Source organism: Pseudomonas sp. NFACC24-1 (genome assembly GCF_900115235.1).
Taxonomy (GTDB): Bacteria; Pseudomonadota; Gammaproteobacteria; order Pseudomonadales; family Pseudomonadaceae; genus Aquipseudomonas; species Aquipseudomonas fluorescens_AA.
This window is the reverse complement of sequence record NZ_FOVS01000008.1, coordinates 57,672-114,904: the sequence shown is the minus strand read 5'-3', so window position 1 is coordinate 114,904 and position 57,233 is coordinate 57,672. Positions and strand designations below refer to the sequence as shown.

Below are 57,233 nucleotides of genomic sequence, written 5' to 3'. Positions count from 1 at the left end.
CGTCGACGCCGGCGGTGGCGACGAAGGCCGATCCGATTGGCCGAAACGGGTCTCCAGCCAGCGCTGGAAAAAGCCCCACAACGTGGTCAGCAACAGGAAATAGATCGCCACCACCAGGTACAGCTCGAACACCCGGAACGTCGCCGACGTGACCATCTGGGTACTGAGCAACAGTTCCTGGACGCCGATCACGCTGACCAGCGTGGTGTTCTTGAGCATCACGTTGAACTCGTTGCCCAGCGGCGGAACGATGACCCGGAACGCCTGGGGCAGGACAATGCGGCGCATCAATTTGGCGAAGGTCATGCCCAGGGAGCGCCCGGCCTCGTATTGGCCCTTGTCCACCGCGCCGATGCCGGCGCGGATGATCTCGGCCATGTAGGCCCCCTCGTTGAGGCCCAGGGCAATGATCGCCGCCTGGATATTGCCGGGGATCACCAGGCCGAACAGGTCGATGTCTTCGAAGCGGAAAATCCCGCCGGCGGCCAGCGCGGTGTAGAGAAAGACGATCTGCACCAGCAACGGCGTGCCGCGCATCAGCCACACGTAAAAGCGCACCGGCAAATGCAGCAAGGGGTTGCTCGACAACCGCAGCAGCGCGGCGGCCAGCCCCAGGGCACAGCCCAGCAGCATCGCCAGCACACTGATCAGGCAGGTCAGCCAGAGCCCGGTGAGGTACACCCCACTGGGCTGCAGCAGGTACTGCCAGAACACATCCCAATTGAAATTCATCGATGGTTCACCTCAATCAAGTGTGTCACTGGCGACATGCCATTTGCCAAGCAGTTGGCTGTAGCTGCCGTCGCTGCGCATATCGCCGATCACCTGCTGCACGGCGGCGGTCAGTTGCGGATCGTCCTTGCGAATGCCCAGGCCGGTGAGAATCCGGCTGAAGGCCGGCACCCCTTCCTCGAACAGGTCGGGCGCCATGGCCGCGTAGTAACCGGCGGTTTCCACGGTGGTGCCGTAGGCGTCGACCTGGCTGATGCGCAGGGCCTGGAAGGCATCGGTATCGGTGTTGTAGACCACCAGCTTCATCGCCGGCTTGCCGGCCTTGGCCAGGGTTTCGTTCTCGGCGTCGAGCAGGGTCTTGATGGTGGAACCGTTGAGCACCGCGACCTTGTGCCCGGAGAGATCCGGCAGTGTCTTGAGGCCCTTCGGATTGCCCTTGGGCACCACCACCGCCTGGCTGGAATACATGTAGTTGACGATGTCGATCACCTCGCGGCGCTCGGGCTTGTCGAACAACTGATCGACGATCATGTCGCACTGGCGGGCCAGCAACGCGGGAAGCAATCCGGAAAAGGGAATGACCCGCCACTCCACCTTCTTGTCACCCAGGCGCTTGGCGATTTCCAGCCCCAGGTCCACGGTCAATCCCTTGGGTTTCTGCGCCTCATCAAAAGACACCAGCGGCGGCGAATCCATGCCTGAGCAGTAGACGAGTTTGTCGACCTTGAGCAAACGCTCCGGGACAACAGGCGCGGCAACCGCCCACTGCGCACAGAAACCCAAGGATAAAGCGGCAACCAACAGGCGAGGCTTATGCATGACCAGACACTCCAGTTCAGTAGGTAACGGGCAGTACTCAAAGTCAGAACACGGGCAGGCTCGGGGCCTGCTCTCGTTATTTTTTCGATTGCAGGAACTCGATCAATTCAGGAACGGTGCCTTCGATGTGCCCACGCACCACCGCCTCGGCCTTATCGGCATCACCCGCACGCAGGGCATCGAGGATCAACATGTGCTCCTGACGCGCACTCAGGGGCTTTTCCACATGCTGCAGCCATAGGCGCATGGGCGCTTCGATCAGGGAATAAAGCGCGCTGATCTGCTTGAGCAATCGCGGGCGACCGCTGAGGCTGCACAGGTATTCATGGAAGGCGCGATGGCGGCTGACCCACTCGGCGCTTTCCTCGCGGTAGTCGTCCATCTCGTCCAGCAAGCGCTCCAAGGCGGCCAACTGGCGCTCGCCAATGCGTGCTGTCGCGACACGGACCGCCAGGCCTTCCAGGGCGCTGCGCATTTCGAAGACTTCGTGCAGCTCATCAATGTCCAAGCCGCTGACAACCGCCCCGCGATTGGGCCGCAGTGTCACCAGGCCCTGGGCATCCAGACGGCGGAAGGCCTCGCGCACCGGCATCCGGCTCATGCCGATCTCGTTGGCAATGTCCTCGGCAATCAACCGGTCACCCTTGCGTAACCGACCGCCACAAATGGCATCGAGCAGGAAGTTGTAGGCCTCCTCCTCGGCGGTCATGGGCAGGCGTTCAGCGTACGTCGGAGCAAATTGCATGGCAGCACCTTCTGCATTTTTGTATCCAATTATCCATGGATTCAAAAAAGCAGAATACGTGCCAACTTCTCACGCAATCGTGCAAGCATTTGATTTGAAGGAATTTACCGAGGAAAAGTGACTGGCTGCCGCGAGCCCTGCCACAGGCGAGGCTGCAGCCGCGTGCTACCAAACAGCTCAGTGGCTGCCCTTTACGGGTGCGCGATGGTGCTTCGGTAACACCGCAAACGGCGTCTCATCACGCCGGCGCCCTGGGCGTATCCGAAGGTGACTCGCCAAACAGCGCCCGATAATGGAACGCAAAATGGCTCAGGTGGAAAAACCCCATCTCCACGGCGATCTCACTGACGTTCTGCTCCGCCGCACGGGTCGCGATCAAACGGCGGCGCACCGCATTGAGCCGCAGGTTGCGCAGGTACTCCACCGGACGCATCCCGGTCACCGCCTGGAAACTGTTCTGCAGGGTCCTGCGGCTGACTCGCAATTGCTCGCACAAGTCGAGAATGCTCAAGGGCACATCGGCACTGGCGACGACCAGCTCCTGGCAACGCTTGACCAGATAGGCACTGACGGCAAAGTTGCCGCGTCGGCCACGCACCTCGTCCGAGGCGTGGCTGAACAGGTCGAGAAAGGCATTGAGCAGAACGTCTTCGAGGATTTTTTCCGAAGCGGGATTGACGGCGTCCGCCTGTTCCAAAAGGCGACGAAACAGTGGGTGGATGCGTTGTTGCACGCGGCGCAGTACCACTTCATCCACGCTGACCTGGGACACGCTTTTCAAACGCTTGAGCTGTTCGCTCGACAGTTCGTAGGCCGCCAGCTTGGCGAACCGCACCGTGTCGACATTGGCCGCGAAGAAATGCATGCCCTCCGGGGCGTGCAAGACGAAGTCTTCGCCATCGCGCAACAACACGACGCTGTGGGCGCCCACCTGGTGCCCCTGGACCACCGGCGCACCGCCCAGCGACATGGCGATGCACAAGCGCCCTTTTGGCGCGCAACCGTGCTGCACCACGCGTTTATCCAGCACCTCCTGGAAGATCTGGAAACGTTCAGCGCATACCTGGCGCAGCTCGCTGGACAAGCATCCACGCCCGAGCTGGTCATAGACTTGTTGCCAGCCCAGGATCGAACCGGCGTGTTGCTGAGGATCATTGAAGGTACGGACTTCGGCGAACATGATCATTGGTCCTCGGTGGCGCTGCACTTAACCCTGATGCTACGTAACGCTGCGTAGAAACTGTGTAGGAGCTGTGTAGGAGCTGTGTAGGAGCTGTCGAGTGCAACGAGGCTGCGATCTTCCCCCAGACACTTGAATCCCAAGCGAAAGAAAAAAAGATCAAAAGATCGCAGCCTTCGGCAGCTCCTACCGGAAAACCAAAGCCAGTTCCATGCCAAGCATGTACAACCGATACTCGGCGGCCTTGATCTCCAAAGGTGCCAACAAAGCGCCGGAAAGCACCACCTGCCCCGCTTCAACGCACTGCCCGTCGGCCAGCAAGCGCCGGACCAACCAGCACAGGTTGGCCACCGGCGTGTCCTCGCGCGCCAGGACATTCCCTTCGCCGCACGCCCCCCCGTCGCACTCCAGCCGATAGCTCACTTGAGGCAACTGATCGGCCTGAAAACGTACCCGCGCCCCCAGGCAATACAGCCCCGCGGCGGCATTGTCGGCAAGAAACGCGCCGACGCCGAAACGCCAGCCCTGCCAGCGACAATCGGCAATTTCGAATGCCGGCGCGATCTCGGACACGGCGGCGAGGATGTCCTCGTCGCTGTAGAAACCGGGCACCAGCGTACGCCCCAGGACAAACGCCAGCTCGATTTCCAACTTCGGCTGGATCAGCCGCGCAAGCGACACCCCGCGGCCGGGCTCCACCACCATGGCATCGGTCAGTGCGCCCAATACCGGCTCATCAATACCGAAACGGTCCTGGGCGGCGCGGCCGGCGAAGGCCACTTTCCATCCGGTCAACCGCTCACCCCCGGCCTGGCGCCGGCGCAGTGCCTCGCGCTGCAAGGTGTAGCCCATCGGCAGGTCGACGACCTGTGGCTCCAACGAAGGCAAGGCGTGCACGGCCTGCGCGGCATCGTGAAGCCGGACCAACAGATGATCTTCGCGGCTCATGAGAGTTGCTCCGCCAGTTTGCGCAACACGCCCTCGAGCCGCTCGGGCGTGGTGATCGCGGCAACGAACCGATCCGGCCGCACCACCACGACACAATCACGCACCTTGGCAAACCATTCGCCGAGGCGGTTATCGACATCCTCGACGCAAATGGCCCCGCTGGCAGACAAGGGTTGGTTGCGCCCCACGCCGCTGCGCGACCGATTGATCTGGATGAAGCGCGTCTCCCAGCGCGCCCACCAGGCGGCGGTTTCTTCGCTGAGCTGTTCGCTCGGGTTGACCCGATACCCCAGCACCGCATAGGAATGCCCCAGCACCTCGTCCAGGCGTCGGCGCTGGCCCTGGGCATCTTCGATGGACGGTTGGATGAACAACTGCCCGACCAGATCATCCTCATGCAGCTCGGCGCGCTCGTGATACACCAGGCCTTTGGTGATGGTCGCCTTGGGCTTGAACTTGAATTCCAGCAAGTGCGAACGCAGGTTGTCGACGCTGTTGACGGCCTGGAACAACCAGTCACGTACACCCGCCATCAACGGGTTGGTCAGCCCCAGGATGGCGCCCATGTTGTCGGCCAACGCAATGAGATCGGTCGCATGCCCACGGCGCTCCTGGTCGTAACTGGCCAGGATCGCCGGCGACGCCCGCCCTTGGAGAATCGCGGCGAGCTTCCAACTGACGTTGACGACATCACGCAAGCCCGAATTGAGCCCCTGCCCGGCCCAGGGCGGGGAAATATGCGCAGCATCCCCCACCAATGCCACACGGCCCTGGACAAAGCGCGCCGCGACCCGGGAGTTATGGGTGTAGGCGCGGATCCGGATGATTTCCAGTTGGTCGACCGCATCGCCGATATGCCCACGGATCAAGTCCCGGATCGTCGCCTCTTCGCACATCCGGGTTTCGTCTTCGCCCTCCAGGAGCATGAACTCCCAGCGCCGTTGCTGATACGGCAGGTAGATGCAGACGAAAGGTCTCTGAGGGTCGGCATGCAAGGCGGTATACGGTGCGTCGAGGGTGTCGTTGGCCGTATCGATCACCACCCATTTGCGCGGATGGGTCAGCCCCAGCAGTTCAATGCCGAGTTTCTTGCGCACGCTGGAGCGTCCGCCATCGGCACCGATCACGTACTGCGCCTGCAACTGATAGAGCTCGCCCCGGGCATCGCGCACCTGCAAGGTCACACCCTCGGCATCCTGCTCCAGGTCGAGCATTTCATGGCCCTGGCGCAACTCGACACTGGCGTGCTTGCCCAACTGCTCGCGCAATGTCGTTTCAAGCAACTGTTGCATGAAGATGTTGCGCATCGGCCAGCCATAGTTCGCCGTGCTCGGCTTGACCTCGGCAAAACAGACGCCTCGCGCATTGTAGTAACGCAGGGGCACGTTGCAGATCATGTCGCGCGCGGCCAGTTCGGCGATGCCGATGCCCTGCAACACCCGCAGCGCCTCGTCATCCATGCCCACCGCGCGGGGATACGGCAGGACGCCGTCAGCCAATTCAAGGACGATGCAGTCGATACCGTACAGCCCCATGTAATGAGCGGCCGTGATCCCGTTCGGGCCGCCGCCCACGATGACAACCTGGGTTTTCTCCTGCTTCATCGTTATTCACCGCTTTGTTGTTGTGGTTGTAGGCATTGGTCGTGCAAGTAATCCATGACGACACGGTTGAACGTATCCTCCTGGTCGTCATGGACATAATGGCTGGCGTCGGCGATTTGCGCTGTATGCACGCGCGGATTGGCCTCCTTCATCGCCTCCAGGGTCGCCTCGGGCAGAAAATCGGAGCGCGCGCCCCGGATGAACAGCGTCGGGCAATCCAGCGCCCGGACCGCCGGCCACAGATCGGTCGGGGTGATGCTCAGGCGCGCCTGGGCAATGCCGGCCTGATCATGGCGCCAGCCGATGCCTGCCGGGGTTTCCTTCATCGAATGGGTCAACCTGGACGCCAGCCCCTGGGCGGACAGGCCGGGACGTGAGCGGCGCCAGAACTGCGAGGCACTTTCCCAGTCGGGAAACGACAGGGGCGTCTGGCTCATTTCGCGACGGATGCGCTCGGCACCGTCGCCGCTGATCGACGAGCCGGGGCCAATGTCTTCGATCACCAGGGCTTGCAGGCGTCCAGGATTGAGCCGGGCATACTCCAGCGCATTGGTGCCGCCGAGGGAATGCCCCACCAGGATGAAACGCTCCAGTCCCAGGTGCGTGACCCAATCTTCCAGATCGCTGACATAGGCTTCGGTCCGGTAGCTGGAAGCCTCTGCCCAGTCGCTGTCGCCACGGCCGCGCTGGTCCAGGGCGTGGCAACAGAATTGCTCGCCCAATGCATTGGCCAGGGACGCCCAGGTCTGGGCATAGGCCCGCAGCCCATGCAGCAGCAACACGGGAATGCCTGACGCATTGCCCCACGACAAGTAGTGCAGGCGCATCCCCGAACGATTGGTGAAGAACTGGCTGTTTGTAGACATTCGTTGGCTTCCCACGTCAGCGCACCTCAATACAGGCCGTCATTGCCCTTGACGTCAGCGGCCTGCAGACCACCCAGACGTGCATGCAAACGCCCACGCGTGGCGAAGGCCCAGATGATGATCAACTCGTCGGCCGAGGGACCATCGCCGAACGACAGGGAAATGCTGTCGTAATGGGAGCGGACATACAGCGCGTCCTTGTGGGCCAGCGGTACGTCGATGGTCACGCCAGGCCCGCCCCGCTTGCCGGTGGAGGGCACCCAGGACTTGCCACCGCCCAATGCGACACGGATCGGATCCGCCGCCGGATTGGTCAGCAACGCATTGCCGTGCTCGTACTCGCCCTGGCTGCCCACCAGGCACGCCTTGCCGTAACTGACAATCTCATGCTCGCCGGCCAGGGCCTGGATACGCCGACCAAACTCCTGGCCCAGCAAGGGTGACGGTTCTATCAACTCGGCCAGGCTTTCGCTGAAACGTCCGGCATAAGGGTTGGCGATCACCGCTCCAATGGCGTACTTGAACAGCGGCTCGCCATCGGCCAACTGGCCGGTTTCGTTGGCCAGGGTTTCCTCGACGAAGCTATACCATTTGCGGATGTGATAACTGGCGAAATTCGCGGTTTTCATCAGACTTGCCTCTTTAAAGTGGGTCGAGATCGAAATGCCGGCTGGGGGCCCCAGCGGCCTTGAAGCGGGCCTTGCCGCGCTCGTCGTCGTGTTCGGACTCGAGGAAAAACTCCATGCGATTGCCATCGGGGTCGTTGAAGTACACGCCGTTGCCGATCTCGTGGTCAGTGATCTTCACCACCTCGACGCCCTTGTTCAGCAACATGCCGTAGAGCTTGCGCAGGGTGGTCATGTCGCCCGCGATCTCCAGCCCGTAGTGCTGCAACCCCAGGCCGCCCTGATGGGCGCCGGGCTCTGCGCGGAGCAATGCGATGTCGTGATGCTTGGCACCAAACGCCATCATGATCCAGCTTTCACCCCGGGCGCTTTCATGCATGCCCAGCACATCGGCGTACCAACGGGCCGACACTTCCGGGTCGCTCACGAACAACGACAGGTGAGTACGAACGACTTCGACTTTCATCGCGCGATACCTCAGTTTTTCTTGATGATGGATTGATGCCCGGACTTGATTTGCGCCACGGCCGGGGTCCAGAGCACATCAGCGATTTCACTGAATTCACGCCACTGCTTCTGCCAGCCGTCACCGCCATTTTCGGAAGTGAACAGATGCCCGTACTTGGTGCCGGCGACGATCTGGCGAGGGTCGGCAGGGTTCAAGGCAATCGCCCAGACGCAGGAGTTGGGCTGTTGTGGCAGCGGCAGCACTTCCCAACCGAGGGCGGCATCCCGGGAAACCAGGACCTTGCTGGTGGTGCCCGGGGTGCCGTCGGAGATGCTCAGGTAGAGCGTATCCTCGCCGCCCAACGGTGCATTCATGGCGCGCACGTAATACAGGCCGAAGGCTTCCCGGGCGACGATGCCGGTCCAGGTCTGCCCCTCGTCGAGGCTGCGGTAAACGGCATTGACGCACACCACGACGATGACCTTCTGCCCATGGTTGGGCAGGACCACGATGTTGTGCACGTCCGAGTTGAAGTCCCACAGCAAGCGATCATCGACGCGGGTCCAGCTCTGCCCCCCGTCACGGCTGTGGAACAACCCGCCCTCTTCCAGGCCGAACCAGAGCTGGTTGCGGTCAGTCGGGTCGTAGGCAAAAGCCAGCAGCCGTGGACGACTGACGCCGTCGCAGAACTCCGGGATCTCCACGGGGGCACGATCCCAGTGCTGACCACCGTCGAGGGTGCGCCACAGCACGGCGCGCGACGGCGCACCGGTGCCCACGAAAATACGCTGTGCATCCTGGGGATCCACGGCCACCTTCCAGACGGTCTGCCCGTTGAACGGCGAATCTACCCGCTGCCAATGGCCGCCGGTATCACGGCTGATACACAAGCCGACGTCGGTGCCGGCGTAGATCACCTCGGGCGTAGCCGGGTGGAAACTCAGGGATCGGGTGATCGCATCGAATTCCAGGTCCTGGCCCAGGCCCAGGCGATGCCAGGTACGGCCATCGTCGGCGCTGCGGATCACCGCTTGCCCCACGGTGGCGACCAAAAGGGTTCCGTTACTCATCACTGCTGCTCCTCAAATGAAGATGCCACGGGTCAAACCGCCGTCGATGCCAATGGATTCCCCGGTCACGGCGCCCGCCTTGGGGGATGCGAGGAAACCGATCAACCAGCCCATTTCGATGGGCGCCAGGGTGCGCCGGATCGGCGTCGCGTCGATGTAGCCCTGCTCCACCTGCTCAGGCGTCTTGCCCTGCTTGACCCCTTCGCGCTCGTACAGCTCCTGGATGTGCGGGGTGTCTACCACACCGGGGTGGATCAGGTTGACGGTGATGCCGGAAGGGCCCAGTTGGTCAGAGAGCGTCTTGGTCATGTGGGCAATGGCCAGGTTGCGCATGCCCGAGAGGACCTTGCTGCCACGCCCGGTCAAGCCACCGATGTTGATGATGCGACCGAAGCCACCGGCCTTCATGTGCGGGGTCACCGCCTTGGCGCAACGGAAGTAGCCGATCACCTTGGTGTTGAGGTCCGAGAGCAATTCGTCGTCGCCGGCATGTTCGATGTCGTTGCGCACCACGCCGGACGGTGCCGCGGCACCGTTGACCAGGATATCGATGCGGCCAAAGTGCTTGTGGGCCGCCTCGACCATGTCGGACACTGCCGACATCTGGTTGGTGTCACAGTACAGCGGCAGCACTTCGTTGCCGGTCTCGGCGGTGATTTCCTCGGCGGCTTGCTGGAGAAACTCCATGCGCCGCGCACAGATCACCACCTTGCAACCTTCCTGGGACAAAAAGCGCGCGACTTCCTTGCCGATGCCCATACCGCCGCCGGTGACGATCGCCACGCGGCCTTGCAATTCCAGATCCATAGCAGTTCCTCTTGTGATTATTCGGTTCAGGCCAGATCGACGAAGACACTTTTGGTTTCGGTGTAGGCATCGATCACGTTCTTACCCATTTCCCGACCCCAGCCGGATTGCTTGTAGCCGCCAAATGGCGAGGCCGGGTCGACGACGTTCCAGCAGTTGATCCACACCGAGCCGGCCTTCAACTGCGCCGCCACGCGATGGGCGGAGCGCAAGTCACGGGTCCAGAGACCGGCCGCCAGGCCGTAAGGCGAGTCGTTGGCGCGCAGCACCAGTTCATCGATTTCGGTCCAGCTCATGACGGTCAGTACCGGGCCGAAGATTTCTTCCCGGGCAACACAGGCGCGCTCGGCGCGATCGAGAAACACGCTGGGGCGGATGAAGTGGCCGCGCTCCAGGTGGGCCGGCCGATCACCGCCGCAGATCAGTTCGGCGCCCTCTTCCTGGCCCCGTTGCAGGTAACCACGCACCGTGCCCAATTGCCGGGCCGAAACCAGCGGGCCCATGCTGCTGGCCGGATCCAGGCCGGGCCCCAACACATGGGCGGCCGCGTGGCGCTGGAGTTCTTCAAGCACCTGGTCGAGGACGCTGGCGTGCACATACAGACGCGATCCGGCGGTGCAAACCTGGCCCTGGTTGTAAAAAATGCCATCGGCGGCGCCTTTGGCGGCCCGGACAATATCGGCGTCCGGCAGGATGATGTTGGGGGACTTGCCCCCCAGTTCCAGGGAGACCTTCTTCATGTTGCCAGTGGCCGCCTGGGCGATCAGTCGTCCCACCTGGGTCGAGCCGGTGAAAGCGATCTTGTCCACGTCCGGGTGCTGGGCCAGCGGTGCACCGGTCTGCGCACCCAGGCCAGTGAGCAGGTTGACCACCCCGGCCGGGAAACCGGCGGCCTCGATCAACTGCACCAGGCGAATGGCAACCAGGGGCGTCTGCTCGGCGGGCTTGAGCACCGCCACACAACCGGTCGCCAGCACCGGGCCGAGTTTCCACACGCACATGGTCAGCGGGAAGTTCCACGGTACGATCAACGCGCAGACGCCCACCGGCTCGCGCAAGGTGTAATTGAGCATCGGCGCGCCACTGGAGGGCGAAACCGGCAGCGTGCTGCCTTCGATCTTGGTCGGCCAACCGGCGAAGTAACGAATGATGTTGGCCGCACTGGCCGCTTCGCCCCGGGCCGCGCCGATCGGCTTGCCGTTTTCCAGGGTGATCAGTTGCGCCAGCTCTTCGCGATGCTGGTCGAGCAGTTCCGCCAGGCGAAACAGCAGCAACCCGCGCTGGGCCGGGGACTGCTGCGCCCAGGTCCCCATGAAGGCCGCGCGGGCGGCAGCGACGGAGGCATCCACGTCGCGTTCGCCACCTTCGGCGACTTCAGCCAGGGTCTGTTCAGTGGCCGGGTTTTCCACGGCAAACCGGCGGCCATTGGCGGCGTCCTGCCAAGTGCCGCCGATAAACAGACGCCCCGGTTGCGACAGGAACTTCTCGACCGCAGGTAACAATTGAATCGGGTTCATATCCGCTCCTTCACAGCGCCATTTCGATCAGGCAAGGACCACCGTCGGCCTTGGCGTTGGCCAAGGCGCGCTGCAACTCACCGTTGGTGTGCACAGTGCTGGCCGGCAAGCCGTAGCCCTTGGCCAGGGCCTTCCAATCGATACGTGGACGGTCCAGCACCGTCAGGCTCAGAGCCTCGGGGCCCAGCTCGGTCATGCCGAAGCGGCGCAGCTCGTTCTGCAGGATGGCGTAGCGGTGGTTGGCCGCGATCAGGATCACCACCGGCAGTTGCTCGCGGGCGATGCTCCATAAGGTCTGGATGGTGTACTGGGCACTGCCGTCCGATTGCAGGCAGAACACCTTGTTGCCACGCTCGGCCATGGCGGCGCCAAAGCCCACCGGGATGCCTTGGCCGATGGCCCCACCGGTGTTGGTCAGGACCCGATGCCGGGCGGCATGGGCCGAGGCGGTGAAGAACGGATAACCGCACGTGCCGCCTTCCACCGAAACGATGCAGTCGTCCGGCAACGATGCCGCCAGCACCTGGCCCACCGACTGCGGTGTCAACGTGGCTTCGCCGGGCGGCAGTTCGATACCGGTTGGCGTGGGCACGTAAGCCGGCGCCTCGAGCGCATCGGCCAGCGCAGTGAGCGCCCCGGCAACGTCGTCCCCCACCTCGGCCAGACACAGCAGGCGTTCACGCTCTGCCAGCCGGGAGGCAATGCCTTCGTAGCCGAAGTAGCTGATGGGCTCGGGGACGCCGGCACAGACCACCGCGTCGTATTGGTCAAGGATCTCGATGGCCACTTCGGGGAAGTAAGGCAGGCGATCCAGGTCTGGCAGGCCACCACCGCGATAACTCAGACGCGGAAAGGTTTCGGCGAACAGCCGCACGCCCGGCAGTTGCGCCAAACGCCCCGCCGCTTCCAGGCCGGCGACGGACAAGCCTTGGTCGCCGACGATAAATACCAGGCGCCGACCATCGCGCAATGCCTGGGCGACCGCCTCGACCCGGTCACCGGCAAAACGCCGGACCGGAGCCTGCAATGCCGTGAAGGCTTTCTCGTGCTGCACCGTGTTGGCTTGCAAGTCCATCGGCAGAATCAGGCTGGCGATCTGACCGTTGGCTTGCCAGGCGGCACGCACCGCCTCCTGGAAATCCTCACCGACGCCCGATGCCGTGCGCGAGGTCCGTACCCACTTGGAAACGCTGCCGGCCAACGCCTGGATGTCGCTGGCCAGCGGTGGATCGTAATTGACGTGCCAGGACGCATGATCGCCGATGACGTTGACGATCGGGGTGTTGGCGCGACGCGCGTTGTGCAGGTTGGCAATGCCATTGGCAAAGCCCGGGCCGAGGTGAGTCAGGGTCATCGCCGGCTTGCCGGCAATCCGGCCGTAGCCGTCCGCCGCACCGGTGCATACGCCTTCGAACAAGGACAACACCGGCTTGAGGGCTGGCGCGCTGGCCATGGCTGCCACCAGGGGAATTTCAGTCGTTCCGGGATTGGCGAAGCAGTATTCGATACCGCTTGCCACCGCCGCCTTCACTATCAGTTGCGCACCATTCATTTCCAGCCCTCTTCATCGAGCGTTTGCAGTGGCTGAGATTTATCACACAGCACAATCGACAAAACAAGCTATTTTTCTGCATTAAAATCATATTTTGAGATTAATGCATATTTAAGAAGGCAAAACGACTGGAAATCCCCTTGTATTTCTCAAGCATTGAGTTACCGTGGCGACGCGCTTCTGAGCGAGTGCGCGGGCTTTTCATCAGCGCCGCGGCTACCTATAGTGCTCACCCAACGACCCCCTACGCGCCATTCCCCCCTTTAGGAGCGAAATGAGCAGTCTGAGCAAAATGCTGAGTGTGCTGGACCTTTTCGGCCCGGCCACATTGAAGATCGACCCCGAGACCATCGCCGAGCGCATGGGCCTCTCGCGGGCGACCGTGTACCGCTACGTCAAGGACTTGTGCGATGCCGGCCTGCTGGTGCGGGTGGACGCCGGCAGCTATGGCCTGGGGCCACGCATCATTGAGCTGGACTGGATGATGCGGCAGTACGACCCTATCCTCGTGGCAGGCCGCGAGTTGATGCACGAGCTGTCCGATGCCACTGGCCTGGCGGTGTTCGCCAGCGTTTTCTACGACGGCCGTATCATCAACACCTACATCGCCGAACCCAGTGACACCTACCAGTTCTCATTCGGCCGCGGACAACCACTGCCGTTTTTTCGCGGTGCGCAATCCAAGGTATTGATCGCCTTCCAAAAGGGCCGGCGCCTGCAACGCCTGTTCGAAGAACACCTGGCCAACGACCCCGACAGCGGCCATGACTGGGCAAGCTTTTCCAAGGCCACGAAAAAAATCCGCAAGGATGGCTATTGCATGACCCACGACGAACTCAACCTGGGCCTCACCGGTATCGCGGCGCCGATCGTCAACCCGGAGCTCGACGAGGTGGTGGGCAGCCTTTCGGCCGTGGGCAGCACCCATAGCTTCAAGCTGCTGCGCCAGGAAACCGTGGTTGAAATGGTGATGGATACGACCCGGCGGATTGCCGAGCGGATGCATACCCAGCCTGCCGTCGGTTAGAAACCGGAGGTGCAGCCATATCAGTGTCCTGTGGGAGCGAGCTTGCTCGCGATTGCGGTGGATCAGTTGAGATGGGTGTTGATTGGGCCGCCGTCATCGCGAGCAAGCTCGCTCCCACAGGGTGCTGTAGGAGCTGTCGAGCGAAGCGAGGCTGCGATCTTTTCGACCCCATTGAGTCTCAAACGAAAGATCAAAATCAAAAGATCGCAGCCTTCGGCAGCTCCTACAGCGCAGTCCAGCGGGAGCAAGCTCCCTCGCCACAAGGTTTTATCGAACAACTCCTGCCTCAGAACGGCACAGCCACCGTCACCTGGCTGTACACGTTGGTGCCATTGCCCGTCACTTGATTGCCTCCCGTCGTTGCATCCCGATCCGGCTTGTAGAGGCCGATCAGCGGGGTGACGATCAAATGCTCGTTGACGGCCCACTCGGCATACACATCCAGCTCACGGGCATCCAGGTTCAGGGCGTTATCTTTACGTACGGTGTTGTAATCGAAGTACAACGCACCGAGGGTCAGGTTTTCCAACGGCGTGGCTGTCAGGCCGACATGATGAATGCCCGTATTGCTGTTGAAGGGCCCGGCATAATTGCCCGCGACTTCACCCTGGAACCACGTGCCATAACCCGTGCTCTGCCCGGTGAACAGCGAATCCCACTTCTGCGAATAGCGGGTGTAGCGGTACGTCAGCTTGGGTGCCCAGGCGAGATCGGCAAATCTATAACCGGCCTCGGCGTACCAGGCGTTCTGCGGGCCGGCGTCCTTGTCCTGCCAGGCGTATTCGAATGCCAGGCTGGCGTTCTCGATGCCCGCGTCGCCTTCACCACGAATGCTGTAGACGTCCATGCCCTTGCGTTGCTTCTGGAAGTCACTGGCCCATTGGTCGCTCACATCCAGGCCATGGATCCAGGTCAAGCCCAAGGTCCCGGCCTTAGCGGTGTAGTCCAGCGTGCCAGCGGCCAGTTCGGTTTCGGCCTGTGCACGGTTGTCGGACTTGAGCCAGACCGCACTGCCATGCAGTCCCTCCTGCCCGCCCAGACGCAATACGGCGGTCTGGTCGAAGGCGTGCCGGGCGGCCAGGTAATAGGCACCCCCGCGATTCAAGCGTCCATCGGCAGGCCCTTTGCCCAGGTTCGGCCCGTCATCGTTGATCAAGAACCCCCTGCCCAGCTTGACCACCTGGCGACCGCCGGAGATATCGACACCGTCCTGCCCCAGCACAGGGAACAGATCGGCGGAGCGCCAGCCCAGGTAAGCGTCTTCGATCTTCGTCGTGCGCTCGCTGCCCAGTGTATTGCCGGCCGCGTCGCCATCGCCCCAGGTGGCGGAGCTGACCAGGCTGAACGCACCGTAGGCGGTGCCACGGCCGGCCAGGCCCTGGTCGCCGCTGACGCCATACTTGATAAAGCCTTCGCGCCAGGTTGAACCACCGGGCCTGCCGTCGTAGTTCTTGCGGCTGTTGAAATGGCCGAACACCGCCAGCATGTCGGCGTTGAGGTGAGTGTCGTCATCGGCATACAACGCATAGGCCTGGACCTGACTCGCAGCGCAGAGCGCCAGCGTACAGGCAAGGCCACTGCCGAAAAATTCCATACGCGATAGGTTCCGCATGGCGGGAGCTCCTTGTGGTGCGCCTTCAAAGGCTGTCTTTATATTCAGGAGCCGGCGCAGCACGCTGCGCCGGCCTACAGGCTAGCGGCAGTCGGCGAGCGCGCCGTCCAACGCACCGACCATCATGGCGGCCTCGTCGGAGGTAAGGGTCAGCGGTGGCGACATCACGATTTTGTTGCCTATCGGACGCACCAGTACGCCGGCGCGGCGCGCCTGCTCGGCGATGCGCGAGGCCAGGCCATTGGCCGGGTCCAGCGGCTCGCGGGTGGCCTTGTCCGCCACCAGGTCCACGGCGATCATCAAGCCCTTGCCACGCACTTCGCCCACCACGGCATAACGTTCGGTCAGCGGCTGCAGTTGCTCCAGCAATTGGGCACCGACTTTCCCGGCATTGCCCGGCAAGTCCTCGGCTTCGACGATATCCAGCACCGCCAGGGCCGCTGCACACGCCGTCGGGTGACCGCTGTAGGTGTAGCCATGCATGATCACGCTGCTGAAACCCGGACCGTTCTCGATGGCATCGGCGATGCGCTGGTTGAACACCGTGGCGCCCATGGGGATGTAGCCGGCGGTGATGCCCTTGGCCAGGCACAGCACGTCGGGCGCGACGCCCCAGCCCCGGCTGCCGAGCATGCAGCCGGTGCGGCCGAACCCCGTGACCACTTCATCGGCGATCAACAAGATGCCGTGGCGATCACAGACTTCACGCAGCCTCTTCCAGTAATGCGCCGGCGGCACGATTACGCCACCGGCACCTTGCACCGGCTCCGCGACCAACGCGGCAATGGTCTGCGAACCCAGCAGCGCGATCTGGTCTTCCAACTGGCGAATGCAGTGAGCGGTCAATTCCTCTGGATCGCGGCAGTCCCAGGGGTTGCGGTACAGCCACGGCGTATCGAGCAGATGACAACCGGCCAACAGCGGCCCGTGGTTGTAGTGATAGACCCCATTACCACCCACGGAGGTGCCGCCCACGTGCACGCCATGGTAGCCATTGCGCAACGACAGGAAGCGCGTGCGCCCTGGCTCGCCGCTGGCGATCCAGTATTGACGGGCCATTTTCAGGGCCGTCTCGACCGCGTCGGAACCGCCGGAACTGAACAGCACCCGCGCCATGTTTTCCTGGGCGAACATCGACGTCAGCCGCTCGGCCAGGTCGAACACCCGCGGATGAGCGATGCCGTCGAAGGTCTGGTAATAAGCCAGTTCGTCCAGTTGCGCGGCAATGGCTGCCTTCACTGAAGCCCGGTTATGGCCCACGTTCACGTTCCAGAGGCCGCCCACACCGTCGAGCATGCGATGGCCCTCGATATCGGTGATGTAGTTGCCATCGCCACGGGCGATGATCAACGTCTTGGAGCGGTTGGCTGGCGCCGAAGAACTCATCGGGTGCCAGAACTTCTTCTGTGCCGTCTTGTAGTGCTCGTACATGGCTGCAGTCCTCACTCTGTTTCACGCTTGCGTACGTACAGCAGCTGCTGGCCGGTAAACTCCAACAGCCCTTCAAGGCCGAACTCGACGCCGAAGCCGGACATCTTGCTGCCGCCAAACGGCGTATTCGGCTGGATCTGCGCATGGCAGTTGACCCAGGCCATGCCACATTCCAGGCGACTGGCCAGGGCCTGTGCCTGCTCGCTGTCGCGTCCCCAGACCGATCCACCCAGGCCCATGTCGCCAGCATTGGCTCGACGCAGGACGTCCTCGACATCCTGGTAGGCAATCAGCGGCAACACCGGCCCGAACTGTTCCTCATCCACCAGGCGCTGGCCATCGGTCACATCGGCGACCAGCGTCGGCGGATAGAAAAAGCCCGGGCGGTCCAGACGGGCACCGCCGCACAACACCCGCGCGCCCTGGGCACGGGCGTCCGCCACCAGCTCCTCAACCAGTGTCAGCTGTTCGAGGTTCTGCACCGGGCCAAACGTGACCCCGGGCGCCAAGCCGTCACCCACCACCTGACGCCTGGCGATAACGGTCAGGGCCTCGGCAAAGGCCTCGTACTGGGATTGGTGGACGTACAAACGCTTGAGGGCGGCGCAGGTCTGCCCCATGTTCAGGAAGGCGGCCTGGAAAATGTCTTCGGCCACCGCCTCGACCGGCGTGCCGGGCAGCACGATGGCGGCATCGTTGCCGCCCAGCTCCAGGGTCAGGCGCTTGAGGTTGACCGCGGCGCCGCGCATCACGCTTTGGCCGGTGGCGGTCGAGCCGGTGAAAACAATCTTCTGGATGCCGGCGTGGGCAGTGATCGCACTGCCGAAACCCTGTTCGCCGGTCACGCTATTGATCACGCCCCGAGGGACATGGCGCGCGATGATCTCCACCAGGCGCAAAGTGCTCAGGGGGGTCAGGCTCGACGGCTTGCTGATCACGCAATTGCCGGCCCGCAACGCCGGCATGATGTGCCAGACGGCGATCATGAAGGGCCAGTTCCAGGGCGTGATCGATGCGACGACGCCCAACGGCTTGCGGTGCAGTTCAATGCGCTGGCTCGGGGTCTGTTCCACCAACTCCACGGGGATCTGTTGTTCGGCGGCGTAACGCGTCCAGGCCACCGCGCCCATCACTTCGGAGAACGCCAGTTCCAGTGGCTTGCCCTGCTCCAGGACAATCAGCCGGGCCAACGACTCGGCGTCCTGCTCGATGTCCGCCGCGATGCTCAGCAGGCGCTGGCGGCGATCTTCATGGCTGCTGTATCGCCACTCGACAAAGGCCGACTGTGCCGCTTCGACGGCGAGGTCCAGCTGGGCCAGGGAACCGGCCGCACAGCGGGCGAACACGCTGCCGGTCGCCGGATTGACCACATCGAAGTGGCCGTTTTCGCCGTCGACCCGGGCCCCATTGATGAGCATTTGATAATCGTGCATAGCATCTTCCTTTCACGCGCGGCCGGACCGTCCCGAACGACAGCGCAGTTTTTTGTGTGGTTTGACGTGATCGCGTGGCGCCCTAGAGCTTGTGGCTGCCCAACGCCATGAACCGCTCGGGTGAGGACTTGCGCAATCGGGCGGCGAGGAACACGCCGACAATCAGCGCGGCGGGAATGACGGCGCAAAGGCCGTAGGACAACAGTTTGCTGGCGCCGGTCAGCACGTCGAAATGCATCACCGCGAGGGCCAGGACCGCCAGCAATGCCAGGCACGAAAAGCCTGGAAGAATCCGTCCGCGCCAGAGCCCCAGCTTCAACTCCGGGCGCGAGTGGAAATAGACCCATACCGCCGCCGAGGTCAGGGCCATGAGCAGGATCACGCACAACGTGGCCAGGTTGGAGAACCAGGCGAACAATTGCAGGATTGGATCGGCGTCCAGCGCGGCGAAGATCAGCACCACCACCGCTGCGATCAGGCTCTGCAGGACCGAGCCCATGTGCGGACTCTGGTGCACGCGGTGGGTGGTGCCCAACCGGCTGTGCAGCAAACCGTCACGCCCGATGGCATAGAAATAACGCGCTGCGGCGTTGTGGAACGCCAGCAGCCCAGCGTAGATGCTGACCATGAACAGCACACGGATGATCTGGGTCAGGTGCGGGCCGACAAAGTGATCGGACATGCCGTAGATGAACGTGGTGGGATCCTGGAGCGCCTGCAAGGTCGGTACGATCTTGTCCGCGCCTACGCCAACCACCATGGCCCAAACCGACAGGGCATAGAAACCGCCGATCAACAGCACCGAGCTGTAGGTGGCGATGGGAATCGTACGGTGCGGGTTCCTGGCCTCCTCGCCGTAGATGGTGGTGGCCTCGAAGCCGATGAACGCCGCGAAGCAGAACAGCAAGCCGATGGACGGTGTGCCGCTGAACACATGGCTGCGATCGAACGCATCGAGATTGATGCCACTGTCGCCGCCGGTCTTGAGGATGGCGAAATCCAGCGTCAGGATTGCCAGGTACTCGGCAATGACCACCACCGACAGCACCCGGGCCGACAGGTCGATCTTGCGATAACCGAGAATCGCGATGCTCGCCATCGCCAGGAGCGAATACGTCCACCACGGCAAATCCAGGCCAAAGACACTGGCCATCGTGCCGCTGACCACGCCGCCGAACATGCCGTACAGACCGACCTGGAGAATGTTGTAGGCGAACATCGCCAGCACCCCCGCCGCGCCGCCGGCCAGGCCACCCAAACCGCGAGAGGTGAAGGCATAGAAACCACCGGCGTTGGTCACGTGCCGGGACATGGCCGTGTAGCCCGCCGAGAAGGCCAGCAACACCAACAGCGCCAGGAGCAGCAACGCCGGCGTACCCGCGCCGTTGCCCAGCATGATGCCGATGGGGAAACCGCCGGCGATGACGCTCAAGGGACTCGCCGCCGAAATCACAAAGAAGATGATGAAGCCGACGCCCAGGGCACCGCGCTTCAACTCCGTCGAGCTGCTGATCGGGAAAGATACACTCATTGTTCTTGACCTTATTGTATGAGGCAGTGTTGCTGGATCGGAGACGGCCAGTTTCGCCGACGTCCAAAAGCTTATTGTTCTGCTTGCACGCTGGATTCGATGCTAGGCCCTTGCCAAAACCCTTCGCTATCCCAAAACGGCAGCATCCGAGGCGGCGCCCCAAAACAGGTCAGCCCCTGTGGCGAGGGGATTTATCCCCGCTGGGCTGCGCAGCAGTCCTAAAAGCCGAACAACTCGGTGTGTCAGATAGATTGAGTTGGCTTGTATGGGGGGCTGCTGCGCAGCCCAACGGGGATAAATCCCCTCGCCACAGGGACGTCGTCGCCCTAAGTGACTTGCATTAGCCCAACGCCTGGGCACAACGGCTGCCGATTCGGGATAACCGGCAGGCGCTTCCTGCCGCAAGATAGCCTCGCCCGTCGTTCAAACAGTGCTGGGCACAGAACAATAAAATCCCTAAGCGCAGGAAAATCTCAGCATGTTCTTCGCTCGTCTCTCTATCCAATGGCGGATCACGCTCCTGAGTGGGCTGTGCCTGCTGGCCGTCGTCGGGGCATTGACCGGTACCTCCCTGTATCAGAACCAACAAGGCGCAACACTGCTCAAGCAGCAAAGCAGTCAACTGCTGGGGCGCTCGGCCCTGGAAGGCCTGCAGGCACAGGGCCTGGCACACGGTCAGCGGGTGGAGCGCTTTTTCAGCGAAACCGCGATCTATGGAGAAGGCTTTGCCCAACAGGTCCTGCAACTGCGCGCCCAGGCGTGGAACGGGCGACTGACGCCGGGGCAACTGCGCCGTGACCTGATCGCCGCGACCCGCCAAGCCCTCCAGAACCGCGAAAAAGTCCTCGGCTTCTACGTGGTGCTGTTTCCCGACGCGCTGGTCGGTGAAGATGCCGGTTTCATTGGCCAGCGCGATCTGGCCGGCAACGAAAAGGGTCGCTTCGCCTTGTACTGGTCGCAAAGCCAACCCGGCCACTTGGTGCAAGAGGTGCTCAGCGAAGCCCAGATCAGCGCCAACACCGCACCACCGGGCAGCGAGCCGGCCAACGCCTGGTACGTCTGCCCGCAGACCCTGGGGCGCACCTGCGTGACAGAGCCCTACGCGATCGAGGTCGAAGGCCAGAAGACGTTGATGAGCAGCATCTCCATACCGCTGCTGGACCAGGGCAACGTCATCGGCGTGGTGGGCATGGACATCAGCCTCGATACCCTCCAGCAACTGGCCGCCAGCCTGGCCAACGACCTGTATCCCGGCCACAGCGAGATCAACATTCTTTCCCCGTCAGGGCAAGTTGCCGGCCATAGCGGCACGGTTGACGGCACCTCGGTCGACGTTCGGCAAGCCGTGCAAACCGTTGCCGCCAATAGCCCCTGGCAATTGCAGATACGCGTACCTGAAGCCCTTGTGCAAGCGCCAGCCCTGCACATGCAGGCGCAACTGGACGACAAGCATCGCCAGGCCAACTGGTTCAACCTCAGCCTGGGCTTGCTGGCTGCCGGCTTGGGACTGTTGCTCATCTGGCTCACCGCTTACGGCGTGACCCGGCCACTGCTGAGGGTGGCGCATATGCTCGATGCGATTGTCGAAGGCGACGGCGATCTCACCCAGCGCCTGCCCAACGACCGCCACGATGAATTGGGCCATCTGGCCAGGGGCTTCAACCGTTTTCTCGACAAGTTGCAGCCCATTATCCGCGATATCCAGCAAGCCTCCCTGGACACCCGCAACACCGCCGATACGTCGGCGCGAGTGGCCCGGGAAGTCAGCGCGGGCATGCACACGCAGTACCGGGAAGTCGAGCTGGCAGCGACCGCCTTGCATGAAATGAGCACCAGCGCCCAGGAGGTGGCTCGCCATTCCCACCAGGCGGCCGATGCCGCCACCGTTGCCGAAAACGCCAGCCGATCGGGACGGGAATTGTTCGCCAACGCGGTCACCAGCATCGACAGCCTCGACCGGCGCCTGGAAACCACCCTCGAGCAAGTGCAGGCGCTGGCCGGCAACAGTCAACACATTGGCCAGGTGCTGGACGTGATTTGTGCCATTGCCCAGCAGACCAACCTGCTGGCCTTGAATGCCGCCATCGAAGCGGCCAGGGCCGGTGAACAGGGGCGCGGCTTCGCCGTGGTGGCCGATGAGGTTCGCCACCTGGCCAGCAACACCCAGAACTCGGTCGAGCAGATACGCACGGTGATCGAAGCGTTGCAACAGTTGAGCCAGGAGGTCGTGCACAGCACCCAACTGAGCCGCGAACAGGCCAGGGACAGCGTCGCTCAAGTCGAAAAGACCCATCTGGCGCTGCAACACATCACCGACGCCGTGGAAGTGATCGAACACATGAACCAACAGATCGCCAGCGCCGCCCTGGAGCAAAGCGCTGTCGTGGAAGACATCAGCCATCGCGTCAGCGACATTCGGGCAATCAGCGAAACCTTGACCGGCCGGATGGAAGAAGCGTCGCAGGCAAGCCACTCGTTGCATGCCATGGCCAACCATCAACAGCAGTTGGTGGGGCATTTTCGGATCTAGCGGCCTGTGCGCTTACACAATTTCACAGAGCGCCTACAAAGCTTCACCCCTGGCATTGGCTTCGATCCCTACCATGGGCGGCTCAATATTGGGGAAGCACCATGTCCAAGATTCCTTTCGTCACACTGGGCCTGTTGGTGGGCGCGCTGTTGCTCAGTGGCTGTGATAGTGCCTCGAACCCGCAAGCCTCCGCCCCGCTGGCAAGCGTGCGTGTCGAAACGGTCCAGGCCCGGCCGCTGTCGATCAGTAACGAGCTGAGCGGCCGGATCGCCGCGCCACGGGTCGCCGAAGTCCGGGCACGGGTCGCCGGCGTGGTCTTGCAGCGGGTGTTTCACGAAGGCCGGGACGTCAAACAGGGCGAGGTGCTGTTTCGCATCGATCCGGCGCCGTTCAAGGCCGACCTGGACAGTGCCGAGGCGGCGTTGCGCAAGGCCGAGGCCAATGCGTTCCAGGCCCGCTTGCAGGCACAACGGTACGCCCAGTTGATCGACGACAAGGCGATCAGTGGCCAGGACTACGACAATGCCAGGGCCAATGTGCGCCAGACGGCCGCGGACGTCTCCGCCAGCAAGGCCGCGGTGGAACGGGCGAAACTGAACCTCGGGTATGCCACAGTGACCGCGCCGATATCCGGGCGCATCGGCCGAGCGCTGGTGACGGAAGGTGCCTTGGTCGGGCAGAACGAAAGCACGCCGTTGGCGTTGATCCAGCAACTGGACCCGATCCACGCCGACCTCACGCAATCGACCCGCGAACTCAATGACCTGCGCCGCGCCTTTCGCGCAGGGCTTTTGCAAGCGGTCGGCCAGGGCCAGGCCAAGGCCACCTTGATCCAGGACGACGGCAGCCCTTATCCACTGCCCGGCAAGTTGCTGTTCACCGACCTCAGCGTCGACCCGAGCACCGGCCAGATCACCCTGCGCAGCGAGTTCCCCAACCCCGACCTGGACCTGCTGCCGGGCAGTTTCATCCGCGTGCGCCTGGAACAGGCGGTCAACAGCCAGGGCATCACCGTGCCGCAACGGGCCATCTTGCGCGACAGCGCCGGCATCGCCCAGGTATTGCTGCTGGACGCCGAGCAGAAGGTTAGCCAGCAACCGGTGCAACTGGGCGCCGCGCAAAACGATCGCTGGGTCGTCACCCACGGTTTGAAACCCGGCGACCGCATCGTCATCGAAGGCCTGCAACACGCCCGTCCCGGCGAGCACGTCCGGATCGACGACTCTCCACTCCCCCTCGCCCAGGTTCCCGGGCCACAGGCAGGACACTAAGCCATGCCGCAATTTTTCATCGACCGTCCGGTATTCGCCTGGGTCGTCGCTTTGTTCATCCTGTTGTCCGGTGTCCTGGCCATCCCACAACTGCCGGTGGCGCAATACCCGGTGGTGGCCCCGCCACAAATCGAGATCTACACCGTCTATCCAGGCGCCTCGGCGCAAACCGTGGACGAAAGCGTGGTCAGCCTGATCGAGGAAGAACTCAACGGCGCCGACAACCTGCTGTATTTCGAATCCCAAAGCAGCCTGGGCAGCGCCACCATCACCGCGACCTTCCAACCCGGGACCAACCCGGAACTGGCCCAGGTCGACGTGCAGAACCGCCTCAAGGCGGTGGAGTCGCGCCTGCCGCAAGCGGTCACGCAGCAGGGCTTGCAAGTGGACAAAGTCTCCGCCGGCTTCCTGCTGCTGATTACCCTCACCTCCAGCGACGGCAAGCTCGACGACGTGGCCCTCAGCGATTACCTGGCGCGCAACGTGATGAACGAGATCAAGCGCCTGGACGGTGTCGGCAAGGCTCAACTGTACGGGGCCGAGCGCGCCATGCGGATCTGGATCGATCCGCAGAAACTCGTCGGTTTCAACCTGACCCCGGCCGATGTCAATACCGCCATCGTGGCGCAGAACGCCCAGGTGTCGGCAGGCAGCCTGGGGGAGTTGCCGAGCCGCAGCACCCAGGAAATCACCGCGACCATCGTCGTCAAAGGCCAGCTCAACACGCCGCAGGAGTTCGCCGACATTGTGCTCAAGGCCAATCCCGATGGCTCGACGGTGCGCATCGCCGACGTGGCACGGGTGGAGATCGGCAGTCAGGAATACCAGTTTTCCACGCGCCTGAACGGCAAGCCGTCCACCGCGGTGGCGGTGCAACTGTCGCCCGGCGCCAACGCCTTGAACACCGCGACCCTGGTGCGCAACAAGATGGACGAGCTGTCGCGCTACTTCCCGGCCGGCGTGGCGTACAAGATTCCCTACGACACCTCACCGTTCGTCAAGGTCTCGATCACCAAGGTGATTTACACCCTAGGCGAGGCGATGTTGCTGGTGTTCGCGGTGATGTTCCTGTTCCTGCAGAACATCCGCTACACCCTGATCCCGACCCTGGTGGTGCCGGTGGCATTGATGGGTACCTTCGCGACGATGCTCGCGCTGGGGTTCTCGATCAACGTGCTGACCATGTTCGGCATGGTGCTGGCCATCGGTATCCTGGTGGACGATGCCATCGTCGTGGTGGAGAACGTCGAGCGGATCATGGCCCAGGAAGGCCTGTCGCCCAAGGAGGCCACGCGCAAGGCCATGGGGCAGATTACCGGTGCGATCATCGGCATTACGCTGGTGCTGGTGGCGGTGTTCATTCCGATGGCGTTCATGCAGGGCTCGGTGGGGGTGATCTACCAGCAATTCTCGCTGTCGATGGCGACGTCGATCCTGTTCTCGGCCTTTTTGGCCCTGACCTTGACCCCGGCGCTTTGCGCGACCTTGCTCAAACCGATCGCCCAAGGTGATCACCACGCCAAAAGCGGTTTCTTCGGCTGGTTCAACCGTGGCTTCGACCGCTTCGGCGACCGCTATCAGGGGTGGGTGGCCTATGCGGTGAAACGCAGCGGCCGTTATCTGCTGATCTACGGCGTGCTGCTGGTGGGCATGGGCCTGTTGTTCAGTCGCCTGCCCTCCTCGTTCCTGCCGGTGGAAGACCAGGGCTACACCATCACCGACATCCAGCTGCCACCGGGTGCGAGCAAACACCGGACGGTGCAAGTGGTGGAGCAGATCGAAGCCCACAACGCCGGTGAACCGGGGGTCGGCGACAGCACGATCATTCTCGGTTTCAGCTTTTCCGGCAGTGGGCAGAACGCGGCCCTGGCCTTCACCACCCTCAAGGACTGGTCGCAACGCGGCGCCGAGGATTCGGCGGCGTCGATTGCCGACCGCGCCAACCTGGCCCTGGGTCAAATCAAGGATGCCATGGCGTTCTCGGTGCTGCCGCCGCCCGTGGATGGCCTGGGCACCTCCAGCGGTTTCGAGTTCCGTTTGCAGGACCGTGGCGGACTCGGCCATGCCACCTTGATGCAGGCCCGCAGCGAATTGCTCGCCGCCGCCGAAAAAAGCCCGATGCTGATAAATGTACGCGAAAGCGCCCTGGCGGAGGCGCCGCAGGTGCAACTCGAGGTCGACCGCAAGCAGGCCAATGCCCTGGGCATTTCCTTTGCCGATGTCGGCAGCGTGTTGTCCACGGCAGTGGGTTCGGCCTACATCAACGACTTCCCCAACCAGGGGCGGATGCAGCGGGTGGTGGTCCAGGCCGAGGGCGACCAGCGCAGCCAGGTCGAGGATCTGCTGAAGATCCACGTGCGCAACAACAGCGGGAAAATGGTCCCGTTGTCGGCCTTCGTCCAGGCCCGCTGGACCCAGGGACCGGCGCAATTGACCCGCTATAACGGTTATCCGGCGGTGAGCATTTCCGGCGAACCGGCACCGGGCTACAGCACCGGGCAAGCCATGGCCGAAATCGAACGGCTGGTGGCCCTGGGGCCGACGGGCCTGGGCCAGGAATGGACCGGGTTGTCCTTGCAGGAACGCTTGTCCGGCAGCCAGGCACCGATCCTGTTGGGCCTGTCGTTGCTCGTGGTGTTCCTGTGCCTGGCGGCGCTGTACGAGAGCTGGTCGATCCCGACCTCGGTGTTGCTGGTGGTGCCACTGGGTGTGCTGGGCGCGGTACTGGCCGTGTCGTTGCGCGGCATGCCCAACGATGTGTTCTTCAAGATCGGGTTGATCACCATCATTGGCCTGTCGGCGAAGAACGCGATCCTGATCATCGAGTTCGCCAAGAGCCTGTACGACGAAGGCCACGACCTGATCGACGCCACGCTCCAGGCCGCACGCCTGCGCCTGCGCCCGATCATCATGACCTCGCTGGCGTTCATCCTCGGGGTGGTACCGCTGGCGATTGCCACCGGTGCCAGCTCGGCGAGCCAGCAGGCCATCGGCACCGGGGTGATCGGCGGGATGATCACCGCCACGCTGGCGGTGGTGTTCGTGCCGGTGTTTTTCGTGGTGGTGATGAAGCGTGTCAGGCGGGTTGATCCAAAGTGAGGCCCGGCCGGGCCAGCGCTATCGCGAGCAAGCCCGCTCCCACAGAGACCTGAGGGGGCAGCGAGCCCAGTCCATCAGTCCGCCTGCACAGTGACCTGACGCTGTTCGCCCAAGCCCTCGATTCCCAGGCGAATGGTCTGGCCCGGCCGCAGGAACACCGGGGCGGGCTTGATGCCCAAGCCGACGCCGGGTGGCGTGCCGGTGGAGATCACATCCCCCGGTTGCAGGCTCATGCAGCGGCTCAGGTAGGCGATCAGTTGCGGCACGCTGAAGATCAGCGTTCGGGTATTGCCGTTCTGATAGCGGTGTCCGTCAACCTCCAGCCACAGATCCAGCGTATGCGGGTCGGCGATTTCATCCCGAGTCACCAGCCAGGGGCCAAGTGGACCGAAGGTGTCGAAGCCCTTGCCCTTGTCCCAGGTGCCGCCGCGCTCCAGTTGCCACTCGCGCTCGGACACATCGTTGATGACGCAGTAGCCGGCGACATGCTCCATGGCATTGGCTTCGTCGATGCAGCGCCCGCCTTTACCGATGACCACGCCCAACTCGACTTCCCAATCGGTCTTGAGGGAGCCGCGCGGGATCTGGATATCGTCGTTCGGCCCGCAGATGGCACTGGTCCATTTGTTGAAGATGATCGGCTCTTTCGGCACCTCCATGTTCGACTCGGCCGCATGGTCGGCGTAGTTCAGGCCGATGCAGATGAATTTGCCGACCTGGCCGACGCAGGCACCGATACGCGGCTGGCCGGCAACGAGCGGCAGGCTGCGGGGGTCGAGGGCGGCGAGCGCTGCCAGGCTGTCCGCGCCCAGGACCTGCCCGGCGATGTCCGGCACATGGCCCGAGAGATCGCGCAGCTGATTGTCGGTATCCAACAGCCCGGGTTTCTCCGAACCTTTTTCGCCGTAGCGCAATAGTTTCATGTCGTGCTCCTGCTCAAGTGAAGACCGGGGGTTCAGAGGCTCATGCCACCGTCGATGAGGTGAATGGCACCCGTGGTGTAGGCCGATGCATCGCTGCCCAGGTACACCGCCAACTGGGCGATCTCTTCAGTGCTGCCGATGCGTCCCATGGGCTGGCGGTCGAGGAACTGCCGGTAGACCTGCGCCTCATCGACGCCCTGTTGCACGGCCTGGTCGGCGATGCGCTGGCGCAGCGAAGGCGAGTCCACGGTGCCCGGGCAGATCGCGTTGCAGCGGATGCCCTGGCTGACGAAGTCGATGGCGACAGCCTTGGTCAGGCCCACCACCGCCGCCTTGCTGGTGGCATAGGCGAAGCGATTGGGCACGCCCTTGACGCTGGAGGCCACCGACGACATGTTGATGATCGAGCCGCCGCCACGGGCCAGCATGCCCGGCAGAAACGCGTGGATCATCCGATACATGGCCGTGACATTGAGGTCCATCGAACGCGCCCAGGCCGCTTCATCGCATTGCAGTATGTTGCCGCTGTGCACGTAGCCTGCGCAGTTGAACAGCACATCGAGCCCGCCGATGCGCTCGCAGGCGGCGCTAATGGCAGCGGTCGAGGTGACATCCAGGGGCATGGCGGTGACCTCTTCGATCCCCGCCAGTGCATGGATATCGATGTCCGTGGCGATCACCTCGGCACCGGCCCGGGCGAAGGCAATGGCACTGGCCAAGCCAATGCCCTGCCCTGCTGCCGTGACCAGAACGCGCTTGTTCTGCAGGTTCATGCTGTCTCCAGTTGCGCTGCCGTGGCGGCGTGCTTGGGGGTCCTGCCGAGCATCGAAGCGGGGATGGCCAGGATCAGCCCGCCGCTGACCAAAAGACACAAGGCCAGTACATAAGTGCCGTTGTTGATGTTGCCCGTGAGGGTTTCGGCCACGGCAGTGATCATCGAGCCGGTAAAGCCCGACAGGTTGCCGATGGCGTTGATCATGCCGATGCCGGCTGCGGCGGCGACCCCCGACAGCACGGTGCCTGGCAGGGTCCAGAAAATCGGCATCAGGCTGAGGATCCCCGAAGCGGAGACGCTGAGAAAGAGCACCGACAGCACCAGATTGTCAGCGAAGAAGGCACTGAGGATCAGGCCGACGCCGCCAATGAATGCCGGGATCGCCGCATGCAAGCGCCGCTCACCGGTGCGGTTGGAGTGCCGGGCGTTGAGCAGCATCGCCACCACCGCCACCGAATAAGGAATGGCGGTGAGCAAACCGATGTGCAAGCTGTTGGTGATGCCGGTGCTCTTGATGATCGAAGGCATCCAGAACGCCAGGCCATAGAAGCCGGTGTTGAAGGTCAGCAGGATCAATACCAGCAACCACACCCGAGGGTTGAAGAACACTTCGCTCAAGCGCGTGGCCTTGCCCTGGTTATCGGTTTGCAGATTGGCCTTGAGCAGGGCTTTTTCCGCGACCGTCAGCCATTTGGCTTTGTCGATGTTGTCGGCCAGGCAGACGATCACCACGAACGCCATGATGATCGACGGAATGCCTTCGATGAGCAGCATCCATTGCCAGCCGGACAGGCCATGCACCCCTTGCATGCTGTTCATCAGCCAGCCGGAGAGTATGCCGCCCAGGGTCAGGCTGACCGGCAACGCCAGCAGGAACCCAGACATCACCCGGCTCTGCCGATGGGTCGGGAACCAGTAGTTGAGGTAGAGGATCACCCCAGGGAAAAAGCCCGCTTCGCAGATGCCCAACAGGAAGCGCAGCACATAGAACATCGTGCTCGATTCGATGTGGAAGAAAGCCGCCAGCGGTACGGTGTAGGCCACGGCCATGGAGATCACCGCCCAACTGAGCATGATCCGGGCGATCCAGAACCGTGCGCCAAAGCGATGCAACAACAGGTTGCTGGGCACTTCGAAGAGGAAATAGCCCCAGAAAAACATACTGGCGCCCAAGGCATACACCGTGTTGCTGAATTGCAGCTCGTTGAGCATGTCGAGCTTGGCGAACCCGATGTTCACCCGATCGAGGTACGCCGCCATGTAGCACAACAGCAACACGGGCAGGATCCGCCAGATCACCTTGCGGTAGGTCCGGTCTTCGAAATCCAGCTGGCCGGCTTGTGCCTGGGCGGGCAACGGCTCGGAGATGGTTTGCATGAGGTAACCCCTGATTGTTTTTATTGGGTCACGTCGAATGAGCGACTCATTCGGCGATTGAATGAGGACTCTACTGTCGGGAATCGATTCTTTCCCAATGGCATTTTTGGATTAGTCGATAACGTATTGTTATCGAGGCTTGGGATTCGGACTAGGATCCTGTGGCGAGGGGATTTATCCCCGCCGGGCTGCGAAGCAGTCCTAAATTGGCCCTCGTATCCTGTGAGGTTGATTGCGTTGAACTTCTTGGGGCTGCTGCGCAGCCCAGCGGGGATAAATCCCCTCGCCACAGGTTCAGTTGCTTCTTCAAATAATCTGGCGGGCGTTGTCCTTGAGAATCTCGGCGAACTCCAGCGCCGCGCCTACCAGCGGTTCGTCCTTTCGCGTGAGGATGCCGTAGTCCTGGGGCACCAGGTGCAACGGGGTATCGAGGGTCTTGAGCTGGCCGCTTTCGAGCAGCGGATCGACCATGGCATTGGGCAGCATGCCGATCATGGGCCCGCGTTGCAGCACCTGGAGGAAGGTCTGCATGGAAATGGTGTCGATGGTATTGCACGGCATTCCCACCCCCGCCTCGGCGAAGGCCAGTTCCATGCGTGCACGGATCGGCGTGCCGACCGGGTAGAGAATCCACGGCAGGTCCACCAGTTGCTGCAGTGAGGTCGGCCCGGCGTTCGCCAGGGGATGGCGGTCATTGACCACGATGCAGAACGGTTCCGGGGCCAGGGGTTGGAAGTCGTAGCGCTGTTGCTGGCTTTGCTCGGTAAACCGGGCCACCGCCAGATCGAGTTTTTTCTCTTCAAGCATCTTCATCAAATGGTTGCTGGTCTGCTCCACCACCTCGATGGACAGCAAGGGCCAGCGTTGCTTGATCTGCAGGATCGCCTCGGGCAAGGCCACCGCCGTCGCGGCAAAGATACCGCCGACCTTGAGGTAGCCATGGCCGCCTTCGCGCAGGCTGCTGATTTGCTCGACGAACGAACGTGCATCGTTCAAGGCGATCTGAGCGTAACGCAGTACGTGCTCACCCAATGCCGTGGGCGGCATGCTCCGGGGGCGACGCTCGAACAGGGCGAAGCCGAGCAGGCTTTCGATTTCCTTGAGCATCTTGCTCACGGCGGGCTGGCTGAGGTTCATCTGCTCGGCCGCCAGATGCATGTTGCAGGTGCGCCCCAAGGTATCGATCAACAGCAGATGGCGGAATTTGAGCCAGCCGCAGAAGCTGGAGAAAGACAGATCGGACATGGGCAATCCTCGACGATGCAATAACCGGACGTTATCAGATACTGAATATATCTCATTGGAGTTCATCAACCGCGGGCCCTAGCTTGAAAGCTTTACGAACCAGGAAGACTGCCCATGTCGCTGATGCTTACTCCCGAGAACACACTGCCCGTCGATGGCGTCGCCGGCACCCTGATTGGTCGTGCCTGGGTGCCTGGCCGTGTCGCCGGGCCCTCACCCGTCGTGCTGCGCAGTGACGGGGTGTTCGACCTGTCGGATCGTTTCGCGACCTTGAGCGATGTGCTGGAAACGTCCTCACCGTTGGCGGCGGTCAGGCAAACGCCCGGCACTTTCATCGCCAGCGTCGAAGCGCTGCTGACCAACACCGGCCTCCATGCCGACCCGGCCAAGCCGTTTCTGTTGCCGCCGCTGGACTTGCAAGTGATCAAGGCCGCCGGCGTGACCTTCGCCGCCAGCATGATCGAGCGGGTGATCGAGGAACAGGCAGGCGGCGACGCGGCAAGGGCCGAGGCGGTACGCGCCACCGTGCACAGCGTGATCGGCGATAACCTGCGGGCGATCGTGCCGGGTTCCGAGCAAGCCATGCGCCTGAAAGCCTTGCTCATCGAACAGGGCATGTGGTCGCAGTACCTGGAAGTCGGCATCGGCCCGGATGCGGAGATCTTCACCAAGGCACCGGTCCTGTCCGCCGTGGGCAGCGGCAGCCAAATTGGCATTCATCCGGTATCGCAATGGAACAACCCGGAACCGGAAGTGGTGCTGGCGATAAACAGCCGTGGCCAGATCCACGGCGCCACCCTGGGCAACGACGTCAACCTGCGAGACATCGAAGGTCGCAGCGCGCTATTGCTGAGTAAGGCCAAGGACAACAATGCGTCCTGCTCTATCGGGCCGTTCATTCGCCTGTTCGACGAACACTTCAGCCTGGATGACGTACGCGCCTGCGTAGTCGACCTCCAGGTACAAGGCGAAGATGGCTACCGCCTGCACGGTTCGAGTTCCATGAGCCAGATCAGCCGTGACCCGCAGAACCTGGCAAGCCAGACACTCAACGCCAACCACCAATATCCGGATGGTTTTGTGCTGTTTCTCGGTACCCTGTTCGCCCCCACCGAAGACCGCGACCATCCCGGCAGCGGTTTCACCCACAAGCGCGGGGACCGGGTCAGCATCAGCAGCCCCTTGCTCGGCAGCCTGCATAATCAGGTGACCCACAGCTGCGACGCCGCCCCCTGGACCTTTGGCGTCAGCGCCTTGTTGCGCAACCTCGCCGCCCGCGGACTGCTGGGCCGCTGACGCTACGACCGTGACCGATTCATCCAATTACAAGAGAGACATGAATCATGAGTGACACGCCTGAACGCCGCCTGCGCAGCGAGCAATGGTTCAATGACCCGGCTCACGCGGACATGACCGCCCTGTATGTCGAACGCTACATGAACTACGGCATGACCCGCGAAGAGCTGCAATCGGGACGCCCGATCATCGGCATCGCCCAGACCGGCAGCGACCTGACCCCCTGCAACCGTCATCACCTGGAACTGGCCCAACGGGTCAAGGCCGGCATCCGTGACGCCGGTGGCATCCCCATGGAATTCCCGGTGCACCCGATCGCCGAACAGTCACGGCGCCCCACCGCTGCCCTGGACCGCAACCTGGCCTACCTGGGCCTGGTGGAAATCCTCCACGGCTACCCGTTGGACGGCGTGGTGCTCACCACCGGTTGCGACAAGACCACGCCCGCCTGCCTGATGGCGGCGGCGACCACCGACTTGCCCGCCATTGTCTTGTCCGGCGGGCCGATGCTCGACGGCCATCATAAGGGCGAGCTGATCGGCTCGGGCACCGTGCTCTGGCATGCGCGCAACCTGATGGCCGCCGGCGAGATCGATTACGAAGGCTTCATGGAAATGACCACCGCGGCATCGCCATCGGTGGGTCACTGCAACACCATGGGCACCGCCTTGTCGATGAACGCCCTGGCCGAAGCCCTGGGCATGTCGCTGCCCGGTTGCGCGAGCATTCCGGCGCCCTATCGCGAGCGCGGGCAAATGGCTTATGCCACCGGCAAGCGCATCTGCGAGCTGGTGCTGCAAGACATTCGTCCGTCACAGATCATGACCCGCCAGGCCTTCGAAAACGCCATCGCCGTCGCCTCGGCCCTGGGTGCTTCGAGTAACTGCCCGCCGCACCTGATCGCCATCGCCCGGCACATGGGCGTCGAACTGAGCCTGGATGACTGGCAACGGATTGGCGAGGACGTGCCGCTGCTGGTCAATTGCATGCCCGCTGGCAAGTATCTGGGTGAAGGTTTCCATCGGGCCGGCGGTGTGCCCTCGGTCATGCACGAACTGCAAAAAGCCGGGCGCCTGCACGAAGACTGCGCCACGGTCAGCGGCAGGACCATCGGCGAAATCGTCAGCAGCAGCCTGACCAGCAACGCCGACGTGATCCATCCCTTCGACACCCCGCTCAAGCACCGTGCCGGCTTCATCGTGCTCAGCGGCAATTTCTTCGACAGCGCGATCATGAAGATGTCGGTGGTGGGCGAAGCGTTTCGCAAGACCTACCTCTCCGAGCCCGGTGCCGAGAACAGTTTCGAAGCCCGGGCCATCGTGTTCGAAGGACCGGAGGATTACCACGCCCGCATCGACGATCCGGCGCTGGACATCGACGAGCGCTGCATCCTCGTCATTCGCGGTGTCGGCACCGTGGGCTACCCCGGCAGTGCCGAGGTGGTGAACATGGCCCCACCGGCCGCGCTGATCAAACAAGGCATCGACTCCCTGCCCTGCCTGGGCGACGGTCGCCAGAGCGGCACCTCGGCGAGCCCATCGATCCTCAACATGTCCCCTGAAGCAGCCGTGGGCGGCGGCCTGGCGTTGCTGCAAACCAACGACCGGCTGAAAGTGGACCTGAACACCCGCACCGTGAACCTGCTGATCGACGATGACGAGATGGCCCGGCGCCGACTCGAATGGACACCGAACATCCCACCGTCGCAAACGCCTTGGCAGGAACTGTACCGGCAACTGGTCGGGCAATTGTCCACCGGGGGCTGCCTGGAGCCTGCGACGCTGCATCTGCGCGTGATCGCCCGCAGTGGCGAGCCGCGTCATTCGCACTGAGTCCAAAGCGGCTGATTGTTCACGTACGTTGAATTCAGATGCCAATCCAGAAGGGTTTATTCCACAGGCGTAAAGGAGAAAGATGCGCGCCAGGGGTCATCGCCCCTGGCGAATCTTTCACACCTACGGAGTCGATCCATGCCATTTGCCAACTACAAATTTCCCGAAGGAATCCTGGACCACGCCCGCAAGGAAGAGATCATCCATCGCACCACGGAAATGTTCGTCGAATACTTCGGCGAAGGGGTCCGTCCATTCACCATGGTCCTGGTCGAAGAGGTGGCAGACGGTGGCTGGGGGCGCGCCGATGAAACGCTGACGCTGGCGAAGATGGGGCTGCCTGCCAAAGGCCAATAATGCTGTTCGCTTAAGGTTTGTCTGGCCACAGGTTCATCGTTTTTCCTAAGTGAACAGCATTACCTTATATAGAAGAGATCGGGAAAGAAAAGTGAGAGGGGTCTGCGCTAGAGCCCCCCTCGCCATTCCTCAGAAATCCACCGTGGCCGACAACTGCAATGTGCGCGGCGAGCCTGGAGAGAAGGCACCGTACGAGGCGACACCCGACCAGTACTCGCGGTCAAAGACGTTCTGGACCGTGGCCCTGAAAGTCGTCGGTCGACCTTCGATCTTGGTGGCGTAACGAGCGCCCGCATCGAAGCGGGTCCAGGCATCCAGCTCCTGGGTGTTGGCCTGGTTCACGTATTGGCTGCTGGTGTAGATCGCGCCACTGGTGAGGGTAAAGCCTTCCACCCACGGGGTGTCCCATTCGGCCCACAGGTTGGCTTGTACGTCTGGCACGCCCACCGGCTTATTGCCACGGTTGGCCGCTGTGGCGGAATCCGTCAGCTCACCATCGAGCAATGTCACGCCACCCATCAAGCGTGTGCCGGGGGCCACTTCGCCGAACACGCTCAGCTCCACGCCACGGTTGCGCTGTTCAGCCTGTACAGAGAAAACATTGTTCGTGCCGATTTCGCCACTGGGCTTCTCGATCTGGAACAGCGCCAGGGTGGTCATGAACGTGCCGTGCTCGTACTTGACCCCAACCTCATGCTGTTTGGACTCATAAGGTGCAAACGTTTCGCCGGCATTGCTCGCATTGCCTGGCGCGACGTCACCTTTGCTCAGCCCCTCGACATAGTTGTAGTAGAGCGACACATCCTCCCAGGGCTTGACCACGACGCCGACCAGCGGGGTCGTTGCGCTGTCGTCATAACGGGAACTGACCGCGCCGCTGGCATTGTAGTTGCGCGACTCGATATTTTGCCGACGCAGCCCCAGGGTCAGTTGCAGACGGTCATCCAGTACCGACAAGGTGTCGGTCAAGGCGAAGCCGGACAGCTGCGACTCGGAAACCCGCAGCACCTTGGGCGCATTGATGGCCGGCTTGGGCACATCCACCGGGTGATAGATGTTCGAGCGGACCTCCGGCCCGTTGTTGATCCCCCGGGACAGTTCATCCTGGTAAGTGGTCGCCATCAGCGTGGTCGTGTGGCTGACAGGGCCGGTGTCGAACACCCCACGACCCCCCACATCGGCTGTCGAACGGTCTACGTTGAATTTGTAATACCCCGGTGTGTTGCTGATATCGCCGGCGTTGTTGAGGATTCTTGGTACCTGGTCGGACATCCGCTTGACGTCCGAGCGACCGCCACCGGCGTGGGCAAACACCGTGACCGCGTCCGTCAGGTCGTATTCGCCACCCAGCAAGGCCGACTGCTCCTTGGTGTCGGACCAACCCCATTTCTGTGACGCATTGGTACGACCGTTGGGGGCCGATGGGATTTCAACGCCAAGCGCGACGGTGAAGGGTCGCGAGGCGCCGTCAAAGCTCTCTTTCTGGCTGATGAAGTCGAGGTTCAAGCGCAAACGCTCGCCCCGATAATCCAGGGCGATAGCTCCGATCCCGAGTTCGCGTTCCTGGTCGTCGATGGCCGTGTCGCCACCCTGGAGGCTGCCGTTGAAGCGCATACCGAACTGGTTTTCCGAGCCGAATCGACGGCTGACATCCAGGTGCCCGCCCACGTGGGAATCGGATGCGTAGCTACCGGTAAAGCGCGTCAGGTCTTCGTCCAACGGACGCTTGGGAACGATATTGATCACCCCGCCCACCCCGCTGTTCGGAGAAATACCGTACATCAGTGCACCCGGCCCCTTGAGCACTTCGACCCGTTCGGCGTAGTCGGTGAACACCCGGTAGTTGGGTGCCACGCCGTATACGCCGTCGTAGGCCAACTCGCCGAGGTTGCCCTCGCCGATGGGAAAACCACGGATGAAAAACGAATCGACGATGCCGCCCACCTGCCCCGTCGAGCGCACCGAAGGGTCTCGTTGCAGGGCGTCGGCCACGGTCACGGTTTGCAGGTCGGCAAGGGTCTTTTCGGTGTAGCTGGTCACGCTGAACGGCGTGTCCATCACGTCCTTGTTGCCCATCATCCCCAAGCGTGCACCGCGCGCCACCTGACCGCCGGCCAGCACGGGCGGTAGTGCGCCTGGGTCGTTGTGGGTCCCGCTGATGGTGGTGGCGTCAAGGGTCAAGCCTTGCCCGTTGCCCTTGGAGGCGTCCTGGGTTGTATCGGCGGCAGGCGCCTGTTCGGGGGTTGCCGCCCAGGCGGTGGCGCTTCCTGCGGCCAGAATGAAACTCAGCGTGGCGCTACGAATCGCGAGGGATAACGCAGACTCACCACAAGGTCGACGTGCAACAGACATGGCTTAAGGATCCTTTCCAACGGGAGAAAATGGTAATCACTCCTATTGCCAGTCGACCTACGGAAAAGTATCACCTCCCGGGGATTATTTTTTCAGAGTGCGCCGGGCCCTCAGGTGGTCACCCGCCCAGTGGTCGCGATCTACCTGATATACGGCATCGGCCTTGAAGCCCATCAGCAAAACACCATGGTGATGTTTGCCCCCGATGGCAAAGCGCGTAGCCTGCTGATCCGCGATTCCGCTACGCGCGCCCCTGCTGGAGGAACGCTGGTACACCTTGCAACCTCATGTGCAGCCGGGCATCTTGCCGACCGTGTTCGTGGAAGATATCGAGCCGATGCGCATGTGCGTGCTCGACGCGGTGTTCCTCACCCACCTGCACAAGATCGCCTTGTGGCCGATCCGATCGTTGTTGCGCATGCACCTGCTGCAATACTCCAACTATCGTTTACAGCACACGCTGACCAACCCGCTTGCGAGCGTTTAACCACCGAGGCTGAGTCATGTCCCACGCAGGTGCCATCCAGGGTTCGAACGTCAGGATCCTGATTTACCTCCTATTCGCGATCCAGCTCATCTCCATGGGCGCGATGGAAATGAGCGGGCCGTTCTGGCCGGTCCACCTGCGCGGGCTGACGTCCTCGGAGTCAATCTTCAGTTTCGCCAGCATCGCCGTGTATGTCGGGCCGATGCTGGGCATCATTCTGACCAGCGCCTTCTGGGGCCGTATCGGTGATCGTTACGGCCATAAGCTGATGATGATCCGCGCCCTGGCGGGCCTATCATTGACGCAGCTCGGGCTGGCGCTGTGCAGCGATATCTGGATCATCCTGGTGCTGCGCTTCCTGCAGGGCGCCTTTGCCGGGTACATCGCCCCGGCCCAGGCCTATGGCGTCAGCATCGAAGCCCCCTCGCGACGGGCACGGCTGTTCGCGATCCTGCAAATATCCACCAACGTCGGCTCATTGCTCGGCGCGGTGGTCGGGGGCCTGATCCTCGACTACGCCACCTTCTTCTGGATCAACATCATCGCCTCGGCCTTGTGCGCGGTGTGCACGGTGGTGGCCGCCGTGACCTTGCCGGACGTGCCACCGGTGAAAAAACCCGCGACCAGCCAGGCCCCGACGACACCAAGCCGTACCGACAGTGTCTGGCAAGGATCGCCATTGCTGTCGTTGCTGTGGGTCATGGGCATCCTGCTGTTGGCCCGGATGCTGCCACAGACCTCCTTCTCCTTGTATGTGAGCTCGGTATTCGACGTCAGCAACTCAGTGGTCGGCCTATGCTACGGCTTACTGGCGCTGGGTTTCATCCTCTCGGCCACGGCCTGGTCGCGCTATTTCGAACACCGTACCCAGCAGGACACCTTGCACCGCATCATCTACGTCGTGCTCGGTTGCATCGCCCTGACCGCCCTGGCGGGGGTCACGCGCAATGCCATCGTCTTTGTCGTCGTCTACTTCATCTGGGGCGTGCTGCTGGGGGCTACCACACCGGTGCTGATGGCGTTGATCTCGAAATCCGCCGACAGCGCGCGCCAAGGCCAGGTGCTGGGCATTGCCCAGGGCACCGCGCAGTTCGCCTCGATCGCGGGCATCTCGGCCGGTGGGTTGCTCAGCCAGGTCTACGGTTTGCAGTACACCTACCTGTTCGTTTGCCTAGCCTATGTGTTGGCCCTGATTCCCGTCGTCGCCTTGCGGTACTGGCCCGCGAGCCTGCAAGCCAGCCCCGCCCCGCCCGCGGACTGATCAAGGCGTTTCCCTTTGAACCCTGCATGCCGCTTGCGTCACGAGCAGGTTGTCCCTTAGCATTGGGAATACTTCTCAATTGCAAAAAAGCCGCAGCCATGAGCGAAACCCTGCCCGCGAACAACGACCAGCATCTGCGCGTGATCGAAGACCTGTATGCCGGCCATCACAGCTGGCTGTACAACACGCTGAAGAAGAAGCTGGGCAACGCCATGGATGCGGCGGACCTGGCGCAAGACACCTTCGCGCGCATTCTCGCCTCCCAAGTCACGGCCATCGACCAGCCCCGGGCCTACCTGAGCTGCGTGGCCAAGGGCATTCTCATCAACTGGTATCAACGCAAGGCCCTGGAACGTGCCTACCTGGAGGCGCTCGCGCATTTGCCGGCCCAGGAAGTGCCGTCCCCTGAATTGCGCTTTCTGGTGCTGGAAACCCTGCACGAAATCGACGCCATGCTCGACACCCTCCCGGCGCCGGTCAAGCGGGCGTTCCTGCTGTCGCAGATCGGCGGCCTGAAATACGACGACATCGCCCAACAGCTGAACGTCTCGCTGATCACGGTCAAGCGCTACATGAAACAGGCATTCGTGCAGTGCTTGATGTTGGTGGAGTGAATGCTCACTCGTCGCCGTGAGCCGCCGCTCGACCCCAAGGTCCTCGAAGAAGCCGCCGAATGGCTGATGCGCTTGAGCGAAAGCGACCTCAGTGACAACGAGCGCGTCGAATGGGAATGTTGGAGGGCCAGCAGCCCCGAGCGCGGCCGGGCCTGGTCTCGTGCGCAATTGCTGCAAAGCAAGCTCGGCGGCTTGCCACGCGCATTGGCGATGTCGGCGCTGGATCGCCCAAGCAGCCCCGAACGCCGCGCGACCCTCGGCAAACTGGCGTTGCTGCTGGCAGCGGTGCCTGTCGGTTGGGGCAGCTGGAAACTGGCGCAATCGCAGCAATGGTCCGCCGACTACCGAACCGCCATCGGCGAGCGCCGCGAGTTGACCCTGGCCGATGGCTCTCACCTCACCCTCAATACCGGCACGGCCATCGACGTACTGTTCGACACCCGCCAGCGGCTCCTCCATGTGCGCGAAGGGGAAGTCCTGGTGCAGACCGCGCCGGATGCCTCACCCCAGGCCCGACCGTTCCTGGTCAGCACCCGCGACGGCCGGATGCAGGCCCTGGGTACGCGGTTCATCGTGCGCCAACTGCCATCGCGCACCCATCTGGCGGTACTCGAAGGCGCGGTGCGGATTGAATTGACCGAGGCTCGCCAGGCCGCGCCGCTCATCGTCAACGCCGGACAGCGCACCGACTTCTCGTCCCAGGCCTTCGGCCCGTTGACCCCGACAGATCGCAACGCCAGCGCCTGGACCCAAGGCATGCTGATGGCCGACAGGATGCGCCTGGCGGATTTCGTCGCCGAACTGGCGCGCTATCGCCGCGGCTTCGTGCGTTGCGACCCGGCCATTGCCGAGCTGCGGGTGTCCGGCGCGTTTCCCATCAGCGATACCCAGCGCACGCTCAACATGCTGGTGCAAACCTACCCGGTCCTGGTCACCGGTCATTTGAGCGGTTACTGGGTGACGCTCTCCCCGGCCTGACCCCACAAAAATTATTGGCTGCCCGGGTGATACTTTTTTTGATCTCAACTGGCAAAGAAAGGAATAACCATTTCATCTCGTCCATAGGGTCATCCATCCATGCTCGTTGCACGGCCCCTGCGTCCGGATCGTCCGTCCAAGCCCGTCATGCGCAGTGTGCTGTTGAGCCTTGCGTTGAGCACGGTCACCGGGCCGTTCGCCTTCGCCGCCGCGCCCACGCAACTGGAAGCCGTCGCTCCCCGCGCCTATGACATCGCCCCGGGGCCGCTCGGCCCTGCCCTGTCGAGCTTTGCGGTGACCGCCGGCATTGCCCTGTCGTTCCAGCCCTCGATCACTGAAGGCCTGGTCAGCCCTGGGCTTTCCGGCACGTATCCGGCAGCGCAAGCACTCACCCATCTGCTGGCCGACAGCGGCGTGGAGATGGTTGCCCGCGACGATGGCAGCTACACACTGGTGCTGCGCCAGGTGTCCCTGCCGCAGATCAGCGTCGATGCCGCCGGCAGACGCAGCACCGACCTGCCACCTGCCGACGCCAACGACCAGGTCGCCCGCGGCGCACGCCTCGGCCTGCTGGGCAACGCCGATGTGATGGATGCACCGTTCAGCGTCAGCAGCTACACCTCGACGATGATCAGGGATCAACAGGCGATCACCGTGGGCGACTTGCTGGAACGCGACGCTTCGGTGCGCTCCACTGGCCAGGCGGGCGGCATCGTCGACTCGTTCTTCATCCGCGGTTTTCCGCTGGGGGAAGGCAACCTCGGGGAGTTGGCTTTCGACGGTGTGTATGGCGTGGCGTCCAATTACCGGGTGTTCACCGATTACGCCGAGCGTATCGAACTGGTCAAGGGGCCCGCGGCGCTGCTGTATGGCATGTCGCCCAACAGCGCCGTGGGCGGCGTGATCAACGTGGTCCCCAAGCGCGCCCTCGACGAGGACCTGACCCGATTCACCAGCCGCTACGCCACGGACTCGCAACTGGGCGGCCACCTCGACGTCAGTCGGCGCTTTGGCGAAGAACGCCGGTTCGGGATCAGGCTCAACGGTAGCCTGCAGCAGGGTGACACGGCCATCGACAAGCAGTCCCGAGACGTCGGTACCGGCGCCATGGCCCTGGATTACCAAGGCGATCGCCTGCGCATGACCCTGGACCTGATCAGCCAGGATGAAAAATTCGACGCCGCCTCACGCCCTTTCCTGATCGCCCCTGGCGTGCAAATTCCCTCCGCCGCCAACGGCCGCACCAGTGTCAGCCAGGACTGGGGACGCTCCCGGGCCCGGGACAAATCGGCGTTGCTGAGTGGCGAGTACGACCTCAGCGACCAGCTGACCCTGTTTGCCCACGCCGGCGGCGGAAAATCCGAGGTCGAGCGCATGTCCGACCAGACCCCGACCATCATCAACGCCGCCGGCGACACGTCATCGGTTCCCGGTTATTACAAATTCAACGTCCAACGCTACACCGTCGATGCCGGCGCGCGCCTGGGCTTCGACACCGGGCCGGTCAGCCACCGCGCGGTGCTGCAAGTCAGCCGTTATCGCGATGAGTTGTCCCGCGGCATTATTTCCGGCCCCGCCATCCTCTCGAACATCTATCACCCGGTCGACCGGCCCAGGCCCAACCTCGCCGAACCTCACACGCCAAAAGTCTCCGAAAGCGAACTGTCGGGCGTCGCCCTGGCCGACACCTTGTCGGTGCTCGATGAGCGCCTGCAAGTCACCCTCGGGTTGCGCCGGCAAAACATCCAGTCGAACAACTACAACACCACCGTCGCCACCCCGTCCTACGATAAAAGCAAGACCACACCCCTGCTCGGTATCGTCGCCAAGCCCTGGGACCATGTCGCGCTGTACTACAACTACATCGAAGGCCTGAGCAAGGGCGACATCGCGCCGTCTGCCGCCACGAACGCCGAAGAGGTTTTTTCCCCCTACATCTCCCGCCAGCAGGAGATCGGGGTCAAGGTCGACTACGAACGTTTCATGGCCACGCTGGCGCTGTTCCAGATCAAGAAACCCAGCGGTGAATTGTCGTCCGGGGTGTTCTCGGTCAAGGCCCAGCAACGCAACCGTGGCGTGGAACTGAACCTGTCCGGCGAGATTGCCCGGGGCACGCGCCTGCTCGGTGGCGTGACGCTACTCGATGGGGAACTGACCCGCACCAGCGTCGCCGCCAACCGCGGCAATACACCGGTGGGCGTGCCCAAGGTCCAGGCCAACCTCTGGGCCGAGTGGGACACCCCGGGCATCGACGGGCTGACACTGACCAGCGGTGCGATCTACACCGCCAGCCAGTACGTCGACCAGGCCAACACCCAGGAACTGGATGCCTGGACCCGCTTCGATGTCGGTGCCCGCTATGCCGCGCGCATTGCCGAACGGCCCACGACATTTCGCGCCACGGTGCAGAACGTCTTTGACCGCGCCTATTGGTCGGGGGTCGCGTCCTATGGCGCGTTCTCCCAAGGCGCACCGCGCACGCTGTTGTTATCCGCCACCGTTGATTTCTGAAACCTGCGGGCCGGGGCGGCGACTTGCGCCGTTGTCCGGTCCGGCTTTTGTAAAGGCCTGAACCATGGTTACTGTTTTTCGCCGCCCTCACACCCTCGCCGCCCTGCTGTTCGCCGGGCTGCTCGGTGTGTCGTTTCTTTCGCTGACGCCCCGCAACGCCCTGGCCGCCGAGGCGGACCCTGCCCTGGGCAGCGTGACCGACCTGCTCGGGCGCCAGGTCAAGGTCCATCTCCCGGTCAGGCGGGTGATCCTCGGCGAAGGCCGCCAGTTGTACCTGGTGGCGGCGCTGGACACGCAAAATCCCATCGAACGCATCGTCGGCTGGCGCAAGGACCTGATCCAGTCAGATCCGGACACCTACGGCGCCTACCTGCGCAAATTTCCCGACATTGCCAAGATCCCGACCTTCGGCGGGTTCGAGGACGGCACCTTTGACATCGAACAGGCCATCTCCCAGCGTCCGGATGTGATCATCCTCAATATCGAAGCCCAGCACGCCACCGAGGATGCGCGCTACATCGAGAAGCTCGACGCCTTGGGCATCCCGGTGGTCTACGTCGACTTTCGCAACAACCCGATGCAGAACACCGAGCCGACCATGCGCCTGTTCGGCCAACTGTTCGGCAAGCAAGCCCGTGCCGAAGCCTTCATCGATTTTCGCAACCAACAGATTCGACGGGTCACCGACGTCATTGAAGCGCGCCACCCTGCCCGGCCAAAGGTCTTCATCGAACGCATCGGCGGTTACACCGATGATTGCTGCCTGAGCTTCGGCAACGAGAACTTCGGCCTGTTCGTCGAAATGGCCGGTGGCGACAACATCGCCAAAGGCATCATCCCCACCACGTTCGGCCAGTTGAATGCCGAGCAAGTGGTGGTCGCCAACCCGGCACAGGTGGTGATCACCAGCGCCAACTGGGAAGCCTTTGCACCCGCTGGCCATTGGGTCGGCGTCGGCCCCGGGGCGGACATGGCCCAAGCCAGGAAAAAACTGGCGTGGTACACCCAGCGACCGGCCTACGCCGGCATCAAGGCCCAGGACGACCAGGCGTTCCACGCCATTTGGCATCAGTTCTACAACAGTCCCTATCAGTTCGTGGCCATCCAGCAATTGGCCAAGTGGTTTCACCCGACGTTGTTCGCCGACCTGGACCCGGACGCCTCGTTCCGCCAATTGCACGAGCAGTTCCTGCCGGTCCCTTATGAGCCGGGTTATGCCGTCAGCCTGGGCCAGACAGAGGACAAGCCATGACTTCGTTGAACGAAACCCTGGTGATGCAACGTGACACCTACCGGCGCCTGGTGCTGCGCAAGCGGCTTATCCTCGGGGGGCTCACGCTGTTGCTGATCTGCAGTGTCCTGCTCGACCTGGCCCTCGGGCCGGCACGCTACAGCCTCGACGAAGTGCTCGGCGCGCTGTTTTCACCGGACAGCGCGTCGCCCCAGGTCCGCGTGGTGATGTGGGACATCCGCTTGCCCGTGGCGCTGATGGCCGTTGCGGTCGGTGCCGCGTTGTCGCTGGCCGGCGCGCAGATGCAGACGATCCTCAACAACCCGCTGGCCAGCCCGTTCACCCTGGGCATTTCCGCCGCCGCCAGTTTCGGTGCGGCCATGGGGCTGGCGTTTGGCGTGGCCTTGTTCCCGCTGGCGGCGCAGTACATGGTGCCGGTGAACGCGTTCATCATGGCCATGCTGTCGGCATTGCTGATCCACTTCCTGAGCCTGCGCCGCGGTGTCACCGCCGAGACCATCGTGCTGCTTGGCATCGCCCTGGTGTTCACCTTCAACGCGTTGCTGGCGCTGGTGCAATTCTTCGCCACCGAACAAGCCGTGGCCGCCGTGGTGTTCTGGACGATGGGCAGCCTGACCAAAGCCACCTGGCCCAAGCTCGGAGTGATCTGCCTGGTGATCCTGGTCACCCTGCCGATTTTCGCCAGACGCGCCTGGGCCTTGACCGCGCTGCGGCTGGGGGACGACAAAGCCGCGAGTTTCGGCATCAACGTGCGCAGCCTGCGCTTTCAGACGCTGATCATGGTCAGCCTGCTCGCCTCGTTTCCGGTGGCGTTCGTCGGCACGATCGGCTTCATCGGCCTGGTCGGCCCGCACATCGCGCGGATGCTGATCGGCGAAGACCAACGGTTCTTCCTGCCTGCGTCCTTGTTGACCGGCGCACTGATTCTGTCCGCCAGTTCGGTGATCAGCAAAACCCTGATCCCTGGGGCCATTTTCCCCATCGGCGTGGTGACGTCGCTGATCGGCGTGCCCTTCTTCATCTCCTTGATTCTCGGTGGGAAGAAAAACTCATGGTAACGATTCGGCTGGAGAATCTCGGGGCCCGCTATGGCCAGCGCCTGGTCATTCACGGCGTGACCACGGCAGCTTTTGTCGGCGGCCAGGTGGTGGCGGTAGTCGGCCCCAACGCGGCGGGCAAATCCACCTTGTTCAAGCGCATGGCCGGGTTGATCGACGGCCCCGGACAGGTGGTCTTGGAGGACTCGAAAAAGGGACCGCAGGGCATCAGCTATATGCCCCAGGGCTTGAACGCCAGCGCCCGGTTGACGGTATACGAGTCGGTGCTGCTGGCACGCAAGCAGCTCACGCCGGGCTGGGTCGTCCATGATGATGAACTGAAGCGGGTGGACGACATTCTCGCCGCGCTGGGCATCACTGAGTTGTCGTTCCGTAATCTCGGAGAGCTCAGCGGCGGACAGCAGCAACTGGTTTCGATCGCCCAGACCCTGGTGCGCGAACCGGAAATCCTGTTGATGGATGAACCGACCAGCGCCCTGGACATGCATCGACAAGTCCAGGTGCTGAATTTCATGCGGGCCCTGGCGCGCCAACGCCAGGTCATTGTGTTCATCGCCATCCATGACCTGAACCAGGCGCTGCGCTTTGCCGACCAAGTGCTGGTCATCGCCGACAGCACCGCCCAGGGCAGCGGCCCGAGCGCCGAGGTGATCACCGAGTCGATGCTGCGTCAGGTCTACAAGGTCGAAGCGCGGATCGAGCGGTGCAGCCGGGGCGAGCGCCACATCCTGATCGACGATATCGTTTGAGCGAACATCCGGGCCTTGCACCAAGGGCCGGGGACGCGGGACCTAGGCGACCCCGCCGTCGGACACCGCAAGGGGGTCGGCCTGGCTCACACGGCTTGGCCTGAAGGTCTCGGGCATCGCCAGCAACAGGCCGAATGCCAGCGCGGCAATCGCCGCCAGGGTCAGGAACGCCGCGCTGTAGCCAGCCCCTTGCACCACGAAGCCGGCCAGGCTGTTGCTCAGCGCGGCCCCGAGCCCGAACACCGTCGACAACACCCCGAGGCTGACGTTGAAGCGTCCGGTGCCCTGGGTCAGGTCCTTGACCACCAGGGGAAACAGCGCGCCGAACAACCCGGCACCGATACCGTCCAGCAGTTGCACCGCCACCAACCAGTAGGGGTCGTCCGAGAGCACGTACAACACACCGCGGATGGGCAGGATCAGGAAGCCGGCCAGCAGCAACGGCTTGCGGCCCCAGGCATCGGCCTTGACGCCCACCAGCCACGCCATGGGCACCATGACCAGTTGCGCCGCAACGATACAAGCCGACGTCAGCGGCGTGGCCAGGTGCACATTGGCCTGGGCGAGCTTCTGGCTGACCAGCGGGAGCATCGCCGCGTTTGCCAGGTGGAACAGCCCGCAGCAAATGGCGAACAACAGCAGCGTACGGTTATCCAGCAGGACCCGCAGCGTCGAGGGTACAGGGCCGTGAACCAACTGCCCCGCCTCCAGGCCCCGGGCCACGTCATGGTCGATGGCCTCGGCGGACACGCAACCGACCGCCACGATGCTGGCCAATGCCATGGCGGCCATCAGGTAGAACACCGCGATGGGACCGAACAACCAGGCAAACCCACCCGCCAGCAGCGCGGCGCAGGCATTGCCCGCGTGATTGAATGTTTCGTTGCGCCCCGTGCGCCGTGTAAAGGCCTTGGCGCCGGTAATGCCCAGGGAAATCGCCGCGATAGCCGGCGCAAAGACTGACGCAGCCACGGCACCGATGGCCTGGGTCAATGCCACCAGGCCAAAGGACGACGTGAACGGCAGTACCAGGCAACCCAGCGTCACCACCAAGGCCGCCACGGCCACCACGGCACGCTTGCTGCGCACCCGATCGATCAACGCGCCGGCGGGCGCCTGGGCGACGAGCCCGGCCATGGCCGCCACCGTCATCACCACGCCAATGCTGGCCGGGTCCCAGCGATGCACCGCCAGCAGGTAGATCGCCAGGTAAGGACCCAAACCATCGCGCACATCCGCGAGGAAAAAATTCAGGCCATCCAGGGAAAGGTTGTTGCGTCGGTCTCGGTTTCGATCCACAGCGGCCTCGACGGGGGCTTTGCCCAAAGGTGATTGGCGCCAAGGTGTGCGGCCACACAAGACGACACGGTCTGTTCCGTCCGTCACCCACGCGTCGTGACGGGACGCGCCATGATGTCGCAAAGTATCGATCCGAGCCACTGCGATGACCGCGGAGCCATTGAGAAAACCGGAGCCAGAGTTTGCTCCCGCTGGGTCGCGCCTGTAGGAGCTGTCGAGCGAAGCGAGGCTGCGATCTTTCCTCTGACACTTGAATCTCAAGCGTAAAGAACAAAAGATCGCAGGCTTCGCCAGCTCCTACAGCGCCTAGCGGGAGCAATCTCTGGCGTCAGGTCCATCGTTGTTTCTTAGATGAACTGCATGACCTACCAAAGAGCGATGTCGTAGATAAAGTAGATCCGATTGCTGTCACGGCCCCGGGAAAAGTCCGAGCGATAGACGTAGTTTCGCAACTTCACCCCCAGCCCCTTGAACGTTCCCTGTTGCACCACATAGGCGATCTCTGCGTCACGTTCCCACTCTTTGACCGTGGTGTTGGACTTACCGTCGTTACCGCTCAGGTAGCGGGTGGAGAACGTCAGGCCGGGCACACCGAGGCGCGCGAAATCGTAGCCGTAACCGAGCATCCAGGTCTTCTCGTCTTCCTCGATGAACTTGCCGATCCCGACGTTGCTGAAGGAGTACACCGTGGCGCCGCTGATGTAAGGCAGGCCCGCCTCGCCGCTGAGGGTCTGGTAACCGGCGCTCAGTGTGTGGCCGGCAACGGCGTAGGCCAGCGACCCGCTGAGCATGTCGTTGTCGATCTTGCCGCCGTAGGCCGACCCCGAATCGACGCTGTTGAAGTAGCGCAGGTCGCTGGTCAATACCCCGGCGCCCAGGGGCAGATCATGCTGGATGCCCACAAAGTTCTGTCGATAGAAATTCTCCAGCTCGCCATAGAAGTAACTCAGGCGGATGTGCTTGCCCAGCTTGTAGTCGGCACCGGCATAGCTGAAGTCACCAGACTTATCGCCGCCGTAGCCGTCCGGCACGATGGGCATGCTGTCGCTCGAATCCCGCAGCTTGAAACGCTCCAGGTGCCCGCCGGTGACGGTGAGGTTGTCAATGTCATTGCTGCTGATCTGGGTGCCTTGGTAAGTCTGGGGCAACAGCCGCGCATCGTTGTAGACCAGCACCGGGGTCTTGGGCAGCAAGGTGCCGTATTTGAGCGTGGTCTTGGCCACCCGGGCCTTGGCGGTCATGCCCGCACTGGCGAACTCGTCGGCGGCGCGACCGTCGTCATGCACCGGCAGCAGGCCGGTGCCGCTGCGGCCACGCCCGGAATCAAGCTTGACCCCGAGCAGGCCCAGGGCGTCGACCCCGAAGCCGAGGGTGCCCGGCGTAAAGCCTGACTGGTAATCCAGCAGGAAGCCCTGAGCCCATTCGGTGCGCTCACTCTTGGCGGTCCTTGCCGCCCGGGCGCTCATACCATGTTCGTCGCGGAAATTTTCGTTGAAGTAGACGTTGCGCAATTGCAGCTTCAGCTTGCTGTCATCGATGAAGCCTTCGGCGCTGGCCGTGGCCAGGGGCAACAGGCCAAGGATTGGAAACAAAGCCCCGCGGGTCAGCAAAATGGTCATGTCTGGCTACTCGTTGTTGTTATTCGGCATGCAGGCCTTCTCACCCCCATTTGCAGGGGGCGTGTCAGGCAGGAAAACAAGATTGTCGGGGGAATCAGGAAAACAGCGTCAGTGCCCCGGTCAGCAGGGCCAACGCGGTAATCACCAGGGACGTGAGCACCGCCCATTTGACGGTGGCTTTCTGGAAGTCGCCCAAGTCGCGGTCGACCATGCCCACCAGCAACAGGGTCGAGGCCACCAGCGGGCTCATCAGGTGCACCGGCTGGCCGAGAATGGAGGCCCGGGCAATTTCCACCGGATCGATCCCGTAGGCAGCCGCGGCGTTGGCCAGGATCGGCACGACCCCGAAGTAGTAGGCATCGTTGGACAATACGAAGGTCAGCGGCATGCTGGTAATCGCCACCACCAGCGGGAACAGATGGCCCCAGGAAGGCGGAATCCAATCGACCAGGGTCTGTGCCAGGGCATCGACCATTTTCGTTCCGGAGAAGATCCCGGCGAAGATGCCCGCGGCAAACACCAGCAGGACCACGGTCATGGCGTTGCCCGAATGGGCGAGAATGCGCTCCTTCTGAATATCCAGTTGCGGATAGTTGATCATCAGCGCCAGGACGAAACCGATCAGGAACAGAATCGCCGAGTGCATGAGTCCCATCACCAGCGCGACCATCACCGCGACCACCAGCAGCAGGTTGACGTAGGCCAGTTTCGGGCGCTTGTGTGGCGTGTCCTCGATGATCGCGTTGATGTAGCAGTCACCGCCACCGCTTTGCAGCTGGACGTTACCAATGCGCTTGCGCTCGGCACGGCCCAGCAGGAAGGCCGTGAACACCACCCACATCGCACCGCCGATCATGGTCGGCAGCAACGGCACGAAATACTCACCGGCATCCAGGCCCAGCGCTGCGATCGCACGGGTCGCCGGGCCGCCCCAAGGGGTCATGCCGCTCATGATGCTCAGGGAGAGCATGGAAATGGTCGCCAGGATCATCGGGCTCATGCCGATGCGCTTATACAGCGGCAGCATCGCGGCACAGGTGATCATGTAGGTCGTCGTGCCGTCACCGTCCAGCGCCACCAACAGCGACAGCAGCGCGGTGCCCACGGCGATTTTCATCGGGTCGCCATTGACCCGCTTGAGGATCTTGCGGATCAGCGGGTCGAACAGACCGGCGTCGATCATCAGGCCGAAAAACAGGATCGCGAACAACAGCAGGGCCGCCGAGGGCGCGACCATTTTCAGGCCGTCCAGCATCATCTTGCCGGTGGTCCCGCCAAAGCCGCCGAGCACGGCAAAGACGATGGGCACTACCGTCAGGGCGACAATCGGGGACAACCGTTTGGTCATTATCAGGAAGGTGAAGACCACCACCATGGCCAGGCCAAGTAAAGCGAGCATATGTCAGATCTCTTGTTGTTATGAGTAGCTTGGCAGACACCCAGGCGCACGCCCTCCCGCCCGCCAGGCAACACGCTGAAGTGTGCCTGGCGCAGAGGTATCGAGTGAGCTTGCGCGGTGCTGTCGAGTCAGCCGTGAGCGGCTAGATGTGTTTGGCGGCCTTCGTGCCGTCCCAGCTCGAGTCCGTTGCCGGGGTCTGTGTCAGGGCGGGTTTGCCATCCAGGGTCTGCAACAGCACTTCGCGGTCACAGGCATTCTCCGAGAGAGAGATCACCACGGTCGCGACGGCATTGCTCGCCAGGCTGGTCAACGCCCGCGCTTCGGACATGAACCGGTCGATCCCGATCAATAGGGCCAGGCCCGCCAGGGGAATGTCGTGGATGACCGTCAAGGTCGAGGCCAGGGCGACAAACCCACTGCCGGTCACACCCGCGGCCCCCTTTGACGACAGCAGCATGATCGCCAGCATGGTGATGACCTGGGTCAGCGTCAGGTCGATGTTGCAGGCCTGGGCAATGAAGATCGCCGCCAGCGACAGATAGATCGCCGTGCCATCGAGGTTGAACGAGTAACCGGTTGGCAGCACCAGCCCCACGACCCCTTTCTTGCAACCCAGGGCCTGGAGTTTTTCCAACATCCGCGGCATTACCGGTTCGGTCGAGGACGTGCCGAGCACCACCAGGAACTCTTCACGCAGATAACGCAACAGCTTCCACAGGCTGAAACCGTGGGCGCGGCAAAGGCTGCCCAACACCACGAAGACGAAGAAGGCGCAGGCGATATACAAGGTCATGATCAACTTGGCCAGGGAGCCCAGCGACGTGATGCCGTACTGCCCCACCGTGAAGGCCAAGGCCCCGAAAGCGCCAATCGGAGCGAAACGCATCAGGTAGGAGAAAATCTTGAACACCATGTGCGAAGCCGATTCCAGGAACTCCAGCACAGGCTTGCCGCGCTCGCCCAGGGACGATAGGGCAAAACCGCAGAGCACCGCGATAAACAGCACCGGCAGCACCTCGCCTTTATTGAAGGCGCCGATGAAGGTGTCGGGAATGATGTGCATGAAGAAGTCCACCACGCTCAGTTTCGCGGCGGATTCGGTGTACTGCGACAGTCCCTGGGTACTCAACTGCGTCGGGTCGATGTTCATGCCCGCGCCGGGCTTGAACAGGTAGACCGACACCAGGCCGATGATCAGGCTGATCACCGTCAGCGCCAGGAACAACAGCATGGTCTTGCTCAACAAACGCCCCAGCGAGCGCTTGTCGCTCATACCGGCGATACCAGTGACAATGGTGCAGAACACCACTGGCGCAATCATCATCTTGATCAGCTTGATGAAGGCATCGCCCAGCGGCTTCAAGGCAATTGCCTGTTGCGACCAGAAGTGCCCGACGACCACGCCCAGCAGCACGGCGCAGATGATCTGGAAGTAGAGCGATTTAACAACTTTCATGGCATCACCCATTTTTAGAATTGTTCTGATGCAAAAGACCCTGGCAACCAGGGTTATCCGGCCAGCCGTTGGGACGCCGTGGCATAGACGTAACCTGAGAAAAGCCGGCGCGCGGTACGTACTACCGAAGCCCGAATGGTCTCACCCTTTTCACCGGTGTAGGACAGTACGACATCAATACCGCCGCTTGGGTGTTCGATCCGAACCTGTTGCAAGCGCGGTTCACTGACGTTGCCGAGCAACTGTGCAACGACGCTGCCTTCGGTTACGCACGCCGTGGCCAGACCGATGGAGCCGGTGATCGCCAGGGCGCGGTGACAGTTGTGCGGCATGAAGTAGCGCACCTGGACCGTCCCGCCGCACTTGGCCGGAGACACCAGCACCGGCTTGGGAATGACCTTGTCGCTGACATCACCCAGGCCCATCGCCAGGCCGGCTTTCAGCCGCAAGGACTCCAGCCGGTGCAGGAAGGCTTTATCGGCGTCCAGTTCGGCAGGGCTTTCGTCACCGCGTTTACCGAACTGGCTGGCCTCGACGATCATCATCGGCATCGCCATGTCGATGCAGGTTACCGGGATGCCGTCGATCAGGTCCTGGGTCTGCCCGGTGGGGAAGAGTTTCCCCGTCTTGCTGCCCGCCGCATCGAGAAACGTCAGTTGTACCGGAGCGGCTGTGCCAGGCACACCGTCGATGGCGGTATCGCCTTCATAGCTGACCTTGCCTTGCGGGGTTTGCACTTCGGCATTCACGAACGTCCCGGTGTTGAGGTTGCGAATGCGCACCCGGGTCAGGTCCCCGGAAGGCTTGACCAGCCCCTGCTCGATGGCAAAGGGGCCGACGGCGCAGAGCATGTTGCCGCAGTTGGGGGCGGTATCGACACGACGCTGGGAAACCATGACCTGGACGAACAGATAATCGACATCCGCGTCTGGGTGCAGCGATGGGCTGACGATCGCCACTTTGCTGGTTTGTGGGCTGCCGCCACCGATGCCGTCGATTTCCAGCTCGTGGCCGGAGCCCATCAGGTTGAGCAGCAGCTCGTCACGTTCGGCGATGGCGACCGGCAGATCCCAGGCGAGAAACACCGGGCCTTTGGACGTACCGCCGCGCATTAGCACACAAGGAATTCGCTGCATGTTCACTAACTCTTGTTGATCAATCTGGATAATTGATGCTCTGGACACAAGAGTGGCAAAGTTTGAAAAGTGTTTCCAATGCAAAGATCAGAGGAATTATTGCGTTTAGCAAATGAATTATTTTACGATGATTCGCACTGCGCATCCCCTCTGCGGTGAGGTAGAACATGGAATATGAGCTCCAGGACATACGATCTTTCGTGAAAATCGCCGAACTGGGCAGTTTCCACGAAGCCGCCGATGCGCTGCATCTGTCACAACCGGCCCTGAGCCGACGGATGAAAAAACTCGAGGAAGGCCTGGGAACCGCTTTGCTCGATCGCACGACCCGCAAGGTCAGCCTGACGAGTGTCGGCCGTGATTTCCTGCCCAAGGCGCGGCGCTTGCTGGATGATTTCGACGACTCGATTCTCAACATCCGCGAGCTGGCGGAGCGGCAGATCGGTCGGGTGACCTTGGCGTGCATCCCCACGGCGGCGTTCTATTTCCTGCCTTCGGTGATCCGCCTCTACAACGAGCGCTACCCGAAAATCCGCATCCGCCTGCTCGACCTCAGCGCCAACGAAGGGCTCGAAGCGGTACTGCGCGGCGAAGCCGACTTCGGCATCAACATGATGAGCGGCCAGCACCCGGACATCGAATTCGTGCCCCTGGTCAACGAACCCTTTGTGCTGGCCTGCCGACGCGACCATGAATTGGCTGAACGCAGCGCGGTCACCTGGTCGGAACTCAGCGACTACCGGCTGATCGGGGTCGGGCGCCTGAGCGGCAACCGCATGCTGCTGGACCACGCGCTGTCGGGCCTGAGCTGGCGCCCGCAGTGGTTCTACGAAGTGCAGCACTTGTCTACGTCGCTGGGACTGGTCGAGGCCGGCCTGGGCGTGTCGGCGATGCCCAGCCTGGCCATGCCGGCCGGGGATCATCCAACCCTGGTCAGCGTGCCGCTGATCGAGCCGGTGGTAAACCGCTCCCTGGGCCTGGTCTACCGCCGGGGCGCATCGCTCTCCCCGGCCGCGGAGAAATTCGTCTCGATCCTGCTTGAACAGTGGCCGCAATGAAGCGAGCGTCTCCACACCACCAACGCGGCGAGGCTGATCAAGGCGCCCAGCAGGCTGACCGCCATCCAGCCCCACAGCACATAGACCTGGGTTGCAGCGGCCGCTCCCAGCGCGCTGCCCACCGAGTAGAAACACAGACCGGGGCAGCGACACGCAAGCGTCCGCGCGGCGTCGATACGCCCTCCTTCGCCGCCGCCCAGTTGCTGCGTCGCGACAAGGCACCTTCGGCCCTGCCTGGCTGGCTTATGACATGCGCCTGATGATGTCCGGTATCCAGAGGTTTGGCATGCAGGCCGCTGAAGGCACCGTGGAACGGCTCCAGGCGATTCTGGGACGCCCGCTGCGCACCTATGAAGACTTCGTTCGCGAGGTTGTCGCCGGGGTTTGAATCCCTGGGACGAGGGAGCGGCTTCGAATCATTCAGAGAGGCCTACTCCTCGGCAGGCCTCATATGAAAAATCGTATAGGGCAGAATCAACGTATCGGCCACGACACTGAAAGGCAGGTCAATGATTGCAAACGGTGCCAGCGCGCGTGAATACACATCGTTGTCGTTCATCGAGCCCTTGATGATCTCGATATCGGTCGCCGCGCCGCAATAAGGCTGACGGCCGCAAAGCTGCCCCATGCCAAAGGTTTCGTTGGCCGTCGCGCATCCCCCCAGCAGCGCCATCGTCAAAGCCAATAATACGATCCGCATGACGCGCTCTCCCCTGGAAAGACGGGACTGTAGCATCGATGGTGGTATCGCCCGGCACGCGGGAAGCGGCATAGAGCGCACCGGCGTTGGATTCCTCCTCAAGCGTCGTGCAGACGAACCAGACATCCTGCTTGAGCGCGTGCCTTTTGTTTTTCAACTGCTGCGCTGTGGTGATCACCGCCGCCAATGGCGCCCGGTCATCCAGGAAGTGAGCAGCGACCGTGTCTTTTACCTGGAACGGCCGACGCCAGTGGTGGCTGAGCACCACGCGTACGCCAGGACGGACACCGGCGGCGGCCAGTTCTTCCTGGGAACAGCGGGTGATGACATGGACGTCGCTCCACTGCACCGCTCCCGACAGCACATCCCGCCCCTGGGCAGAACCACCACTGTTGTACATGGAACCATAAGACAGTACGCCGCAGAGGCATTGGCCATCGCCGAGTATGTCTACCGGACAAACACCAAAACAGATAGGCTGGGCACCACCTAGCGCGACGACTTCAAGGTTACCGTCGGGCCTTACTTTCTTCACGATCATGGCAATTTCATCAAGGTGGGCCATGCCCCTGATGGGCTGTGCTTACGAAGATCCCCGCACTCGCTTGCCGTCCGTTCAAATCGTCATCCGCACAAGTATCGCAGGTCAGTCCAGCCCTGAACGGAACGCAGCGGCTTTTTGAGACGACGACAATGAGTCCCACCTGCCCTCCAGATTTAGCTTGACGCAAGAGATGATGGTCATCATATTTACAAAATATTACGATCATCATTTATACACCGGAGAGCATGTATGGAAGCCAGAACTTCATTGGCGATTACCGCTAGCCAACCGCACGCCTCCACACAACCATTGACCGGCAAAGTCGTGGCGCTGCTTGCAGGCCTGGCGGCGATCAGCATGCTCTCTACCAACATCATCCTCCCGGCGTTTGCGGCGATCGGTGAAGACTTGGGCGTGACCGCTCGCGAGCTCGGCCTGACGCTGTCCAGTTTCTTCATCACCTTCGCCTTGGGCCAACTGGTGGTCGGACCACTGGCCGACCGCTACGGGCGCCAGAAACTGGTATTGGGCGGCTTGTCGGTGTTCGTGGTCGGCACCGTCATCGCCGGTCTTGCCAGCACCCTCGATGTGCTGATCGCCGGGCGCGTCGTGCAGGCGCTGGGCGTGTGTGCGGCCTCGGTGCTGTCGCGCGCCATCGCGCGGGATCTGTTCGAAGGCGAGACGCTCGCCCGCGCCCTGTCGCTGACGATGATCGCCACTGCCGCAGCACCGGGGTTTTCGCCGTTGGCCGGCAGCGTACTAGCCGTCACGCTCGGCTGGCGTGCCATCTTTATCCTGGTGGGACTGGCCGCCGTGGTACTGGCGTTTTTCTACGTGCGCGACCTCGGAGAAACCCATCCCGCCGATCGCCGGGCGCCCCACTCGGCCAAGAGCGTGGTGCTCGCCTATCGCCGATTGGTACTGGATAAGCGCTTCATCCTCCCAGCCCTCTCAATGAGCTTGCTGATGAGCGGCCTGTTCGCCTCGTTCGCGGCGGCGCCCGCCATCCTGATGCAAGGCATCGGCTTGACGTCGGTGCAGACCGGCCTGTATTTCGCCTCTACGGTATTCGTCGTGTTCGCAGCCGGTATGGCGGCCCCGCGCCTGGCCCATCGTCATGGCACTCGAGTCATCACGCTCCTGGGCATCGCCTGCGCCATGATCGGCGGAGGCCTGCTCCTGGTAGGTCCGGCCGTGCCTGGCCTGTGGTGGTATGCCCTCTCGATGGTCACCTTCCTTTGGGGCATGGGCCTGGCCAATCCGCTGGGCACGGCAATCACCATGGGCCCATTCGGCAAAGAAGCCGGGATGGCCTCCGCACTGCTGGGTTTTCTCTCCATGGGCGCGGCTGCGCTGACCACATGGCTGGCCTCGGTCTTGAGCTTCGCACCGGTCACGACGCTGGGTGGGATCCAGGCGACGGCCTGCCTGGTGGCGCTGGTGCTGTTTCTGTTGCGGGGCAAGCTTTGAGCAAACCGCTTTGCGGGCCAAGCACGATGGAGGGTTTCGCCCGTGATAAGGGCCAGTCAATACACCGGCCAGGTTTCGACAATCTTCCCCCCACGGCCGGTGAGCCGTTGACCATTTCCTGGTTGGAACTGCGGCCATAGAGTCCGTTACTTTGCAGCCCCGAGGGGGACTCGAACTCGGCCATCCAGTTGCCGCCATAGATGAAGAAGGTTCCGCGCTGATTCGGGTTCCACCAGGAGAACAATCGGGACTTGTCATCCAAAGCGGGAAAATTGACGGCCCCGGTGCTCTTCAACACCGGCGTTGCGATAAAGGCCGCCGGCACATGCTCGGCCAGCGATGGCAAGTCGTAATGGGTCGGTTTGAGAAACGCCGTCCCCACCGAGACTTCGCTGCTCAAGCGCTCCTGTTCATGTATTCGGTAGCTCAGGTAATCCATCAGCCGCCGGGGGGTGTCGAGCAGCCACTGCAATTGCCTGGAAGGGTCAAAGGTGCCCTTGTGGGTCTGGTAGAACAGCTCGACCGAGCGCACCGGCAAAGGCTTGCCGAGCAAGAGGTTGGCCTCGGGACTGCCCCGGTCGCTCGGACGCAACAGCGCCCCCACCCCTGCCATCAACGCACCCACTCCCGCGGTGCC

The 57,233-nt window shown here is 62.6% G+C and carries 46 protein-coding genes and 5 pseudogenes (1 of these 51 only partly in view); 20 read left to right on the top strand and 31 right to left on the bottom strand.

Annotated elements, in window-relative coordinates; genetic code table 11:
• From BM317_RS10140 to BM317_RS10130, 3 genes are all read right to left on the bottom strand, one after another.
• A protein-coding gene (locus tag BM317_RS10140; protein WP_060742708.1) for an amino acid ABC transporter permease crosses the window boundary here: on the bottom strand, window positions 1-732 show its 5' portion. The gene continues 45 nt to the left of window position 1, outside the view; only the first 732 of its 777 coding nucleotides appear in the window; it begins with the start codon at window positions 730-732; its stop codon lies beyond the left edge, outside the window.
• A 12-nt stretch (window positions 733-744) separates the two neighbouring features.
• On the bottom strand, window positions 745-1,551 hold the full coding sequence (locus BM317_RS10135; protein WP_092165517.1) for an ABC transporter substrate-binding protein: 807 nt from the start codon (window positions 1,549-1,551) through the stop codon (window positions 745-747).
• Between the two features lie 76 nt (window positions 1,552-1,627).
• Window positions 1,628-2,296, bottom strand: coding sequence for a GntR family transcriptional regulator (locus BM317_RS10130; protein WP_092474191.1), 669 nt, complete (start codon window positions 2,294-2,296; stop codon window positions 1,628-1,630).
• Here BM317_RS10130 and BM317_RS31080 point away from each other — a divergent pair.
• The gene (locus BM317_RS31080; protein WP_256574111.1) at window positions 2,295-2,417 is read left to right on the top strand and encodes a hypothetical protein; all 123 of its coding nucleotides are present in this window, start codon (window positions 2,295-2,297) and stop codon (window positions 2,415-2,417) included. The two genes, BM317_RS10130 and BM317_RS31080, sit on opposite strands and share 2 nt — an antisense overlap.
• Window positions 2,418-2,534: 117 nt before the next feature.
• Here BM317_RS31080 and BM317_RS10125 read toward each other — a convergent pair whose 3' ends face one another.
• From BM317_RS10125 to BM317_RS10080, 10 genes are all read right to left on the bottom strand, one after another.
• Window positions 2,535-3,476 carry a helix-turn-helix domain-containing protein gene (locus BM317_RS10125; protein WP_092165647.1) on the bottom strand — a complete coding sequence of 314 codons (942 nt, stop codon included), beginning with the start codon at window positions 3,474-3,476 and terminating at the stop codon, window positions 2,535-2,537.
• A 186-nt stretch (window positions 3,477-3,662) separates the two neighbouring features.
• On the bottom strand, window positions 3,663-4,424 hold the full coding sequence (locus BM317_RS10120; protein ID WP_092474188.1) for a 2-keto-4-pentenoate hydratase: 762 nt from the start codon (window positions 4,422-4,424) through the stop codon (window positions 3,663-3,665).
• Window positions 4,421-6,028, bottom strand: a complete 1,608-nt coding sequence (locus tag BM317_RS10115; RefSeq protein ID WP_092165511.1) for a bifunctional 3-(3-hydroxy-phenyl)propionate/3-hydroxycinnamic acid hydroxylase — start codon at window positions 6,026-6,028, stop codon at window positions 4,421-4,423. The genes BM317_RS10120 and BM317_RS10115 overlap by 4 nt, the downstream gene beginning before the upstream one ends.
• A gap of 2 nt (window positions 6,029-6,030) precedes the next feature.
• The gene (locus BM317_RS10110; protein WP_092474186.1) at window positions 6,031-6,894 is read right to left on the bottom strand and encodes an alpha/beta fold hydrolase; all 864 of its coding nucleotides are present in this window, start codon (window positions 6,892-6,894) and stop codon (window positions 6,031-6,033) included.
• Window positions 6,895-6,920: 26 nt separating this feature from the next.
• Window positions 6,921-7,523, bottom strand: coding sequence for an amino acid synthesis family protein (locus BM317_RS10105; RefSeq protein ID WP_092165507.1), 603 nt, complete (start codon window positions 7,521-7,523; stop codon window positions 6,921-6,923).
• 13 nt (window positions 7,524-7,536) lie between these two features.
• The gene (locus BM317_RS10100; protein ID WP_060742716.1) at window positions 7,537-7,986 is read right to left on the bottom strand and encodes a VOC family protein; all 450 of its coding nucleotides are present in this window, start codon (window positions 7,984-7,986) and stop codon (window positions 7,537-7,539) included.
• 11 nt (window positions 7,987-7,997) lie between these two features.
• A complete protein-coding gene (locus BM317_RS10095) occupies window positions 7,998-9,038 on the bottom strand; it encodes a YCF48-related protein (RefSeq protein WP_092165505.1) in 1,041 nt (346 codons plus the stop codon).
• A gap of 12 nt (window positions 9,039-9,050) precedes the next feature.
• Entirely contained in the window at window positions 9,051-9,845 is a 795-nt protein-coding gene (locus BM317_RS10090) for an SDR family NAD(P)-dependent oxidoreductase (protein ID WP_060742718.1), read from the bottom strand.
• A gap of 26 nt (window positions 9,846-9,871) precedes the next feature.
• Window positions 9,872-11,362 (bottom strand): aldehyde dehydrogenase family protein, encoded by a 1,491-nt coding sequence (locus tag BM317_RS10085; protein ID WP_092474184.1) that lies wholly within the window; start codon window positions 11,360-11,362, stop codon window positions 9,872-9,874.
• A 10-nt stretch (window positions 11,363-11,372) separates the two neighbouring features.
• Window positions 11,373-12,914 carry an acetolactate synthase large subunit gene (locus BM317_RS10080; RefSeq protein ID WP_060742720.1) on the bottom strand — a complete coding sequence of 514 codons (1,542 nt, stop codon included), beginning with the start codon at window positions 12,912-12,914 and terminating at the stop codon, window positions 11,373-11,375.
• Between the two features lie 274 nt (window positions 12,915-13,188).
• On the opposite strand from BM317_RS10080, the gene BM317_RS10075 reads away from it, so the two are divergent.
• The gene (locus BM317_RS10075; RefSeq protein WP_060742721.1) at window positions 13,189-13,941 is read left to right on the top strand and encodes an IclR family transcriptional regulator; all 753 of its coding nucleotides are present in this window, start codon (window positions 13,189-13,191) and stop codon (window positions 13,939-13,941) included.
• 286 nt (window positions 13,942-14,227) lie between these two features.
• Here BM317_RS10075 and BM317_RS10070 read toward each other — a convergent pair whose 3' ends face one another.
• From BM317_RS10070 to BM317_RS10055, 4 genes are all read right to left on the bottom strand, one after another.
• Complete coding sequence (locus BM317_RS10070) at window positions 14,228-15,553, bottom strand: alginate export family protein (RefSeq protein ID WP_092474182.1); 1,326 nt, start codon at window positions 15,551-15,553, stop codon at window positions 14,228-14,230.
• Window positions 15,554-15,634: 81 nt separating this feature from the next.
• On the bottom strand, window positions 15,635-16,984 hold the full coding sequence (locus BM317_RS10065) for an aminotransferase class III-fold pyridoxal phosphate-dependent enzyme (protein WP_092474180.1): 1,350 nt from the start codon (window positions 16,982-16,984) through the stop codon (window positions 15,635-15,637).
• Between the two features lie 11 nt (window positions 16,985-16,995).
• Window positions 16,996-18,417 carry an aldehyde dehydrogenase family protein gene (locus BM317_RS10060; protein ID WP_092474178.1) on the bottom strand — a complete coding sequence of 474 codons (1,422 nt, stop codon included), beginning with the start codon at window positions 18,415-18,417 and terminating at the stop codon, window positions 16,996-16,998.
• An 82-nt stretch (window positions 18,418-18,499) separates the two neighbouring features.
• The gene (locus tag BM317_RS10055) at window positions 18,500-19,948 is read right to left on the bottom strand and encodes an APC family permease (protein ID WP_092474176.1); all 1,449 of its coding nucleotides are present in this window, start codon (window positions 19,946-19,948) and stop codon (window positions 18,500-18,502) included.
• Window positions 19,949-20,426: 478 nt separating this feature from the next.
• Here BM317_RS10055 and BM317_RS10050 point away from each other — a divergent pair, with 478 nt between their 5' ends.
• From BM317_RS10050 to BM317_RS10040, 3 genes are all read left to right on the top strand, one after another.
• Complete coding sequence (locus tag BM317_RS10050; RefSeq protein ID WP_092474174.1) at window positions 20,427-22,478, top strand: methyl-accepting chemotaxis protein; 2,052 nt, start codon at window positions 20,427-20,429, stop codon at window positions 22,476-22,478.
• A 101-nt stretch (window positions 22,479-22,579) separates the two neighbouring features.
• Window positions 22,580-23,749 carry an efflux RND transporter periplasmic adaptor subunit gene (locus BM317_RS10045; RefSeq protein ID WP_092474172.1) on the top strand — a complete coding sequence of 390 codons (1,170 nt, stop codon included), beginning with the start codon at window positions 22,580-22,582 and terminating at the stop codon, window positions 23,747-23,749.
• A gap of 3 nt (window positions 23,750-23,752) precedes the next feature.
• Window positions 23,753-26,848, top strand: a complete 3,096-nt coding sequence (locus BM317_RS10040) for an efflux RND transporter permease subunit (RefSeq protein ID WP_092474170.1) — start codon at window positions 23,753-23,755, stop codon at window positions 26,846-26,848.
• 74 nt (window positions 26,849-26,922) lie between these two features.
• On the opposite strand, the gene BM317_RS10035 is transcribed toward BM317_RS10040, so the two are convergent.
• From BM317_RS10035 to BM317_RS10020, 4 genes are all read right to left on the bottom strand, one after another.
• On the bottom strand, window positions 26,923-27,771 hold the full coding sequence (locus BM317_RS10035; protein WP_092474168.1) for an ureidoglycolate lyase: 849 nt from the start codon (window positions 27,769-27,771) through the stop codon (window positions 26,923-26,925).
• 32 nt (window positions 27,772-27,803) lie between these two features.
• Window positions 27,804-28,544: an SDR family oxidoreductase gene (locus BM317_RS10030; RefSeq protein WP_092474166.1), complete on the bottom strand. Its 741-nt coding sequence runs from the start codon at window positions 28,542-28,544 to the stop codon at window positions 27,804-27,806.
• Complete coding sequence (locus tag BM317_RS10025) at window positions 28,541-29,923, bottom strand: MFS transporter (RefSeq protein ID WP_092474164.1); 1,383 nt, start codon at window positions 29,921-29,923, stop codon at window positions 28,541-28,543. Before BM317_RS10025 ends, BM317_RS10030 begins: the two co-directional genes overlap by 4 nt.
• A 306-nt stretch (window positions 29,924-30,229) precedes the next feature.
• Window positions 30,230-31,168 carry a LysR family transcriptional regulator gene (locus BM317_RS10020; protein WP_092474162.1) on the bottom strand — a complete coding sequence of 313 codons (939 nt, stop codon included), beginning with the start codon at window positions 31,166-31,168 and terminating at the stop codon, window positions 30,230-30,232.
• 114 nt (window positions 31,169-31,282) lie between these two features.
• Here BM317_RS10020 and BM317_RS10015 point away from each other — a divergent pair, with 114 nt between their 5' ends.
• The 3 genes from BM317_RS10015 (at window position 31,283) to BM317_RS10005 (ending at window position 34,653) form a co-directional block, all read left to right on the top strand.
• Window positions 31,283-32,464 (top strand): fumarylacetoacetate hydrolase family protein, encoded by a 1,182-nt coding sequence (locus BM317_RS10015; RefSeq protein ID WP_092474160.1) that lies wholly within the window; start codon window positions 31,283-31,285, stop codon window positions 32,462-32,464.
• A 47-nt stretch (window positions 32,465-32,511) separates the two neighbouring features.
• The gene (locus tag BM317_RS10010) at window positions 32,512-34,296 is read left to right on the top strand and encodes an IlvD/Edd family dehydratase (RefSeq protein WP_092165490.1); all 1,785 of its coding nucleotides are present in this window, start codon (window positions 32,512-32,514) and stop codon (window positions 34,294-34,296) included.
• A gap of 138 nt (window positions 34,297-34,434) precedes the next feature.
• Window positions 34,435-34,653, top strand: coding sequence for a tautomerase family protein (locus tag BM317_RS10005; RefSeq protein WP_003200762.1), 219 nt, complete (start codon window positions 34,435-34,437; stop codon window positions 34,651-34,653).
• A 129-nt stretch (window positions 34,654-34,782) separates the two neighbouring features.
• Here BM317_RS10005 and BM317_RS10000 read toward each other — a convergent pair whose 3' ends face one another.
• Window positions 34,783-37,005: a TonB-dependent receptor gene (locus BM317_RS10000; protein WP_092474158.1), complete on the bottom strand. Its 2,223-nt coding sequence runs from the start codon at window positions 37,003-37,005 to the stop codon at window positions 34,783-34,785.
• A 114-nt stretch (window positions 37,006-37,119) separates the two neighbouring features.
• On the opposite strand from BM317_RS10000, the pseudogene BM317_RS31075 reads away from it, so the two are divergent.
• From BM317_RS31075 to BM317_RS09960, 9 genes and pseudogenes are all read left to right on the top strand, one after another.
• Window positions 37,120-37,194, top strand: a pseudogene (locus tag BM317_RS31075) (IucA/IucC family C-terminal-domain containing protein); the annotation flags it as partial.
• 88 nt (window positions 37,195-37,282) lie between these two features.
• Window positions 37,283-37,492: a hypothetical protein gene (locus BM317_RS31070; protein WP_256574117.1), complete on the top strand. Its 210-nt coding sequence runs from the start codon at window positions 37,283-37,285 to the stop codon at window positions 37,490-37,492.
• 16 nt (window positions 37,493-37,508) lie between these two features.
• Window positions 37,509-38,753 (top strand): MFS transporter, encoded by a 1,245-nt coding sequence (locus tag BM317_RS09990; protein WP_092474156.1) that lies wholly within the window; start codon window positions 37,509-37,511, stop codon window positions 38,751-38,753.
• A gap of 98 nt (window positions 38,754-38,851) precedes the next feature.
• A complete protein-coding gene (locus tag BM317_RS09985) occupies window positions 38,852-39,367 on the top strand; it encodes a sigma-70 family RNA polymerase sigma factor (RefSeq protein WP_060742745.1) in 516 nt (171 codons plus the stop codon).
• Window positions 39,368-40,345 (top strand): FecR domain-containing protein, encoded by a 978-nt coding sequence (locus BM317_RS09980; RefSeq protein WP_092165486.1) that lies wholly within the window; start codon window positions 39,368-39,370, stop codon window positions 40,343-40,345. It abuts the gene before it with no gap.
• Between the two features lie 99 nt (window positions 40,346-40,444).
• A complete protein-coding gene (locus BM317_RS09975; protein WP_092474154.1) occupies window positions 40,445-42,856 on the top strand; it encodes a TonB-dependent receptor in 2,412 nt (803 codons plus the stop codon).
• 64 nt (window positions 42,857-42,920) lie between these two features.
• Window positions 42,921-44,108: an ABC transporter substrate-binding protein gene (locus tag BM317_RS09970; RefSeq protein WP_092165482.1), complete on the top strand. Its 1,188-nt coding sequence runs from the start codon at window positions 42,921-42,923 to the stop codon at window positions 44,106-44,108.
• The gene (locus BM317_RS09965) at window positions 44,105-45,166 is read left to right on the top strand and encodes a FecCD family ABC transporter permease (protein ID WP_063321700.1); all 1,062 of its coding nucleotides are present in this window, start codon (window positions 44,105-44,107) and stop codon (window positions 45,164-45,166) included. The genes BM317_RS09970 and BM317_RS09965 overlap by 4 nt, the downstream gene beginning before the upstream one ends.
• The gene (locus BM317_RS09960) at window positions 45,160-45,915 is read left to right on the top strand and encodes an ABC transporter ATP-binding protein (protein WP_092165480.1); all 756 of its coding nucleotides are present in this window, start codon (window positions 45,160-45,162) and stop codon (window positions 45,913-45,915) included. The genes BM317_RS09965 and BM317_RS09960 overlap by 7 nt, the downstream gene beginning before the upstream one ends.
• Before the next feature lie 42 nt (window positions 45,916-45,957).
• Here the strand turns inward: BM317_RS09960 and BM317_RS09955 are convergent, their stop codons facing one another.
• The 5 genes from BM317_RS09955 to BM317_RS09935 all read right to left on the bottom strand — a co-directional run bounded on the left by BM317_RS09955 (window position 45,958) and on the right by BM317_RS09935 (window position 52,824).
• On the bottom strand, window positions 45,958-47,214 hold the full coding sequence (locus tag BM317_RS09955) for an MFS transporter (protein WP_092165645.1): 1,257 nt from the start codon (window positions 47,212-47,214) through the stop codon (window positions 45,958-45,960).
• 365 nt (window positions 47,215-47,579) lie between these two features.
• Window positions 47,580-48,833 carry an OprD family porin gene (locus BM317_RS09950; protein WP_092474152.1) on the bottom strand — a complete coding sequence of 418 codons (1,254 nt, stop codon included), beginning with the start codon at window positions 48,831-48,833 and terminating at the stop codon, window positions 47,580-47,582.
• 94 nt (window positions 48,834-48,927) lie between these two features.
• Window positions 48,928-50,232, bottom strand: coding sequence for a CitMHS family transporter (locus tag BM317_RS09945; RefSeq protein ID WP_092474150.1), 1,305 nt, complete (start codon window positions 50,230-50,232; stop codon window positions 48,928-48,930).
• Window positions 50,233-50,374: 142 nt separating this feature from the next.
• Window positions 50,375-51,700: a dicarboxylate/amino acid:cation symporter gene (locus tag BM317_RS09940; protein ID WP_092474148.1), complete on the bottom strand. Its 1,326-nt coding sequence runs from the start codon at window positions 51,698-51,700 to the stop codon at window positions 50,375-50,377.
• Window positions 51,701-51,741: 41 nt separating this feature from the next.
• On the bottom strand, window positions 51,742-52,824 hold the full coding sequence (locus tag BM317_RS09935; RefSeq protein WP_092474146.1) for a 4-oxalomesaconate tautomerase: 1,083 nt from the start codon (window positions 52,822-52,824) through the stop codon (window positions 51,742-51,744).
• 167 nt (window positions 52,825-52,991) lie between these two features.
• Here BM317_RS09935 and BM317_RS09930 point away from each other — a divergent pair, with 167 nt between their 5' ends.
• Window positions 52,992-53,882: a LysR family transcriptional regulator gene (locus BM317_RS09930; protein ID WP_003200706.1), complete on the top strand. Its 891-nt coding sequence runs from the start codon at window positions 52,992-52,994 to the stop codon at window positions 53,880-53,882.
• Here BM317_RS09930 and BM317_RS31065 read toward each other — a convergent pair.
• Window positions 53,807-54,019, bottom strand: a pseudogene (locus BM317_RS31065) (MFS transporter); the annotation flags it as partial. The gene BM317_RS09930 and the pseudogene BM317_RS31065 overlap by 76 nt on opposite strands.
• An 83-nt stretch (window positions 54,020-54,102) precedes the next feature.
• On the opposite strand from BM317_RS31065, the pseudogene BM317_RS09920 reads away from it, so the two are divergent.
• A pseudogene (locus tag BM317_RS09920) lies at window positions 54,103-54,270 on the top strand (NmrA/HSCARG family protein); the annotation flags it as partial.
• 42 nt (window positions 54,271-54,312) lie between these two features.
• On the opposite strand, the gene BM317_RS31060 reads toward BM317_RS09920, so the two are convergent.
• Window positions 54,313-54,441: a YceK/YidQ family lipoprotein gene (locus BM317_RS31060; protein ID WP_256574116.1), complete on the bottom strand. Its 129-nt coding sequence runs from the start codon at window positions 54,439-54,441 to the stop codon at window positions 54,313-54,315.
• 178 nt (window positions 54,442-54,619) lie between these two features.
• Window positions 54,620-55,156: pseudogene (locus BM317_RS09910) on the bottom strand (M42 family peptidase); the annotation flags it as partial.
• Window positions 55,157-55,375: 219 nt separating this feature from the next.
• On the opposite strand from BM317_RS09910, the gene BM317_RS09905 reads away from it, so the two are divergent.
• Complete coding sequence (locus tag BM317_RS09905) at window positions 55,376-56,596, top strand: multidrug effflux MFS transporter (RefSeq protein ID WP_092474142.1); 1,221 nt, start codon at window positions 55,376-55,378, stop codon at window positions 56,594-56,596.
• 88 nt (window positions 56,597-56,684) lie between these two features.
• Here BM317_RS09905 and BM317_RS09900 read toward each other — a convergent pair.
• Window positions 56,685-57,209 (bottom strand): annotated as a pseudogene (locus BM317_RS09900) (hypothetical protein); the annotation flags it as partial.
• Window positions 57,210-57,233 lie beyond the last annotated feature (24 nt).

What these genes read in the sequence shown, in the direction of transcription:
- BM317_RS10030 (WP_092474166.1), bottom strand. Translation starts at nt 28,544, where the DNA reads ATGAACCTGCAGAACAAGCGCGTTCTGGTCACGGCAGCAGGGCAGGGC.
- BM317_RS10110 (WP_092474186.1), bottom strand. Translation starts at nt 6,894, where the DNA reads ATGTCTACAAACAGCCAGTTCTTCACCAATCGTTCGGGGATGCGCCTG.
- BM317_RS10130 (WP_092474191.1), bottom strand. Translation starts at nt 2,296, where the DNA reads ATGCAATTTGCTCCGACGTACGCTGAACGCCTGCCCATGACCGCCGAG.
- BM317_RS09985 (WP_060742745.1), top strand. Translation starts at nt 38,852, where the DNA reads ATGAGCGAAACCCTGCCCGCGAACAACGACCAGCATCTGCGCGTGATC.
- BM317_RS10050 (WP_092474174.1), top strand. Translation starts at nt 20,427, where the DNA reads ATGTTCTTCGCTCGTCTCTCTATCCAATGGCGGATCACGCTCCTGAGT.
- BM317_RS10100 (WP_060742716.1), bottom strand. Translation starts at nt 7,986, where the DNA reads ATGAAAGTCGAAGTCGTTCGTACTCACCTGTCGTTGTTCGTGAGCGAC.
- BM317_RS10080 (WP_060742720.1), bottom strand. Translation starts at nt 12,914, where the DNA reads ATGAATGGTGCGCAACTGATAGTGAAGGCGGCGGTGGCAAGCGGTATC.
- BM317_RS10010 (WP_092165490.1), top strand. Translation starts at nt 32,512, where the DNA reads ATGAGTGACACGCCTGAACGCCGCCTGCGCAGCGAGCAATGGTTCAAT.
- BM317_RS09980 (WP_092165486.1), top strand. Translation starts at nt 39,368, where the DNA reads ATGCTCACTCGTCGCCGTGAGCCGCCGCTCGACCCCAAGGTCCTCGAA.
- BM317_RS09905 (WP_092474142.1), top strand. Translation starts at nt 55,376, where the DNA reads ATGGAAGCCAGAACTTCATTGGCGATTACCGCTAGCCAACCGCACGCC.
- BM317_RS10135 (WP_092165517.1), bottom strand. Translation starts at nt 1,551, where the DNA reads ATGCATAAGCCTCGCCTGTTGGTTGCCGCTTTATCCTTGGGTTTCTGT.
- BM317_RS10065 (WP_092474180.1), bottom strand. Translation starts at nt 16,984, where the DNA reads ATGTACGAGCACTACAAGACGGCACAGAAGAAGTTCTGGCACCCGATG.
- BM317_RS10015 (WP_092474160.1), top strand. Translation starts at nt 31,283, where the DNA reads ATGTCGCTGATGCTTACTCCCGAGAACACACTGCCCGTCGATGGCGTC.
- BM317_RS10095 (WP_092165505.1), bottom strand. Translation starts at nt 9,038, where the DNA reads ATGAGTAACGGAACCCTTTTGGTCGCCACCGTGGGGCAAGCGGTGATC.
- BM317_RS10115 (WP_092165511.1), bottom strand. Translation starts at nt 6,028, where the DNA reads ATGAAGCAGGAGAAAACCCAGGTTGTCATCGTGGGCGGCGGCCCGAAC.
- BM317_RS09975 (WP_092474154.1), top strand. Translation starts at nt 40,445, where the DNA reads ATGCTCGTTGCACGGCCCCTGCGTCCGGATCGTCCGTCCAAGCCCGTC.
- BM317_RS09965 (WP_063321700.1), top strand. Translation starts at nt 44,105, where the DNA reads ATGACTTCGTTGAACGAAACCCTGGTGATGCAACGTGACACCTACCGG.
- BM317_RS10125 (WP_092165647.1), bottom strand. Translation starts at nt 3,476, where the DNA reads ATGTTCGCCGAAGTCCGTACCTTCAATGATCCTCAGCAACACGCCGGT.
- BM317_RS10040 (WP_092474170.1), top strand. Translation starts at nt 23,753, where the DNA reads ATGCCGCAATTTTTCATCGACCGTCCGGTATTCGCCTGGGTCGTCGCT.
- BM317_RS10035 (WP_092474168.1), bottom strand. Translation starts at nt 27,771, where the DNA reads ATGAAACTATTGCGCTACGGCGAAAAAGGTTCGGAGAAACCCGGGCTG.
- BM317_RS10060 (WP_092474178.1), bottom strand. Translation starts at nt 18,417, where the DNA reads ATGCACGATTATCAAATGCTCATCAATGGGGCCCGGGTCGACGGCGAA.
- BM317_RS09990 (WP_092474156.1), top strand. Translation starts at nt 37,509, where the DNA reads ATGTCCCACGCAGGTGCCATCCAGGGTTCGAACGTCAGGATCCTGATT.
- BM317_RS10085 (WP_092474184.1), bottom strand. Translation starts at nt 11,362, where the DNA reads ATGAACCCGATTCAATTGTTACCTGCGGTCGAGAAGTTCCTGTCGCAA.
- BM317_RS10055 (WP_092474176.1), bottom strand. Translation starts at nt 19,948, where the DNA reads ATGAGTGTATCTTTCCCGATCAGCAGCTCGACGGAGTTGAAGCGCGGT.
- BM317_RS09970 (WP_092165482.1), top strand. Translation starts at nt 42,921, where the DNA reads ATGGTTACTGTTTTTCGCCGCCCTCACACCCTCGCCGCCCTGCTGTTC.
- BM317_RS10000 (WP_092474158.1), bottom strand. Translation starts at nt 37,005, where the DNA reads ATGTCTGTTGCACGTCGACCTTGTGGTGAGTCTGCGTTATCCCTCGCG.
- BM317_RS31080 (WP_256574111.1), top strand. Translation starts at nt 2,295, where the DNA reads ATGGCAGCACCTTCTGCATTTTTGTATCCAATTATCCATGGATTCAAA.
- BM317_RS10075 (WP_060742721.1), top strand. Translation starts at nt 13,189, where the DNA reads ATGAGCAGTCTGAGCAAAATGCTGAGTGTGCTGGACCTTTTCGGCCCG.
- BM317_RS09935 (WP_092474146.1), bottom strand. Translation starts at nt 52,824, where the DNA reads ATGCAGCGAATTCCTTGTGTGCTAATGCGCGGCGGTACGTCCAAAGGC.
- BM317_RS09950 (WP_092474152.1), bottom strand. Translation starts at nt 48,833, where the DNA reads ATGACCATTTTGCTGACCCGCGGGGCTTTGTTTCCAATCCTTGGCCTG.
- BM317_RS09945 (WP_092474150.1), bottom strand. Translation starts at nt 50,232, where the DNA reads ATGCTCGCTTTACTTGGCCTGGCCATGGTGGTGGTCTTCACCTTCCTG.
- BM317_RS09960 (WP_092165480.1), top strand. Translation starts at nt 45,160, where the DNA reads ATGGTAACGATTCGGCTGGAGAATCTCGGGGCCCGCTATGGCCAGCGC.
- BM317_RS09940 (WP_092474148.1), bottom strand. Translation starts at nt 51,700, where the DNA reads ATGGGTGATGCCATGAAAGTTGTTAAATCGCTCTACTTCCAGATCATC.
- BM317_RS10090 (WP_060742718.1), bottom strand. Translation starts at nt 9,845, where the DNA reads ATGGATCTGGAATTGCAAGGCCGCGTGGCGATCGTCACCGGCGGCGGT.
- BM317_RS10070 (WP_092474182.1), bottom strand. Translation starts at nt 15,553, where the DNA reads ATGCGGAACCTATCGCGTATGGAATTTTTCGGCAGTGGCCTTGCCTGT.
- BM317_RS10025 (WP_092474164.1), bottom strand. Translation starts at nt 29,923, where the DNA reads ATGCAAACCATCTCCGAGCCGTTGCCCGCCCAGGCACAAGCCGGCCAG.
- BM317_RS10120 (WP_092474188.1), bottom strand. Translation starts at nt 4,424, where the DNA reads ATGAGCCGCGAAGATCATCTGTTGGTCCGGCTTCACGATGCCGCGCAG.
- BM317_RS10005 (WP_003200762.1), top strand. Translation starts at nt 34,435, where the DNA reads ATGCCATTTGCCAACTACAAATTTCCCGAAGGAATCCTGGACCACGCC.
- BM317_RS31060 (WP_256574116.1), bottom strand. Translation starts at nt 54,441, where the DNA reads ATGAACGACAACGATGTGTATTCACGCGCGCTGGCACCGTTTGCAATC.
- BM317_RS09930 (WP_003200706.1), top strand. Translation starts at nt 52,992, where the DNA reads ATGGAATATGAGCTCCAGGACATACGATCTTTCGTGAAAATCGCCGAA.
- BM317_RS10020 (WP_092474162.1), bottom strand. Translation starts at nt 31,168, where the DNA reads ATGTCCGATCTGTCTTTCTCCAGCTTCTGCGGCTGGCTCAAATTCCGC.
- BM317_RS10045 (WP_092474172.1), top strand. Translation starts at nt 22,580, where the DNA reads ATGTCCAAGATTCCTTTCGTCACACTGGGCCTGTTGGTGGGCGCGCTG.
- BM317_RS10105 (WP_092165507.1), bottom strand. Translation starts at nt 7,523, where the DNA reads ATGAAAACCGCGAATTTCGCCAGTTATCACATCCGCAAATGGTATAGC.